A 57,671-nucleotide genomic window follows, 5' to 3' on the forward strand; every position below is an offset into this window, starting at 1 on the left:
TGATATAGAGCTTATTATTAAGCACCGATACTACTCCCGCAATGCAGAGACGTGTGGCGGAGGAGACTCAGGCCCACTGATCTTGCTAAGGTAACCAACAATAGGGCCTCATGATGTCATGAGGCTCTTTTATTTTTCCATACCAGTGGTTATTCATTCCTTACTAATTTAGCAAGGTCGTTGATACACTTTTTTCCAAAACCTCCAGTTACTAAATTATTCTTCATCAGTCGGTAGAACTTCTGTAATTTAGCTTAAAACAAATACTTAAAAGCGAGCTCATGTGGCTCGCTTTTTTTGTGTTACAGCTCGAGTGCGGGGATTAAAGTAGGCTGCGTGGCATGAGTGACTGTTTAATCTTGTGTAACGAATCGCTCTGCTGCCTTCAGCCCCATTTGGTAACCGGCTTCAAGTTTGTCTTTATCTGTGGTTAATCTTCCGACAGCAAAACTATCGTCCGGCACGATGACCTTAATGGTGCAATCGTGAGGTGGGTTCTCAATAAACTCTAAGGTTTGATTGTATTGTTCTGCACGCGTGATCATGGCCTCAGCCAGTTGAGGTGTCTCTTTCATTAGGCGACGTAAGAGCCAAGGTGCTTTCGGTGGGCGCTTTTTGTAACCCTGCTTTTGCGAGAGGATCACCGTGATCTGTTTCGCCCCTTGTTTATAAGCCTCAATCACGGGAATGGAATCGACCACACCACCGTCTATCATCTTTCGACCGTTTACTCTCAGAGGTGTGCGGTAGGCCATAGGAACAGAGCAGGACGCTTTGAGGAGTTCTTCTAGGTTACTCTTCTCACCCTGCGTGTAGAGTGGTTCACCAGTTTCAACATCCGTGGTCACTACTTGAAAGGGAAGCGGCTGTGTATCGAAGGCTTCCATATCGTATGGATAGTGCAGTGCGATATGCTCCCAAAGCCAGTCGAGGTCAAGCAAGTGTCCACCTTTGGCAAACTTCTTGAAGTTAATAAACTCAGGTTGGCATGAGTAGTCGGAAATAATGGTATAGGTTCGGCCGCGTTGGTTAGACAACCAAGAGGCTAAGTTGGTTGAGCCCGCAGAGACGCCGATGCAGAAATCGAACGGGTTGTATTGGTGGTCGATAAAGCCGTCTAACACGCCAGCAGCAAAGATGCCACGCATTGCGCCACCTTCCACAACTAGGGCATGTTTTGATTCTAGAGTCATTTGATTATGGGCTCCCTAATTCTTATAGATGCATATCCTTTCACTGTTATTAATACTAGATAAATGGTCGGATGTGTAGGCTAACCATTATTTTACAGGGTAGTGAATTACGTTATGGAACATCGCATTGTCTTCACCGAGGTTCTTATATCCGTGCTTTTGGTTAGCATTAAAGCGAACGGCTTGCCCTGCTTGTAATGTTTGCCATTCACCATCAAAAAGCACGGCCATCTCTCCTGAGATACATAATATGTGCTCGGTAACGCCAGTGTTATGCGGGTCGGATTCATGTTGATAGCCAGGTGCGAGGGTTAGCTCGAAGATCTCAAACCCTAATGCTTCCTCAAAAGGAAATAATAAGCTGACGAAGAAACCAACGTTATATTCCTCACGCCTTAACTCGTTTGCATCTCTGAATAAACTCGTCAGCTCATTGTTCGAACTTTCTGTGATGAAACTGGAAAATGACACTTCAAACCCAGATGCGATCTGCCAGAGCTTAGCGACGGTTGGGCTGGACTCCCCACGTTCAATTTGACCTAACATCGCTTTACTTACGCCTGTCGCTTTTGCTGCTTTATCTAGGCTCCAGCCCTTTTCTTGGCGTAGGCGTTTTAAGTTAGTGCCGACTTTAATTTCTGTTTGCATACTTTTTCTACAAGATTTTTTCTATAAATAGCTTGTGCGTTATAGCGCACAAGTGCTAGGTTTAGCTTATGGACGTTATAACGCACATAGGAACAAAATAACATGACTAAGCTAAAATTTTCCCACGTTAGTACGGGCTTTATTGCTGTATTTATTGGGTATGCAAGTGCTGCAGCGATTATTTACCAGGCTGCGATGAGTGCCGGAGCAACTCAAGAGCAGGTTGCGTCATGGTTCTGGGCGTTGGGAATTGGTATGGGGGCAACCACGATATTGCTCTCTTTCTACTACAAGAAACCGGTTGTGACGGCTTGGTCGACACCGGGAGCAGCACTGTTGATTACTTCGCTTGAAGGTCTGACGATGAATCAGGCAGTTGCTGTATTCCTGTTTAGTTCGTTGTTGATCACGCTAGTCGGTATGGCTGGGATATTTGAGAAAGTACTGAAACAGATACCCACGTCGATTGCATCGGCTATGCTAGCGGGGATTTTATTGCAGTTCGGTTTGGGCTTGTTTACATCGTTAATGGAAGAAGTTCAGATAGTGGCGGTGATGCTTGCTGTGTTTATCTTGGCTAAGTCGAGGTTAGGAAACTTGTTGATCCCAAGTATTTTCGTCATTGCTTTGGTGATGTGCGTTGGTTTTGGAAAGCTCGATGTCAGTCAAGTCACGCTAGGTTTAACGACACCGGTATTCATCATGCCTGATTTCGAATTCTTTTCTTTGCTTAGTGTTGGTATCCCATTGTTTATCGTGACGATGGCTTCGCAGAACTTACCGGGGTTTGCGGTGCTAAAAGCAAACGGGTACCAAGTGGATTCATCGAAGATCATCACTACCACGGGTGTGACAGGGTTACTATTAGCGCCGCTCGGGGGCTTTGCGTATAACCTTGCGGCAATCACCGGAGCGATCTGTATGGGCCCCAATGCCGATGACGATCCCAAAACGCGTTATATGGCGGGAATCTCGATGGGCGTGTTTTATTTGTTAGCTGGAGTGATGGGGATGTCATTTGTGTCTTTGTTTAGCGCAGTTCCTTCAGCGGTAGTCATCGCTGTCGCGGGGTTAGCGGTGATGCCTACATTGATGAACTGTTTAGCGGTTGCCATGGCAGACAACCACTACAGAGAGCCAGCGTTGTTTACGTTCTTATTTACAGCTTCTGGTACGAATTTATTGGGTATCGGAAGTGCGTTCTGGGGGCTTTGTATTGGTTTACTTTGTTGCTGGTTACACAATTACAAAGTCAGAACGAATGGGGACAATAGAGCTTCACAAGCTCAGTCATAGTGATGCTTGATGAAAGGCGCTAGTGAGCGATGGTTTACTAGCGCCTTTTTGTTTACGAGGTATTACCTAGATGACAGCTCGTTTTTGGATGAGATTAAGTTCCAAAGCTTTATCTTGGTTTCCTCGAAGCTTAAAAGTAGTGAAATATAGGTGGCTCATGCATCAAAAAGTTCTGGTGAGAGATGTTCCACGCATAAGCACCTGCCAAGGTGAATACAAGATAATCACCGATGTCGATGTACTCAATGTTTTGGTTTCGAGCGAGTACGTCTTTTGGTGTACACAACTGACCAACTAAATTGGCAGTAGTGTGGTGTATTGGGTTCGAAATGTTTGAGTGCTGCTGATTGTGGAAGACAGCAAAAGGGTGATCATGGCTTTGTGCTGCTGGTGTACGGAAATGATGCGTGCCGCCACGAGCAATAACAAAGTTTTCGCCAAGATTCTGTTTGATGTCTAACACTTCCATCACATAGTAGCCGCAAGGAGCTGAGATATAGCGTCCACACTCAAAGCGCAGTTTCCAATCTTGCATATGTTCTTCAGCGATCAAGAATTCTAATTTGTCGCAAAATTCTATCCACGGGAAATGTTGGCTAGGATCTTGGTAATTGATCCCCATGCCTCCACCGAGGTTAATAATGAGTTCTTCAAGAGAGTATAGTTCTCTCCACTGTTTAACCACCTGGAAGTAACGTTGAACGAGTGCTAAGTGACGACCAACATCGAGTTGATGAGACATCAGGTGAAAGTGGAAGCCTTTCAACTTTATTAGCGGGAAATCACGTAGATACATGATGGCGTTATCCAATTCAGCTTCATCGAAACCAAATGGAGTCGGTTTTCCGCCCATGGCTAGCTTGCTGAGCGTGATGTCACCAATATCGATATTCATGCGCAGAAAGATGGAAGCAGGTCGATTCAACTTTTGTGTCAAAGCTCCGATACGCTGTAGTTCTGTAATACTTTCGACATGGATGGCACCGACATCAAGTTGTATCGCTTGTTCTAATTCACTTGGCATTTTCCCTGGGCCACCAAAGATCAGTGGTTTATTAAGCAGTTGCTGTTGAAGGTGGCTAAGTTCGCCGCCAGATGCCGCTTCAAACCCATCAACGTAAGGCGCTAAAGTCCTCAAGATTGGCGTAGAAGGGTTAGCCTTTGCGGCATAAAACAGTTCCACGTTTTTGGGTAATACATGGCGCATCTGCTTGATGTGCTGTTCAAGCGCATTTAGGTCATACAGGTAAGCACACAATGGCTGACTTTGCTGCTTCGCGAGCTGTTTTACTTCTTGCTCGATGTACGGGGGAATCTGAGTTGGCTTAGTCATGACACTCTCCTGTGTTTTGAATCGCCCATGGTGTCGCAATTAGTGTGTACCCCGACTCTTTGTCGGCATTTTGCATCAAGCGAGTGGTGAAGTTGTTCTTACTTGGGAAGAAGCCGCCATCAAGTAACGCCACTAACTCTGGTTGCTTGCCATTGATTGACTGCCAACGAACGATGGCTTCTTGTAATAATTCCCACAATGTCTCTTCAAGTTTGGCGTCTCCCTCAGCAATAAAGAATACGGCTTCACTGATGTTGTTAATAAAGGTGCAGTAACCAATGCGATTCCAGCCCTGTTCTCGGCTGTAGTAAACCGATTGTTGGGCCCGTTCTGGAAGCTGTTGTAATGTCTCTGAAGGCCAAAATTCAGGTAACAATTTTGTACCTTCGAGATCTCGAATCCACACGCAGCATGGCATACCTTTTTCGAAACCAATCAGCGTGTTTTGTAGATGAGGTTCAAATGCGACCCCGTGTTTGAAGTAATAGTTAAACACGCCTGGAATCAAGCAATGCAAGTAGCGCTCAAACCACAAGGTAGCGACATTCTCATACTGGCTTTGTGTCGCTTTCGCTTTTTGTTTTAGCTGGGTAGCTATACAACTGTTTCCTTCACGATCATAAGCAAACAGCGAACCTGCCAACGTCGGTTGTAGAATGTCAGTTTCACTAAGTGAGAAGTTCTCACGATACAAAATGCCAAATGATTCACGAGCTTTTATGATGTCGTCAGGCTCTTGCTCGGCAATTGAACCTAGATTCAGTGTTGTTGCGTACGGCTCACTCATCACCTTGAATACAGGGTTACGCAGCTGTTCGCTCTCTTTTATCGGACGTAGAATAGAGGTTAACTGTACGGCACTGTCGAGTTCATACCATGCGTTTTTGCGAACACAGTTGGTCAAACGTACATTGATGGAAAACTTAGCAAACCATTCCATATCTGGGTGATAAAGAGTGCGCACGGAGGAAGTGGGTAACAGTTTGTCTCCACCTAAGCCTAATGGTGTAATTTTGCCTTGTTCAATCGCGCGTTGAACTGCTGGGTTTTGTAGAAGTGTGTAGCTTTCCCATGGGTGGCACGGATAAAGTAATTTTGATTCTGAATCACTTTCTCTCGGTGCCAATTGCTCGAGCATCGTTTTTGGTGATGTGCGTGTGTCTGAGTGCAATACATCCAGTAAAGCTGCTTCCACCTCAAACCAGTATAGAGGCACCTTTGCGCCAACTTCCGGGGAGCAAGCCAGTAAGTCATCCATACTTACTCCAGAACGACTTTTTGGTGTTGGGTGAAAAGTGTGTCCCCAGAGCAGTGACTGTTCTGACGCGATAAAGGCATTATGCTGCTGGAGTGGGCTGTCGGTGTTTAGGAATTGCTCGGTTACCAGCAAGCTGTTCTGCATTTGTTTTATCAACTCATGGTTGAACGGGATCATTAACACTTGTTTAAGGTAATTGAGTAACAGTGTTAGGGTTTGAGTTGCGTCTAATTTAGACCAGCCAGCACCAGCCGTTTTCGACCAAGGTGTAGCTGAAAGTTTTACTTTTCCTAGCTTACTGACGTATTCAACAGGCAAGACTAACAAGCCACTCTCTTGCGTCTGATTTTGCTGAGGTAGATGTATTGCCACACGTTGTTTGGCCGTAAAGTTTCTTTTTAATGTCTGCGGAAGTGATGCTGAGCTGAAGCACCAATCTACTTGCTTGTTCGGTATTGCGTATTCACGCAGATAGCAATTCACTACGCCCATGATGGTATTTAATTGGGCTTTTTCTTGATTGAGCTGAACCTGGCTGTGATTTATTTGCGTCTTGTTTTCAGCTCGGTGCTCAGTTGGAGATGAATGAGTGTTTAACATGTCGATGTCCAAATTTTGAAAGAATGATCATTGCGATAGCAGTACTAAAGCTGATCAAAGTAGAAAGTAAGAAAGGAACCTCAAGCCACCCTAAGCTTGATATAACAGACGCGCTTAACCCTGCTGCAACACCACCCCATTTAGACATGGCATCAAATCGTGAAAATATCTTGCCACTTTGTTGTCGGTCGATTTGGTTGGCTAAGGCTTGATGCAGCCCTTGGTAGCAACAGACCATCCCAAGTCCAAAAACAACTCGCGCGATGATTAGCGTTGTTTGATCGGGTATTAGGTGCATCGCTGTACTGACTGAGAGCAAGCCAAAACCAAGGTACAAAGTAGCAAGTGGATGACGGCGGTTGAGCCTCTCTGAAAACAGATGAACTTTTCCGGCAAAGAGTAAGTAGACACCGTGTGGAAGGGCGTATAAAAAGCCTATCCACGCTTGGTTTGTCACACCGTATTGCTGCACAAAAGGTGAGAAATAGGGGAAGGTGACGACCATCGAAAAAGCAAAGCAGAACTGTGCACCGAACACCCAGTAGAGCTTGTGTAACGGCTTGTGTGTTGTTTGTTCTCTTTGACTCGTTGTTTGGTCTTTTGCTTCTTTCTCTACATCTGATTTCACTAAGTTATCAGCAGGGAGCGTTAGCGTGATTGCCAATGCTAACAAGGGCAAGGTAGACAACCACAGATACGCATTGAGCGGACTCGTGTCTGACAATGTCCAACCTAGGCCGATGGGCGCGACAATCAATGCCAAACGAGCAGAAAGCTGGGTCTTATTCAGTGAGGTACCGAGGGTCTTTGCGTCTTTAATTTGACTTGATAGGTAGCTATTAGAGGCGGCCATGGTGCCGCCAAAGGTTCCTTGAACAATAAGACCAAACACAAACATTGTCAGACTGTCTGCCAAACCACACAGAGCAAACCCTGCAGCAAGCCCTAGTTGCGCTCGTAACAGAGAGCGACGTCTGCCAAATTTATCAGCAAAATGCCCCCAAAATCGTGCAGCTAACGCAGTACAAAAGGTTGGCAAAATAAATAAAATGCCTGCCCAATCTGAATCGATATGTGCGCCAAGTGTCGGTAATACCATAGGTAAAAACAGAGGCATGCCTAAGGCTGCGAATGCCGCTATGAAGTGGCAGAACAGCACACAATAAATGAGTTTGGTCATGGTGGATTAGTTCACGCTCTGTTTGATGGATTCTAAGTAAGCGTGTTGTGCTTCTTCACTGGTAAGTAGTAAGAAGTTCGGAGCCGATAACCCATAAAATTTGTTTATATCGCTAGCACCGGAGGCTTCTTTCGAGAGCAAACTGCCTGAGCTTAATAAATACTTGGCGTATAGATTCGGTGATTCAAATAGCAACTCGTTGGCAAGTGAAACGTCATGACCTTGATTGCGAAGTTGCTCTAGCTGTAGTGAAAGGCTAGTTGCCACTATTTTGTAAAGGTCAGCCGATGGCGCAATAGCTTGTGCGGCCATTGCTTCAACAATCGCCGCAATATCGAGTTGTAACGTGATGGTCGTGAACATCTGACCAAGAGCCAGCTCCTCGTCTACTTTAATGCGTTGATCCAGCAATTGATCGCACTTAACCGGTGAGAGGTGTTCGAAGTTTTTAAATCGCTCAGGCCAAATCCGCGCTGCATCATTGTCCTTCATCGCTAGGGTCATTTTTCCCTGCTTATCAAAGGCTATAATGGCGTTCTGTTGGTTGGACTCCAATGCAATGCCGTATTGAAGCCACAATCTCAGATGTACTTTTGAAAGTAAGTCAACGTAATCCTTAAACCAAGTTAACGTGTCATTGTGATAATACTGTTCGGCGAGGTGCTCTAAGAACAAGCGGCCATCGGGCATTGGGCTAGCCAACGCGGCAACGGGAACGAGTGCTTTATCTTGCGAATGGTTCAATGGATATTCACGCACGATGTAAGCGAAGCTCTTTTCATCTCCTACGTGTCCACCGTGTTTCTCATTGCAATGAAATAGCGTGCCTTGTAAGTCGCTATCATTTTGTTCCAGATGCGTTAATAGGCGCTCGAACCAGTGTCCATCATAAAGAGTTGAAGGCTTGATTAAGCGAATGTTTTTGGTACCTAGAGAACGCATGATAAGTGGTACTTTGATGTGAATATGTGGTGCAGAATTCACAACAACGGTACGCACCGATAGTGTAGGCGTAACCTCAAGGAATGGAGTAGGGGCTTCAATAATGCCTTCTGGAAGAGAGTCAAGGCCTTGGAGTGTTAAAGGGTGTACTGGGAATAAATGATGACTCACAGCAAAGTCGCCCGGTAGACCTACTTGCTCCATGGTTGGCCAGCATTGTGGCTGCGAACTTGTCAGAGTGACGAGTGACTTATCAATCGCGAGCCAACGCAGAGCAAAGCTTTGTGCAAACTCTGGAGCATATTGCTTGAGGTCTGTATCACTCAAACCAAACTTTGCGCGAGCGGTTGGATAATAAGGGTGATCAAGGTACGACGCGATTTGATCAGCGCGCAGTAATTTTTGGTTCCAATGCGTCAGCTTAGAAATCGGCTGCATTAATAAATTAGAATGTTGCTGGAAAGCGTTATCACATAGTGCTTTGTGTTCCTCTGCACATTCCAGTTCTTGTAAGTAACCATCTAGCAATGGGTGGGAGCTTTCATGTGCACACGCTTTTAGCAATTGTATCCAATCATGATAGTCATGCTGAAGTTCAAACTGGCCCTTTTTCTCGATTAGCCAACCACTACCATCCACCCCATTAGGAGAACCGTAAACCCAGCGCTGCATGTAGTAACTTGGCGTGACAGGTAGGTAAAGCGTGAAATCAGAATGGGAAAAGAGAGCCCATGCTTGCTCATCCGGGTAATTCGAACTAGTAAGGGTAGCTGGCGTTCTGGCTGTGAACTGACTTTTAGACACTAAGCCGAATAGGTCTTCACGAAGGCAAGTGTCCACTAGTCGCTGAGTTAGGTATGAAGCGTTGCTGCTCATGCGTTCACCTCACTGTTTGACGTTAGATTGAATCGAGAAATAGTGCGTTGAAGAGCAGCATCTAAACTTTGCCCTGAGGGTGATGCTATAGAAATTCGCGCTAGGTAATCTTTGTTGGAAAAGCTTTGTAGGAAGGCGTCACCCGGGTGTTTGAGTACCTGCTGCTGCGTGACAATATCGCCATCTTGATGAATGAAAGATGTAGATGTCCCCTCGATGACGCCACTTTGATTTGCCACAACATAGTGGACATTTGCACTGCCACTTATTTGGAATGAAGGGTCTAGCTTGCTGCCGAGGTGTAGGCTTAAGATGGTGCTGAACCACTTTCCTCCACTTAGATTGTCGAGTAGGAACTCACGACCATCTCCAATACTGCGATAGTTGATTTCAACTAATACAGGGCCTGACTCTGTGATAATGAATTCACTGTGGCAAACACCGAAGCCTACGCCAAATGCCTTCAACTGTCTGACACATTCATCTTTGAATTGAGTGCTGTTGTCGCCATTCCAAGTCGCAGCAGTTTCAATAAAGAATGGAGGCTCAGAGAGCTCCACATCAAACCCACCAAGTGCAGCTAAGTTTTCTTCGTCTCCCAAGGTTTCTAGGGTGATCAGTGGGCCCTGCAAAAAATCTTCAACCAAGATTGGGTTCGTCGGGTGTTTCTGCCAAAAGCGTTCGCAATAATTCTCCAGCTCAGTTTTAGAGTTACAACGCTGGACGTCTATGCTTGCCACGCCCTCTTTGGGTTTAGCGACGACAGGAAACGTAAAGTTCAACGTAGAGTCTATGTCTTGGTAGAGCAATTCACTTTGCACATTGGGTAAATATTTATCGCTCAGAACTTGGCGAGTGAGGTGCTTGTTCTTTGCTTGCAACGTTACCGTCCAATCTTTTGCTGGTAAGCCGAAGAATTGCGAACAGATAGCGGTAGAGGTTTGCAAGTGATCACTATTACTAAAAATAGCGCTAGGTTTCAGGTTTTGTTCTGTGATGGTATCGATAAGTTCAAGTGGATTAAACACATCACATTCAAGAATTGCGTCTGGGCTAAAACGCTCGTCATCGTTACTCAATTTTAGGTGGCTGAGCTTGTGATCTGTGATCAGTATGACGTTAAGCCCCATCGCTTTTGCTGTCGGTACGAAGCCGTGAGTGACTGCGTCATTGACGACGTGACTCACAATAATAATCGTAGATTTCATTGGGCTTTCCTAATTTATAAAACGTTGTTGTTACCTGCTCACAACTTGCATTCAAGTGGCCTTTTTCTTGTTTTTAGGGAAGACTTCTTTCTATGTCATTGTTTTTATTGATAATGGTGTTAATAGCGCAGTTGCATATTGCCGGGCAAATATAGATCAAAAAATATATATTGCAAACATAAATGATATTTGTTTTCATTCGCGCTGTTGAGAATTTATAAATTGAAACGGAATTAGAAAATGGATATCAGATTGAACTTATCTCCTCTTGCTCTCGCGATTGGAGGGGCATTGACGGTGGTCGTTGGCGTACCAAATGCAGTGGCTGAAGAACAAGCCAAAGTGGATGAAACATTGCAAATTATTGGTCACCAATACGAAGGATATGCAGAACATATGCCTCAGTCAGGAACCAAGACAGATGTTGAATGGTTGGACGTACCACAAGCAGTATCTGTGGTCACGAAGACAGAAATGGAAGACCGAGGCGCGGTACGTTTAGTGGATGCACTCGATGGTGTAGCTGGCGTCAATAATACCCTAGGCGAAGGTAGCCGAGACCAGTTCGTTATCCGTGGTTTTGACTCACTCAATGACATGTATCGTGATGGTATGCGTGATGATGGGACCTTACAGTCATACCGAAGCCTCGCAAACATTGAGCGTGTTGAAATTGTTAAAGGCCCGGCTGGTGCGCTTTATGGTCGAGGTTCTGCTGGCGGTATCATTAATCTAGTCACTAAGCGTGCAGAGGGTGAAAACTTCACCAATGTAAATGGTAGTGTGGGCAGCAACAGCCAGTTTGTTGGACAAGTTGATAGTTCAATGGCTTTTTCAGACAAGGTTAATGGCCGTATCAATGTGGAGCATCGCCAAGCCGATTCTTACGTCGATCATGTGGATTCTAACGATTTCTTTATTGCCCCAACGATTCGAGTGATGCCTTCTGATGGACATACTATTGATCTCGATGTTGAATATGCTCACCAAGAATTAGTGCCTTACCGTGGTGTTCCATCCAAAAATGGTAAACCAGTCGATGTTTCCGAAAGCACTTTCTACGGCGGAACCAACGATTATCAAGAGTCAGATAGCATTCGTGTTGGCGTTAATTACGAATGGCTTTTGAACAGTGAGTGGTCATGGACCAACCGCGCAGCCTACAACCATATCGAGCTAGAACAAAAAGGCACACGCCAAGACAAAGAACCAGTTACAGGAAATGAGGTAAAACAAACTGTCAACAACTTCGGTCACGATCCGCGTACCACCACGACCTTGCAATCGGAACTCGTTTGGGAAACCGATTCTAATCAAATGATGATTGGTGCTGATTACAATCAGATAAATATCGCTCTCACTTCTGCTTTAGTTAGCGACGAAGAGTTACCTCAAAAAGATATCTATGACCCCGTCACTGGTCCTACGCCTGATCCGGGTTTTAAACCTTCCCGTGACAACACCACAACGACCGCTGGCGTATACATTCAAGATGTTTATACCTTTGGCGATCTATCGGTAATAGGTAACGTCCGTTATGACTCTATGGAACTGGAACAACAAAAGGCAGGATCTGCCAAAAAGCATTTAGATGATAACAAGGTGAGCTACCGTGGTGGTGTTGTCTATCGTCTCAACAGTGATATGTCGGCGTATGCAAGTTTAGCTCGTTCGTGGCAACTGCCTTATGCTGGCATCTACATCAAACCTGAATTAGCTGAATTCTTCCATACCGATCTAAAGGAAGTCGGTGCAAAAGCCTACCTATTGGATAACGCCTTGATGCTCAATGCAGCGCTTTTCCAAATTGATCAAGAACAGCCTGAAACCAACACTAACGGGGATGTCGTCAACAAGATTGAAGCGCGTCACCAAGGCATTGAATTGGAAGCTCGCGGCCAGATTTCTGAGCAATGGGATATTTCGATTGGCTATAGCTTCCTCGATGCTGAAGACAAAGAGACAGGCAAGAAGCCGAACGACGTCTCTGATCACTTGTTCTCACTGTGGAGTACCTACCAGCTAGACGACAACTGGCGTTTAGGTGGCGGTGTGAAATATGTCGGCGACCGCTATGCGGGTAATGACGAAGCCGTCGCATTGGGGGATTACACCACGGTTGATTTGATGGCGGCGTACACCACCGGTCGTCACAAAGTCCAAGCGAATGCTTACAACGTGCTGAACGAGAAATACATTCTCGGAACAACCAATGGTAAGTCTGGCACCAACCAGGTTGGTTACGGTGCACCAGCTGAATTCATGCTCAGCTATGGCTATCAGTTCTAAATGCCAACTCAGCTTCAAACAGTTGTGTTTGCTAGCAAATAGCAAACAGTTTTGGCCTTAATTTCAGGCCGTTTAGCCCAAAAGGTCAAAGGACACATCGAATCGATAACGGTGCCTTTGACCTTAACCTGCCTTTTTAGGAGATTTTCATGCCTTACCAGAACTTGGATGGTAACCCCTGTACTCAATCGCACAAAAAGTTGCGTCTAAGTGCTCTATCAATGGCCATCGCTTCCGTGACGTCCATGGGCGCATTTGCCGCATCTGAGCCTCAAACAACGACCATGGAGACGGTTGTTGTTACCGGTAGTTTGATCGGCAACTCAGAGCTCGAGGATGTAAAAGAGTATCCTGGCGCTCGTACCGTTTTGACCAATGAACAGATTAAAAAAACGGGTGCGCTTTCGATTGATTCAGCGTTTCAAAGTGTACCGGGTATTAAAGTTCAAGATGAAACGGGCACAGGTGTTCTGCCTAACATCTCAGTTCGTGGTTTAAAGGCAAGTCGAAGTGGTCATGCTCAGTTTCTAATGGATGGTGTGCCGCTCACTCTAGCGCCTTATGGTCATACTGGACAATCTATTTTCCCAGCGACGCTTTCTATGCTTGATCGTATTGATATTGTGCGTGGTGGTGCGGCGGTTCAATACGGACCAAACAACGTGGGTGGTGTGATCAACTTGGTGACCAAGCCTATTCCTCACCAATGGCAAACGGAAATCAGTAATCGCTTGACTGTTTTTGAAGATGGCGATACCCCGTTGAACGATATTTATCTGCGAACTGGTGGTTGGCTGAATGATACGCTGGCACTTCAAGTGGAAGGTAACTTCTTAAAAGGAGAAAGCTTCCGTGAGCATTCAGACACAGACGTCAAAAACTTCCAAGCGAAGTTGCAGTGGTTACTGAGTGATACTCAAGAACTGCAAGCTTTTGTGCAGCGATATGATGCCGATACGCAAATGCCGGGCGCTTTATCGCCAGAAGATTACGAAAATGATCGTACCCAATCCAAGCGCCCTTATGATGAGTACCAAGGCAAATCGACGCGTTGGAGTTTAAAGTATTTACATGATTTGAATATTGCGGATAGTGCAGAGCTAGAAATACTGACCTTTGGCCATCGTTCTGAGCGTCTATTCCAATGGGGATTTAATAGTGCCGATGGTCATTGGGCTGATCCAGCACTTCCGTCGACCGATATTCGTACGTCACCACGTGAATTTAAGGTGTATGGGATAGAGCCGAAACTCGCGATCTATGTTGACGGCAATACAGTGACCCAAAACGTAATTGTTGGGGCACGCTACGTCAACGAAGATATCGATTACAAGCTTACTCAAACGCCGATCGCTGGTGGTGTAACAACAACGCCACGTGATTGGCACTTAGATACCGACGCTTTTGCTGGCTATATCAGTAATGAAATTGGTTTGTTTAATGATGTGTTAAAGGTAACACCAGGCATTCGCTATGAATCAATTGATATGGCATATAGTGATTTAGGTGAAGGAAAGAAAAAAAATAATAAGGTGACTGAGTGGTTGCCTGGTTTAACGATTGCATACCATCTTACTGGGCAATGGATAGGTTACACCAATGCACAGAAATCGTTGCGTGCCCCTCAAATATCCAACATTAAACTTCATGGTGAAGAGGGCAGTGAACTCGCATGGAACTATGAGTTGGGTGCTCGCTACAACCAAGAGTCAACCAGTTTCAATGTGGCGCTATACCGAATCGATTTTAAAGACCAGCTTCAATGGCAAAGTGCGACCCAAACTTTTGACAACATTGGTAAAACACTTCACCAAGGTATTGAGCTTTCTGGCCGTTACACGCTGGAATCTCTTCAGGCTCTGAGCTTAGGGGCGGGCTATAACTACCTAGACGCAACGATTGAAGAAGACGGTGCAAACAAGGGCAATCAACTGCCTTACACATCAACACATCAATTTAGCTGGGATGCGACTTACTCATTTAGCAAGCTAGATACCACCTTGTCTGGCTACTACTTCAGCGAGTCATACTCTGACAATGCGAACACGAGTAACGAGGATGCTAGCGGGGCGACGGGCAAAGTTCCAGCCTATATGGTTTGGAACTTCAATTTGGGCTCTGATCTATACAAGGATGAGAGTAGCAAACTGCGCATGAACTTTGCGGTCAACAACTTGTTTGATGAGGACTATTACTTCCGAGGCATTGATACCAGCCCTGTTGGTCGCTATCCGGCGCCAGGGCGATCTTATACTTTGGATCTGAATTACCATTTCTAATCAGTAATTTATTGAAAATCATAACGAATAAAAGTCGCCAATACCCTTGGCGACTTTCACGGTTCTAGCGTTAGAGGATAATTTAATATGGGAAACGACTCTCAATCAGTTTCGACGAATACATTACGCCCAATGAATAGATTATGGCTAAGTATTGCTGCTTTGGTGATGTGCTTAATCTCATTTTCGAGTTTAGCCAAAACAAGGGTGGTCCAAGATGAGCAAGGTCAGTTTGAGATTAACACCACGCCGCAACGTATCGTTGTACTGGAATTCTCATTTGTTGATGCATTAGCCGCGGTAGGCGTTTCTCCTGTGGGTGTGGCTGACGACAATGACTCAACACGAGTGATTCCAGCGGTAAGAGCGTTGGTTGACCCTTGGCAGTCTGTTGGTATGCGCTCTCAACCTAGCCTAGAAGCGATTGCCGTTCTCAAGCCCGATTTGATCATCGCAGATGCGGAACGTCATCGAGCTGTATATCAAGATCTACAACGAATTGCACCTACTTTGCTATTAAAAAGCCGAGGCGAAACTTATCAAGAAAACTTGGAATCAGCGCTAAAAATTGGTGTTGCTCTTGATAAGCAATCAGATATGGAACAACGAATTCAACATCATCATCAAGCTATGCTCGAGTTCAAGAGCCACTTCTCTCTAAAGCAAACCGTTCAGTTTGCTGTCGTTTCGGATAAAGGCATGTGGCTTCATGGTCCAGCATCTTATGCCGGAGGAGTACTGACCACATTAGGAATTGCGAGCCCGATTGAAGAGCTCACTGAAAAAGCGTATTTGCCAACAAGCTTTGAGTTGCTGCTAAAAACCAATCCGGACTGGCTGCTATTGGGCGCTTACTCGCATCCTAATGTGGTCAACGATTGGGAGAAAAATCCGTTATTCAACCTAATGACTTCAGCAAAAAATAGGCAAGTTGTTGAAGTGTCGCCAGCACTTTGGTCATTAAACCGAGGCATGCTAGCGGCTGAACAGATGGCGAAAAATCTAGAGCAGATCTTGGAACGATCATGAGAACGATATCGATATCTAGTGGAATGCGAAACCTGCCAATATTACCGTGGCGAGTCACTGTATTTACGTTGTCAGTGTTGTGCTTGATGCTATCTGGCTATGCGGCTTCTATGCTGGGATGGTCTAACTTTTCTCTGACCCTAAGTGACTTAGTTGACTATTGGTTTGCGTTTGATGCGAGCAATATGACTCATCAAATTTTGGCGACTCTGAGAGTGCCAAGAGCCTATGCTGGGTTATTGATTGGAGCGAGTTTAGCGGTTGCGGGCTTATTGATGCAGGGCTTAACAAGAAACCCACTCGCATCTCCTTCTATTCTTGGTATTAATTCTGGTGCTGCCTGTTTTATGGCTTTAGCTGCCATAGGCGTGCCTGTTGTCAGTGAACTCAATCCAATTCTTAATGCTGTTATCGGTGCCTCGTTAAGTGGCGGTGCTGTGATGATCCTCGGTGGTTTTTTTTCCGCACGTTCTCACCCGTTGCGCTTGGTTTTAGCGGGCATAGCCATTACGGCACTACTGATTGGGTTGACTCGAGCAGCATTGATTCTTGCCGACGATATGGCTTATAGCGTGCTGCATTGGCTCACCGGTTCCTTGTCTACCGTGGATGATGAGCAATGGCGAATTCTGTGGCCGCCCATATTGATTGGGCTAGGGTTGGCTATTAGCTTGGCGCGCAACCTTAATTTACTGGCGCTTGGTGAGGAGGTTGCGGTTGGGCTAGGCAGTAACATCCGCCTTACGCGATTCATTTGTAGTTTGGCCATTGTTTTGCTGGCGGGCGCGAGTGTCGCTATTGCCGGGCCTATTGGCTTTGTCGGATTGTTAATTCCCCACTTAGTTCGTCCTATGGTTGGGCATAATTACCATGTGTTAATTCCCGTTTCCGCGATGGCTGGTGCTGCATTGGTATCTTGGTCAGACGCGTTGTCGCGAGCTATTGCTTTCCCGACAGAAACCCCAGTGGGTGTTATTACTGCTTTATTAGGGACACCTTGTTTTGTTCTCATAGCTACGAGGAAGTCTTAATGCATCATAATGCGAAGCTATTGTTGTTACTTGGGCTGCTTATGTTGATGGCGTTCTCTGGCTTGTTTGTTGGGGCAGCATCACTTTCTATTTCTCAAGTGATGGAACATCTGATTGCTTTCTCTAGTGACGATTTTGTTATCCAACAGTATCGGTTGCCACGTATGTTACTCGCAATCAGTGTCGGTGCAGGGTTAGGGCTTTCAGGCGTTTTAGTACAAGGTGTAATACGTAACCCTCTGGCGTCTCCTGACTTGATGGGAATTAGCGCCGGAGCAGGCCTTGCTGCAACAGCGAGTTTGGTTTGGTTTCCGAATGCGCCGGTGAGTTTGCTTCCTATATTTGCGATGTTTGGTGGTGTTTTTGCAGCTGGATTGATTGCCTTATTGGCATGGTGGTCCCAGCCAACACCGGCCAAACTGGCATTGATTGGTATTGCAGTGAGTGCGTTTCTGGCCAGTTGTATCGATTTCTTACTCGTCACTAACCCTATCGAGATCAATACCGCTATGGTATGGCTCACTGGTAGCCTTTGGGGTAGGAACTGGCAGCAAGTCCCATTTATCTGGGGGGCGTTGGTTTTACTATTACCAATGGCATTATGGCTTGCTTGGCGATTAGATGTATTGGGACTGGGTCAGGAAAGTGCCACTACCTTGGGTATCAAACCAAAACAGATTCAGATTCTCGCGTTGTTGGCCGCTGTATTACTTGCAAGTGTCAGCGTGTCAGTAGCCGGGACAATCAGTTTCGTCGGGCTATTGGCGCCTCACTTAGCGCGTTTATTGTTTGGGCATAATCATAAGTTGCTAATCCCTGCGTCTGCTTTATTAGGGGCCATTTTAGTCACCTGCGCAGATGCACTCGCACGAGGTTTGAGTCCTCCAATAGAACTGCCTGCTGGAGTGCTGACGTCAGTGATTGGCGCACCTTATTTCATTTTTCTTCTTTATCGTTATCGAGGTTGGTAACCATGCTAAAAACGCAGAACCTTTCCGTCGCGTACGGCAAACAGACGATCATCCCAAACCTCACGGTTTCAATCCCTAAAGGGAAAATTACCGCACTAATTGGTCCTAATGGATGCGGTAAATCCACTTTGTTAAAAACCTTGGTAAGAATCAATAAACCAATGTCGGGGGAGGTGTTGTTTGAAGGTAAACCATTATCGAGTTATGGCGATAAGTCGCTTGCACGTTCTTTGTCGCTTCTGCCACAAATCCTTGTTAGTCCTGAAGGTATTACTGTTAGAAAATTGGTTGAGTATGGACGTTCTCCTTATGTATCTCACTGGGGAAAGTTAGGAAAAGACGATCAAACCATTGTTGAGCAAGCGATGCGTGATACAGGCGTACTTGAATATGCTGATAAGCCAGTAGAATCCTTATCAGGGGGACAAAGGCAGAGAGCGTGGATCGCTATGGTGATAGCACAAGATACGGACATCGTTATGCTTGATGAGCCAACCACGTATTTAGATATGTCGCATCAGGTGGAGTTAATGAATTTGATGCAACAAATGAACGCCAAAGGTAAAACGGTGGTAGTGGTACTACACGATCTAAATCAAGCGTGTCGTTACTGCGATCATTTGGTGGTGTTAGAGCAGGGTAGTGTTGTGGCAGAAGGCTCGCCCGACGAGGTGATGACAGAGGCGTTACTTGATGATGTGTTTGACCTAAATGCGAAAGTATTCCGCGATCCGATTTCGAATACGCCGATGTGTGTAGCGATTTAGGTAGTGATTGTTTGAAGCAATTATTGACCGACAGCTAGCTATTCAGTCATTCGGAGTTGTGATTGAGATAGTATTTTGCTAAAAAACGCGCATAATCTCGCTATACAACATTTAAAGAAGATATTACCTATGACTACGTTTCAATACTACTTTCACCAACTGCCTTGTTTTGACTGCAAAAAAACGACAGTAAGCACAGATCTTGGTTGGTTAACGCCAGCGATGAAAGAGGTGGTTTTAGCGCAACTGACTGAAACACTTGCACAAGGTGAGATTACCCCTGACCTTACTGCGAACGTTGTGTGCACTAAAGAAGAAGCTCGCGAGTACCTGCTGTTGAACTTCTTTGGTTATTCAGAAGAAGAGCTTGAAGGTGAAATCGAGGCGGATGATGAGCAAGAAGTCGCTGACGAGATCGCAGAGCTGCTTGAAGACGGTAAAGACACGATTGAGTTCGAACATGAAGTAGCGCTTCAGTGTTGTGCTGATTGCGATATCATCGAAGAGTAACTAAGTATCTTCTAAAGTACGCGAATCGGTTTGCCATGTTTGGTGATAGGCCATTCGCAAAAGGCGCTCGTGAACAATGGTTCGCTAGCGCCTTTTTTGTATCCAGTTTGAAATTCAGCACTAAGACGTTGTGCTGCTGATGACACCTTGTTTATTTAGCTGGGAAAGGATCTCTGTCGTTTTCTCACGGAATAAATCTCTTAGTAGACGAACGGTTGGCGTGATGGATTGACGGCTTGGGCATACCAACCACAGCTCTGTTGGTGTCGGCTCATAGTTGGGCATGATCTTGACTACATCGCCAGACAGCAAATGACTCGACATATCCAAACAAGACTTTATCGCGATGCCTTTTCCTGCAACACACCATCGCCTAACTAGGTCAGCGTCATTGGATGCACGGTTCCCTTTGAGCTTTACTTTGTGGTCTTGGGTGCCGTCGTTAAAGACCCACTCATCCTGTAACATGTCATGGAGTTGATACAGCAGTCCGTTGTGCTCAGCCAAATCACTTGGATGGTCTGGGCTGCCTTTTTCTGCGAGATACTCAGGCGAAGCACATAATATTCTTGGCACATCACAAATTTTGAAGCCATACATGTTGGCATCAGTTGGCGAACCATAACGCAGCGCCATATCCACAGAATCACGATAAAAGTCGATGTTACTGTCGCTGATGCTCGTTCGAAGTGTCGCTTGAGGGTAATCAAATAGAAACTCATCTAGCCAAGGTATGACGAGGTTTCGCCCTAAATCTGATGAAAGCGCGATTCGAATTTCGCCATCAATGACACCAAGCTCCTCGCGTATATTGAGTTTCGCTTGGTCCAACATTTTCAACGCTTGTTCGCACTCTGGTAAATATCGTTCTCCAGCGGGAGAGAGACGAAGATGACGAGTAGTTCTTACAAAAAGCTCTGCACCGAGTGCCGATTCAACGCGTTTCACTGCCGCACTTGCCGTTGCTGTGCGCATGTCTAGGTTAGTGGCGGCTGCTGTGATACTGCGAAACTCCGCAACCTTTAAAATTACTTGTAAGTCTTCAAGAAGCATTTCATTTCCCTGTTCTGAGCCGAGAATCGGTTGCTCTGTTTGCCATAAGATTGGGCATTTTGCTGTGGTTAATCTTAGTATTTTTCTTGCATACGTACACGTTATTATCAAAAATAATTTGATAATAATTCAAACATTAGGCTGTTTATCTAAAGTGAGAAATCTCTAAGATTCAATTATCGAATTTAAGGAGAATCATCATGTCACTACCATCTACAATGAAAGCCATCGGATTTACTCAGTCGCTAGCGATTACAGAACCAGAAAGCCTGTTTGAATTTGAAACGAGCCTGCCGGAATTAAAAGAGAATGACTTACTGGTCAAAGTGAGTGCGACTTCTATCAACCCTGCAGACGCGAAAATCCGTATTCGCAACGCAAAAGATAAGACACTTGAGCAACCAAAAGTGTTGGGCTACGACGCTGTTGGGGAAGTGGTTGGCAAAGGCACAAACGTTAAAGGCTTCGAGTTAGGCGATCGTGTTTACTATGCGGGTGACGTAACACGCATGGGCGCTAACGCAGAATACCAAGCCGTCGATTATCGCATCACCGCTAAAGCGCCACAAAGCTTAACGGATGAAGCTGCGGTTGTTATGCCGCTTGCAACGCTTACTGCATGGGAAGCGTTATTTGATCGTCTACGTGTTCGCCCTGAAGAGAAAAAATCTATCCTGATCATTGGCGGTGCTGGTGGTGTTGGTTCAATTACAATTCAGCTTGCGAAGCAATTAACCAACCTTAACGTTATTGCGACAGCGTCAAGACCTGAAACCGAGCAGTGGGTAAAAGACATGGGGGCAGACCACGTAGTGAACCACCGTAACCTGGTTGAATCAGTGCGAGAGCAAGGCATCCAGTATGTGGATTACATCTTTAATGTTGCAGACACAAAAGGCCACTGGGACGCGATGGTAGAGTTGATTGCGCCGCAAGGCATGATCAGTTCGATTGTTGAGTTTGATAGTGAGATTGACCTGTCGGCACTACAAGGTAAGTCAGTAGGCTTCATTTGGGAGCTCATGTTTACGCGTTCGCTGTTCAACACCGACGATATTCAGAAGCAGCAAGATATCTTGTTCCAAACGGCGAACTTGATTGATGCAGGTCGTATTAAATCTACGCTAACCACAACACTTAATGGTTTGAGTTCAGATACGCTGAAAGAGGCGCATCAACGTATTGAAAGCAGCGCATCGATTGGTAAAACTGCCATCAAATACTAAGTGTTAATGACCTAGAATATAGGCGTTTTGAACCCTTGAGCATTGGTTGAGTCTTGACGCTTGACAAGAAGAGCCCCAGACATTTTTCGCAAAGAAATTGGTGTCTGGGGCTTTGTTCATCTGTGATCTTTCCAATTTATTCGGATGCTTTGAATTGAATCTGAAGCAGTTTTAACTCAAAGGGCAAAGGCTGTTTGTCTGCAATCAAAAAGCCGAACTGTTTGATGTCTTGAGCTTTGAGTTCTGGTGCATTGTTGAGTAATCGGCCTCTAAACACGGCTTGAAAGTCCTCTAGTTTGAACACTTTCTTGAGTTGCTCGCCTTGGATGGTCTCAAAGCTGTGCTTGTAGTTGGTTCTATAGCCGTCTTTCCATGTGGTGAACCTTAACTGGTAGGTGCGTCCATCACCAACAAAGGATAACTCTACGTTGTTAACCGCGGGATTTAACGATTCAAGAGAGCGGTTTATTGAGCTGAATCCACCATTATTTTCTAATGATAGGTCTCCCTTAAATAGGCTCTGCTTGCCATCGTAAATGAGCCCACCTGTTGAAATGCCACCCATTACATTATCGTTGATTGCAGACCATTTCTGGTGTTCGCTTGCTTGCGTGAAATCAATCATCTCTATTCCTGCTGTTGACGTTTCAGACCATAACAAAGAAAGGCTGAGGGTTAACCACAAAGGCGTTATTCGCTTACGCAGTGAAGACGCTGTGAAGTCCGACTCGTTCATGATTTTCTCCATTACTCATTAGTCCGCGCAAGATTCCGTGGCGAGAATTCCTAGACAATGGTCGATGAACTCAGAGTAGTTTGACGCGTTTTCGTACTCAATTTTCAGCGAACCATGAAACATCAGTGTCACGGTGACGCCTTTGTAGCTTAGCCAACAGGTGTAACCATCGTAATCATGCCAAGCTATCATCTCACCAACTTGATATTTGTTGTTCAGTTGTTCCCCGGAAGAGCGAATAAACTCGAATACTCTAAGAAACTCAATGATGGTGGTCCTGTTGTCCATGTGTGACTCCCTCGGTGTGAACGACGATAAATAGCTAAGCACTTGTATTTAAATCGTTACGGTTTGCTTTTAGGTTCCGATCACTAAGAGAGATGCGAGCACTTTTAGATTGTGCTCGCGGTATGGAAGTGGAGAAATCTATCTACTGATGAGCTCCTAAAAGAGCTTCAGATTTATGCTTGATACGAAACACAAAATAGACCATTGACGCTAACGCAGCGATTAGGTTGCCGAGGGCCATGAAAAAGATGACATTGAGAACAGGGTTATCGAAAGCGGTGATAAAGAAAGCTCCTGGCAGCCCAACAAAGATCATTGCAAGTCGAAATAGCGGCGGGAGTTGAGAAAAGCCTCTAACTCTTAACCAAGATATAAACACAAGAGCAATACCATCAATTGCGATCACTGCGACTGAGAGTTTTAATGCTTTTACCAATTCATTTGTTGCAGTAGGTGTATAGATCTGAGAAATAGCCTCAGCAAGTAAAATTAACCCAAATGCACTCACGAGGATATAACCGAACATAATCGTGAGCATTGAGTAAGGTTCATTAGAGGATTTGTCCATTTGAGAGAGTGAAATGGACAGAGATATCACCAACCCTACATAGAGCACGGAAAAGCTATTCATAAAGTTGAGGGCAAACCCAAGATACGCAGTATGCTCTTGGTTATAAAGACTGGCAAATGTAAGAACCAAAATTGAAATACCGCCAGTGAAGCAGATACTGGTTAATGCTTCTGTGCGACCAAAATTAACAAGTATTCCGACCTTTTCTTTGTTGAATCGTGGCGTAGAGATGAGCTGATTTTTGAAACCTAGATATATGACAGGTAATAAGGTTAAAACGCGTATTGCTAGTGTCGATATTGATACCGCTACAGAAGCGTTATCTATGTTAGCTATTGCGATATAGTTAAAAGCGATATTCGCTATAGCACTGACTATTGTTACCGCTAGCACTTTTTTCTCTAAGCCTCGTGCTTCTAAAATATTGCATAATCCAACATAAATAGCCAACGGAAAAATACTAATGGAAAGTATAAAATAACTTTGATTTGCGTGGTTTGAAGCATCAAAAAATTGGCCCACAAGAAGGCTTATAACAAGTAAAACCACGCCAAGACATATTGAATATCCAAGTATTTCTTGAGCAGTTTGACGAGGTGCCTCTTTGTTCTGTCCAATGACAATATTGATACCAATACTGAGCACGACAGCCAAGATAACGAAAACCTGAGCGACTTGTGAAGCCAAGGTGTAATCTTGCACTGCCACCATATTTGTGTGTCCTAACATGATCATATCGACCATCGCGAGAGACAGTGCAACAAACCTTGTTGCTGAGATTATTAGGGCTCGCTTAAGGAAAGTTGCGATCATATTAAAGTTCCTGATGATGTAGGGAAGCTGTTATCGTTTTCAAGTATCCAATACATGAAAGTGTGTTGAGGTTGAGCGTTTTTGGTGAGTAGTTATTGATTTCTGTTATGCGGAAACGAATGTAAACGGAACGAAAAATAGGTTCAATAATATTGAAATAAATATTTTATATAAACATTGAAGCTTTGATCTATATCTTAATCCTAGATTGTTAAACTAATCTAAATATCAATATTAATGTTGATATTCACTATAGTTAATTAACTATTTTGTTAAATATCTTATCTAATGTAGCTTTAGCTAATTTAGAATAATGGTTCGCATTAAATGACATAATATTTGTTTTAAATTCCACTTATTTCAATCAGCCATTACTAGCTTTCTCGTGGAATATCAATTATTGCATCTAGTGGTAAAGGGATAAGAAAGAGGGTGATAATCTATTGAGGTAAAAAGGGAGATAGCTGTTTCGATAGTGATAACCATAGTCGCAATTAACGCCTTTCACTTCGTTGTGAAAGGCGTTTGTATTTGAGTCTACTTCACTTTAATTAGTGTACTTGAATCGGTGTGTGCGAAGGTTTTGTCGTAGATCTCTAAGCCAGTGGTTTGAGAGTAAGTCAGCGTGTCGTCTGAGATGCTGATGTTCATTGTGAAGTCTGTGGTAGTTGCGTTGTCTGTCATGTATTCAGACTCAGCGATACCGCGCTTAGACGCGACTAACGTCATTGTGTCGCCAGCAGGGCCTTCCGCGGTGACACATGTGGTGCGTGGCACACAGTAAGAGTTGTAGACGATCTGATTTTCTTGGTCATAGATGAAGTAACCACGTTGATCGTGGAATTTAGAATCGTCAGCCTTTCGGAATACTTCCTGTTTATAGTAAAGCGCAACGAGATATTGGTCGCTGGCGTTGGTTGCATCAGCGGCCACTTCAAATGTCATCACTTCATAAAATGGCGTGACTGCAGGGCCCCCCGCACCCACTTCAGTACCTTCTTGGCCCGGTGATACATCAATACCACCAGTTTCTACGGATTTCCAGGTACCAACTAACTTTGCTAGTGGTCCGAAATCCATACCATCGATTGTGTTGTGATCTGCAAATGCTGGAACCGAGATTACTGCTGCAATACCCAATGCTAATACTTTTTTCACTGTAACTTCCTTATATAGTTATTTGACTTAATTAACAATAAAGGTGCTGTGAAACCAGTTTATTAACCCAGATCAGTGTTGCTGGCTAATATGAAAGCGAAGTGTAAGCTGATGTATCAGTCAATAAGGGGATGTTAATACGTTTAAATATTGAACAGGAAACTTGGTTTCTTATCCAAATTTGAGGGAATCTAGTAGGTTTATTTTTCTCTTGAAGTAGAGGCCAGTTATCTGGTTTGAGGTCGTCTAAACTTAAAGTTTGTATTTCAGAAAATATGACAGTTTGGGCTCTAAAAACGTTCTCGAAATAAATGCAAATTAGTGCTTTACCTCAACTTAACTTGAGGTATTAGGATATGCAACGTTGCTTACGAGAATACTTTAAGGAGAGAAGAATGATCCAACTTGAACATGTAAATTTAGTCGTTAAAGACATCCCAGAAATGCTGACTTTCTACAAAGCGGCGTTCCCTCATTGGTATGTTCGTGACGAAGGTAAGGGCGAATGGTCAGGTAAGCCACGTAACTGGTTACACTTCGGAGATGAGTATCAGTATATCGCAATGAGTGATCATGGTGAGGGTGAGAATCGAGATTTAGATGGTCACTCTGTTGGTCTAGCACACTTCGCCTATGTTACCAATAATATCGAAAGCGTAACTCAACGTCTTATCGATGCGGGCTTCCCGATTGCTAAACCCGGCGCTGAAGAACCTTATCGAAAAAATGTCTACTTTGTAGATCCGGCTGGCTTTGAAATCGAGTTCGTTGAATATCTGAGTGATGATCCTAAGCTGAGAAATGCTACAAGTTAGCAGAATCGTTAGGTAGGAAAACTGAAAAAGGCATTGTGGAACACTCCGCAATGCCTTTTTAGATTGATTAGCTAACTATTCTTTCGCTCGGTGTTTTACTTAGCTTTGAACGGCACCAATAGCTGTTTCCCAAACACATTAATAAGCGCGCCAGTGACAATCAGACCACCACCAAGATATGTCCATATTGATGGGATCTCATTGAAGATCCATACGCCTAACAATGCAGAGAAGACGATTTGAACGTAAGAGTAAGCCGAAGCTTTTCCTGCTGCTTGAGTTTGCATTGCCTTGGTTAAACCGTATTGACCAATTTGAGTGAATACCCCAACCAAAACCAACATCACGGTTAAGAATAGGCTTGGCATTACAAAGTCGTTCCAAATAAGCGCTGTCGATATCGGTAAAGCTACTAATGGGAAGTAGAAGATGATGACAGAGCTGTCTTCTGTTTGGCTCAGCTTTCGGACAATCACATAAGCAATTGAGCTACCAAACGCTCCAAGTAATGCCACCAGAATACTGAATAACGGCAAATCGCTGCTTACGTTACTGTTCATACTTGGTTGTACCATCACCAATAAGCCCGCTAGACAGAACGCAATGCAAATCATAGTCGATTTTTGGACACGTTCTTTGAGGAATAACACGCCAAGCAAGGCAGTAAATACGGGGTGTACGTATTGTAGAATGGTTGCTTCTGCTAGCGGTAACGTAGTAACTGCGTAGTACACACACATCAGCGCCGCAGTGCCGACTGCACCTCGAACAAACAATAGGGGTTTGTTGTTACCCCAGACAGAAATGCCTTTTCGTTTTACGTCGATGTAGCTGATGATCAATGATACCAATGCCCTTGCTGCAACGATCTCAAATACAGGTATGCCGTAGTTGCTAATGTATTTCACACAAGCTGACATGAGTGCGAACCCAAAAGCGGAGAGGAGCATGAATCGAACCCCAACAGGGATCATTGAAAAAGAGAAAGAAGGCATAAAAATATCAATCGGTTGAGGGAGAAGGAATCATAGCTTAGTTTAGGAGAGGCAACCAAAGTCTTTGTCTTTTTCTCGTCAACTTGATTCAATTAATTCTCATTTCTGCTCTTTTAAGTATTACGGATACATCAATCTACCGCCAAACTTACATCACATTTTGCCTCGCATAACATCGGTTATAGCTCAATTTTATAAAATCAACATCAACAGAAAGTGACGCTAATCCAACTCTGATTTATCGGGCATTTTAATTGTCCTTATCACTCATATCATTCCTGTGAATTTGTAATGAGAGATATGTTCTATGAAACCAATAAATACCTTACTCATATCCACACTTGCGCTTTGCTCTTTTAGTTCAGCGACTTATGCCGATACCATTTTGCATGCATTTAACTGGAAATATTCAGATGTGACAGCCAATGCTAATCAAATCGCCGAAGCTGGTTACAAGAAAGTACTGGTTGCTCCGGCAATGAAATCTAGTGGGACCCAATGGTGGGCGCGTTATCAACCACAAGATCTACGCACGATTGATTCTCCATTGGGGAATAAACAAGATTTAGCGGCAATGATTGCTGCGCTGAAAAGCGTCGGTGTTGATGTTTACGCAGATGTCGTACTTAACCATATGGCGAATGAAAGCTGGAAGCGAAGTGACTTAAACTACCCTGGTACAGAAGTTCTAAACGAGTATGCCAGCCGCTCAAGCTACTATGCTGACCAGACTCTTTTTGGCAACTTAGCGCAAGGTTTTGTTTCGGCTAACGATTTCCATGCTGCAGGCTGTATTACAAACTGGAACGATCCGGGACATGTTCAATACTGGCGTTTGTGTGGTGCTGATGGCGATACTGGGCTACCCGATCTCGACCCAAACAACTGGGTAGTGTCACAGCAACGTTTGTATTTGAAGGCGCTAAAAGAGATGGGCATCAAGGGCTTCCGCATTGATGCGGTGAAACACATGAGCCAGTACCAAATCGACCAAGTATTTACGCCTGAAATCACATCGAACATGCATGTGTTTGGTGAGGTGATTACCAGTGGTGGGGCAGGGAACAGTGGTTATGAGTCTTTCTTAGCCCCTTACTTAAACAACACCAACCACTCAGCGTACGATTTCCCGTTGTTTGCTTCGATTCGAGCAGCTTTTTCTATGGGCGGCGGATTAAACCAATTGCACGATCCACAAGCTTACGGTCAAGCATTGGATGATAGCCGTGCCATTACCTTTACTATCACACATGACATTCCAACCAACGACGGCTTCCGTTACCAAATTATGGACCCGCAAGATGAGCAGCTTGCTTATGCGTATATCCTTGGTAAAGATGGAGGCACGCCGCTGATCTACAGTGATGATCTTCCTGATTCTGAAGACAAGGATAGTGGTCGTTGGGGTAATGTGTGGAACAGTTCGATAATGAAAAACATGTTGAGCTTTCATAATGCGATGCAAGGTAAAACAATGACCATGATTTCAAGTGACCAGTGCACCTTGTTGTTCAAGCGTGGCAAAGAAGGGGTCGTTGGGATAAACAAGTGTGGAGAGACGCGTGGTGTGACCGTTGATACTTACCAACACGAGTTCAATTGGCATGTTCAATACAAAGACGTATTAAGCAGCGCGACAGAAACTATTTCTTCTCGCTATCATACGTTTAACCTGCCACCACGCAGTGCGCGTATGTTTAAGTTGTAAGTGCTGTCGAGTTAAGCCACTTAGCCCATTAAACGAAGAGCGATGACTTCATTAGTATAAGCCGCAGCACATGTTGCGGCTTATTCATTTGGCGTAAGCTCGTGTTCAGTGCTGGTCTTCAATCACTCCTGACCAATGATTTTGCTCGGAGAGTGCTTTCAACAATTCGATCTCTTTCGCTGTCTCTATTTTAAGCCAATCAATTAAACCACTGATCACAGGCGAGTGGGTGCGCTGGTGGATGAAATAGGTCCACGCACTGTTTTGGATCTTGGCATGCTCTGGGCAATATAAGAAACCGCGCTGCAGATCCTGTAAAACCAAAAGCAAATCCGTCACCGTGACGCCTTCACCAGATAAGCACGCACTGAGTGCCATATCCAAAGACAAGAAACTGGTATTTCTGACGGGCTTTTTCGGTGGCGATTCAACATCGGCTAGCCATACTTTCCAATCATGATGATCTAAGGTTGGGTGCAGCCTCGGCATGGTTAAGATCGAATCGAGGTTGGTATCTTTCTTAGTCAAACCAACAGCATTCGTTAAGCTCGTAGAGCAGACTGGAGCCATGAACTCTTCACGCAAGAAAGTGATGTCAGGCGCGTTGTCATAGCGTTTTTTGAATCGAGTGTGGAAGATCAACAGGTCGTATTCGCTGCTGTTGATTGCTTCATCTTCTTCAATCACAGGGACGATCACGATCTCGTAATCTGGGTAACGCTCGTTTAATTCACGAACTTTGGAGATCAACACGCGCGTAGCGAAGCTCAAGGTTGCCTTTATCACTATGCGCTTCTGCTTCGGTTCACTCCAGGAAGCGATAACCGATTCGATATTGCCGTAGCTTTCTCGCAAAGCGACATACAAATCATGACCTTGCACCGTTAATTCAATGGCTCGATGCTTACGAATGATCAGCGATGCGTTCAGCTCATCTTCAAGCTGTTTGATCTGACGGCTGATTGCACTCTGTGTCACGTTGAGCTCATCGGCGGCAAGTGTAAAGCTCATCAGTCTTGCTGCTGCTTCAAAGGCTTTTAAGCCATTATGTGAGGAAGGCAGACTAGGATATGGGGTCATAATTCATTCGCATGAGTTTTTGGAATGTTAGAGTCGCAAATTTATCAATTGAACGCTAGTCCCATCGATCGTATTTTGGGCGAAATTAACTGAGGCGCTCATGAAAAAAATACTGACTCTTGCATTCCCTTTGATCATTTCACAGCTGATATCCATGGCTTTAGTCCTTACTGATGTTTGGATGATGTCGCGAATCAGCGTGTCAGCCCTTGCTGCTGGTGGCTTAGGCGCGTCTATCTACTTTTTTATCTTCATTATTGCGAGCAGTACAGTTGGTTGTGTGGCAAACCTGATCGCTATTGCTTATGGTCAACGAGTCGCTCGCCCTGAATTTGGTAATAGCCAAATTAGGTTGGCTGTGAAAGGCGCAACCATGCTGGCGTTTGTACTTAGTGCACTTTTAATGACAAGCTTTTGGTTAGCACCTTTGGTGTTAGAAGCTGCCAAGCAACCACAGGAAGTGATTACCTTAGCGATGGAGTATGTGCATGCTCTAAAATGGGTGATGTTGCCTTCGCTTATTTTATTGGTGCTGCGCGGCTTAACCAGTGCGTTTGGTAATGTGCGCTCTATTCTAGTGATGTCGATTATCACTGTGATCTTAAATGTGCCAGTGAGTTACTTCCTTACGTTCCAGTTAGATATGGGCTTAACAGGCTTGGGCTTAGGTACGGCTATTGCGGCATTCATTGTAATGATTGGATACACGGTTTGGGTGTTTAAACGTGACGAATTCAAACCGTTCGCCCCTTGGCTCCATACCGAAGAGTATTCCATCAAGCTGATGAGCCCGTTGTTGTTAATGGGTTTACCTATCGCCTTGGCGGCGTTACTTGAACATGGCTTGATTTACGGCGGCACCTTAATGGCAGGGACGATCAGCATAGCCTCTCTGGCGCTTCATCAAATCCTGCTGCAATGCTTAAGCTTTACTTGGAACTTCAACTTCGGTTTCTCGCAAGCTGCGGCAATTTTGGTTGGCCGTGATTATGGCGCAGGCAACTATGAAGGCATCAAAAGAACCTCGATTCAAAGCTTTATATTAGTGTCAGTGTTGAGTGTCGCTTTGTCTGCCGTGTTCATCATATGGCCTGAGATGATCGCTTCTATCTTCAAGCTAGACGACGGCATTGGCGCAATGACATCGCTATTGGCTTCAGTGATCTGGGTCGTCGCTCTGTGCTTTATTGTTGATGCTTGGCAACTGTTGGCGATTAACCTGCTAAGAGGGATGAAGATTGTCTCTATGCCAACGGTGATGACTGCCATTGGTTACTGGATGTTTGGCCTGCCTGCTGCCTGCTGCTTGGTACTTGATGCCAAAATTCGAGCTAGCAGGGATCTGGGCTGGGATCGGCGTTGGCTTAGGTGTGACAGGTATTCTATTGCTCATTCATTTGATGGTCGTGCTTAATAAGAACAGCAAGGCTCCTGATGTAGGTTGTTCTGCTTATTCTTAAGCTTTTTAGTAATATGTTACTCATAATAGAAAGCCACAGATTAAAACTGTGGCTTTTGTTTGTCTGGGGCGTGTTGATTTTTCGTGGTTAAATTTTGTTCGGATGGGGACGCCTAGTCAAAAGCGTTTTAATCGCGGCGAGGGAGAAGTCGCCTAGTCATTCTAAGCAAATCTCCCTCAACAAAGAGTAAAACGCTTTTTGCGGGGGCGCCCAGCTCGAACCCTCTGGGCAGCGTTTACTGGTCATTTCTACTGCGTTATCAGCTTCTCATGTAGGCTAGCTACACATCAAAGCCTCTGCCTTGTATAAATACCCAGTAACTCGCTGCAAAAATCAGATCGAAAGATCAACACGACCTCACTGATTCATGGGGGAGTGAATCAATATCAGGAATCAGGAATCAGGGAGCGGCTATGAATAGTCATGCTCAACCGTTGTGTGCTCACTGTCCACCAGAGAGCGCAGACTTCATCATGGTTTTGAACTGCTCTTTTTGCTCTTCAGTTAACACGTTGTAGATGTTGTTCTTAAGACGCATCTCTTGCATCACCATCGACTTCTCGGTCGCTTGAACCGTATCAATGACCTTTTCCATCTCAGCTTCATTGAAGTCAGGCTGAGTCACTAGGGCGACCTGCTTTTTCTTAAGTTCTATCGCGCTATTCATATCAATCTTTGTTCGATCAGATTGATAGTCTTCAATAAGAGAGATGACTTCCGCATGTTGCTCTTCACTTAGGTTTAAAGAAGCAATAACCATTTGCAATGGGCTCACTGCTGGTTGTGGCGGTTGTTGTGGTGATGAAGCACTCACAAACGGAGCGGTAACGAGTAAAGCTGAAGCAGTTAATACACAAAGCGACTTTTTCAGTGATTTCATTGAGTTTCTCCTGTTAGTGGAAACATGAGTATAGGTGAGTAAGCTGAACTCGATATGAACATGTTGTTCAGTTTAATTTGCCGAGTTCATTGCGTTCACTTACTTGCGCTCGTCTAAGCACAGAGCGACTTAGACCTTGGTCTTACAGAAACCGAGCTAAAAGGTGACTAGAATGATTTGAGTCGCTCACCGTTATATCAAGGAATATACAAATGGAAGTTGGATTGTTCTGGGCTGAGAAGGGAATGTTAGTACTTGGTGCATTGTTTGTCTTAACGAGTGTGATGCAGTATGGAAAACGCAGTAGTGATTGGAAAGGCGTGATCACTATGTTTTATAAACGTATTCCAATGAGCGTTGCAGAGTATAAGTGGTATCGCTTGGGCATTGCATTATTGGTGTTTGCGGTGATCATTCGCTTCGCGCTGCTTATCCTATGGCCGAGCTATCAGCTGTAAACCGTCGTCATTGCGCAAGGTCATCGAAACTTAACCATCAGTATTGAGCTTTAATAAACTTCGTTGTTAAGGCTCTCACTTCATAAAATAATGCTGTTATGTTCACTAAAGATAGTTGTTATAGCCCTTGTAGCATATTGTTTTTTAGGAAAAATCACTCAAAATAATCGCTCAACTGTCCGTCTTATCATTCTTATTAATAATCGACATATAAATCTATTCACCCCGTACCTGATACCATAATGATCTGTTACACTCGTCCGAATTAGCTTTGATTTATCAGTGGTGCATTTATGTCGTTCCCAGTTCTTATATGTGATGATTCTGCGTTAGCACGGAAGCAGATGGCTCGATCACTGCCTAGTTCTCTAAATGCAGATATAACTTTTGCTGTTCATGGGCTTAATGCACTTGAAGAGTTAGCTCAAAACCAGTTCAAACTGATGTTCCTTGATCTCACCATGCCGGAATTAGATGGCTATGGCACATTGGAAGAGATGCAACGTTTAGGTGACACCACACCCGTTGTGGTTGTTTCTGGCGATATCCAACCAAAAGCGCAGCAGAAGGTCATGGACCTTGGTGCTAAAGCGTTTTTGAAAAAGCCGATTGATAAAGAAGCGTTAAAAGCGATTCTACGTGAGCATGTTGAGCCACCAAAACAGCCTCAACTTATTACGCCAGCACCGCTAGAGTTACCGATTCTGCGCCGACGTGACATCTATATGGAAGTTGCGAACGTTGCGATAGGTCGAGCAGCAGATGCTTTGGCGCGTCATTTCAATGTATTCGTTCACTTACCATTGCCGAACGTGAACATCTTCGAAGTGAGCGAATTGCACATGGCACTTCGTGACTTGGCTGACAACGACCAAGTATCGGGTGTTTGCCAAGGCTTCAGTGGAGAAGGTATTGCCGGTGAAGCGCTCGTCTTGTTAAGTGACTCGAGTGTGAGCGATCTTAAAAAGCTCATGAAGGTTCCGACTGAAAGTGAAGAGCTGGAAGAGTTAGAACTGCTGATGGATGTATCTAACATCCTTGTGGGCTCTTTCCTGAATGGGTTAGGGGAGCAATCTGAGGTTCGATTCTTCCAAAGCTCTCCGGTTCTGCTAGGTCAACATATCTCAATTGACTCTGTTATCGAAAACACGAGTGGTTCGTTCAAGAAGACCATGACCTTTGAAGTCAGTTACAACATTGATGGCACTTCTATTCGCTGTGATCTTCTGTTTATGTTTGTTGATGAGTCTCTGCCTCTTTTAGACAACAAATTAGCCTACCTAATGGAGGAATTTTAATATGCTGAATCTTCCTGCTGAATTTGAACAGTTTCACTGGATGGTAGACATGGTTCAAAACGTCGATATGGGGCTGGTGGTCATCAATCGAGATTTTGAGGTGCAAGTGTGGAACGGTTTCATGACGCACCATAGTGGTAAGCAATCGCACGACGCTATTGGCAAGTCGATCTTTGAACTGTTTCCTGAAATCCCAGAAGAGTGGTTTAGGCTTAAAACAAAACCGGTTTATGACTTAGGCTGTCGTAGCTTTATTACGTGGCAACAAAGACCTTATCTGTTTAAGTGTCGCAACGTGAGGCCAGTAACTCAGCAAGCGGACTTTATGTATCAGAACGTCACGCTTAACCCAATGCGTTCTCCAACTGGACAAGTGACATCATTGTTCTTGTCTATTCAGGATGCGACTGCAGAAGCTCTAATGTCTCAGAAAAAGGCTTGATGTACCTTTTGGTAAAGCTGAATCGTTTCAGAGCCTCAAGCTTAGAAGAGTAGTCTAAACACCAATAAAAATGGTCAAGGTTAATCCCCTTGGCCATTTTTTTATCTGATGATGTAGCAATGATTTCAAACTACAGAAGGCGTTTTGTGTTCGTTAACTTTAGTCGACTTGCTACTTAGCTCTATCAACAGCGGTTTGTGCCCATTGGAATCTCATAAGTAAGCACATCAAACCTGCCATATTTTGTCGATTTCATTCCGCTCATCCAAGTTTCGGACGTACTAATCGAGCTTGCCTTTATACTTTATAAATTTTAGAGGTAATGAAAGAGGGCTGAGATTGGCTCACGAAGTGAAAAAAGTCAGAAAAAAATGAAATTATTTAAGAAAAAATGCATTTTTTGATTAAAGAAAAGTGTGATTTTTATGTGATTAAAGGGCACTTTTTTCACAAATTTGCCTTATCGAAGGTTTTTTAGACGAATTTGAAAGGAAAACGTTTGCGCAATAAACCGACAGCGTTTGCGCGAATGTGTTGTTAAGTTCTTAATTACTAAGAATTTAGTTGAAAACTAGGGGCGGGAGCTTTTACCAGATATGGAATCTTTGAGAGGATAGCACAAAAAAAAATGAAATATCAGACTTGCTGTTAGTAAATCACAGCCTATAATGCTGAAAACCGGAGCGTCTGCCAACGCTCCGGTTTTTTTGTGTCCGAAACTCAGTAAAGCGTCTGCCAACGCTTACCGAAAACGCACGACACGTAATATGATTACAGGACAAATTATCATGCGTATCGAACAAGAACTTAAGTTAGGCTTCAAAGATGTATTATTCCGCCCAAAGCGTTCTACTCTTAAAAGTCGTTCTCAAGTTGAATTAACCCGCGAGTTTACATTCAAGCATAGCGGTCGTCAATGGTCTGGTGTACCAGTAATCGCAGCGAACATGGATTCGGTAGCAAGTTTCGAAATGGCAGCGGCTCTAGCAGAGCACGGTGTAATGACTGCAGTACACAAGCACTACACAGTAGAGCAGTGGGCTGAGTTCGCAAAAACAGCAGACAAGAAAACGCTGAACAACGTATTTGTTTCAACAGGTACATCTGAAGCTGAGTTTGAGAAAACTAAGCAAATCATGGCGCTTAGCGACGAATTCGTATTTATCTGTATTGATATCGCTAACGGCTACTCAGAGCACCTAGTTGAGTACGTGCAAAAAGTACGTGCAGAATTCCCGAACAAAGTCATCTCTGCTGGTAACGTTGTAACGGGTGACATGGTTGAAGAGCTAATCCTAGCAGGTGCTGACATCGTTAAAGTTGGTATCGGCCCAGGTTCAGTTTGTACTACACGTGTTAAAACTGGTGTAGGTTACCCTCAACTTTCTGCAATCATCGAGTGTGGTGATGCTGCTCACGGCCTTGGTGGCATGATCATCGGTGACGGTGGCTGTTCATGTGCGGGTGACGTATCTAAAGCGTTCGGCGGCGGTGCTGACTTCGTAATGCTAGGCGGTATGCTAGCAGGTCACGAAGAGTCAGGCGGTGAAGTTGTTGAGCAAGACGGCAAGCAGTTCATGAAGTTCTACGGCATGTCTTCACAGTCGGCTATGGACAAGCACTCAGGTGGTGTTGCTAAGTACCGTGCTGCAGAAGGTAAAACTGTTTTACTTCCGTTCCGTGGTTCAGTTCACAACACAATTTCTGACATCCTTGGTGGTGTACGTTCAACTTGTACATACGTAGGCGCAGCAAAGCTTAAAGAGCTAACTAAGCGTACTACTTTCATCCGTGTACAAGAGCAAGAGAACAACGTATTCGGTAAAGAGTAATCTGAACGAATTCGAATAGTTTGAAAATCAAGAGCCGCTTTTTAGCGGCTCTTTTTTGTTTATTCAGCTTTAATGCCAAAGTAACTATCTTGAAGTAAATATGGGGTACACATTGCCGGAGCTTGCATTGGTTGGTTCATAGATTGGAAATTGATCGTACGGTTTAGCGGGTCGTCTTTAGGTTTTGAGACTAATGGCATAGACCCAATATTTGTCGTGTCATCGAACAGGTTATGGTAGATGTTTGTGTAGGTACTTTTGTTATCGGATTCATAATAAAAGAATGCATCTTCTTCTGAACGTGAGAATGTAACGTTTTCTAGAGTTAGCCCGTTGATGCGTGAGTCAGCTATCTTATCTACTATGCTGGTTTTCCCATTGTCCCCAGTAGGTTCACCGATAACTGTTATATCAGCTAGTGTAACGTTCGTTAAGGTTGACCTGGATACATTCCTACTAAGCAGAGATAGCGGCGATGACGAGTGGCGGCTTACAAATGCATTCAAAAGCTCTAGGTTGTTAATACTAGAGCGAGAAATACGTGAAGAGAGTAAGTCTTTAATGGCTGCCAATTTTACCCCCACAAGATCAATTGAGACATCTGTAAGCTCTTTGTTATCAAGTGAATAAAACAGCTGGTTGAATGGTGCACCTGTGGTTTCTATGTTTATGAATTTGACGTTTCGCCAATGGTCATCGATGTCAAACAAGTGATCAAAGCTGTTTTCATTATGGATAGAAGTGTTTTTAAATGTGATGTTATTTAAATTTGCCTTGGTTAATTTATATCCTCTTTCACTTTTGAAGTTCAGGTTCGTGATGGCATGGCCATTACCATTAATTACTCCCGATAGGCTTTCAACTAAGGTCGGGGCACTTGTACAATCTAGATTATCGACAATATCGATGTACAGTGGTCTGTTTTTTTCATTGTATATGTCTACTAGCTGATCACAGCTAGTTACAGAATAGTAGCTTTGAGCAAATAGCGTTGGTGAAAAGAGTACTGGTATAGAGGCAGTTAAGAGTGGTAATAAACGTCGCACGTAAATGATTCCTTTAGTTTTTTGTGGAGCATGCGAAGTTAGTTAGTCTTTCGGATGTATGCAACATAATCATATGAATTAGGTTGCAAATATCACAAATATGAATGAATTGTCGATTCAAGTGTTTGGTGTCTAATCGTAGAAGCTGAACCTGAATGAGCTAAGATACGATTAGTAATACCGAATACTAATCGTAGCTTATCAAACAGTCTGGATCAGTTTGCTAACAAGCTTTCCTTCATTCCAATTTCACAACCTACAAATGTCGATTCTGATAGCTCTACATGCAAGTAATAGCGCTCCGGTTGGTTCATCGCCTGTTGGAAAGTGCCAATGCATCTATCTAAACGTTGTGGTTTCTCGTAAGCGCTTTGTCGCCACTCGATGCGAATTCTCTGCCCCGTGTACTTTTCAACGCCACTCAGGCTATGTTGCTCACCACCGAGTTTGAAAGCGGTGACTTGATCAAATAAGAATAATTCGCTGGCTGAAGCTGTGTTGAGCGATAGTAGTGCTAATAATGCGAGTTTAATTTTCATTGGGAGTAGCTCTTTAAAATAACGTTAAGTTGCGCAGTTTTAGATTTTATCTTTCACTTATGGTGTGAGATTTTTAATTAGATATTAATAAATTAGAAATGTTGGATATTTAATGATGGTGATGTTTTGAATTTATTAAAGGGTTTAATATAAACATTGTTTCACTTTTATCAATGTTGAATTTTATTTTCTTTATTTTAATTTCAGTTATTTGGAATGTGAAAGAGATAAATAAAGGTCTATATCTACAGTTGTAACTTTAATTAACACTATCATTAGTTTATTATAGCTCACAGTGTTTTGTATATTTATTGTTTTAATTGTATTTTATTTTTCTTGTATAGTTGATTGTAATCACAGATGGATTTTTTATTTTTTAATTCACGCTTTACTGGGTTGAACTTTTTATCAGGATAAAAGATATTCTCGCCAAAATATGAAGGAAGTAAATAATGAAGAATATCACCCCACTAGTAATGTTATTAATTTCAGCGAGCGCTGCGAGTGAAACCTATATTGTTAGCCCGAATACAAAGCACGGGCTCCCAACCCTGACTGAAGAACCTAATCTGTATCAAGCACCTAGTTTTGACTTTTTCGACTTTAGTGAGGGGTATTTGGCACAGAGGGCTGAAGCCAGTGCCTTGTTACCAATAGCGCTTAATAGCATAGATAGAGTGTGTATTAGTACTACCTTTAGCGAGATAGATAGAGAGGAGCGTTACCCGCAATCCGGTGTTTTGGTCTATACGTATGCGACAAACGCTCAAGGTAAAAAAACGCACAACACTACTATCGGTGACAGAATACCGTTGGCAGAATTATCGCAGCATTGTTTGGACGAATCATCATGGGTTTATGATAATTGGTTGGCAGACAAACGTATCGACTTTACCCCTTATAGCTCAGCGTTCGCATTGATTGAAAATGTCGATGTCGTGGTTGAAGGAGACTTATCTTTGTCTCAAGATCCTGTCGAGTTTGTTGAGCAGTATTTTGATTTCATCACAAAGGTCGGTTTTAACCAGTCTGCAAGTTTCTATCATACGGATGCCATTAGAGAACTCAAATCAATCATTATGGAAGGCCTTCAAAATGGAAATCAGAACGTTCTTGATATCGTGAATATTGCCTTTGGTACCGGAGCTGCTAGAGAAGACATCGCGGTTATGGATGATAAAGTCTTTATGAATACTTTCCTAAATATTCGCAAGATTACTCAAGGCTCCAATATTGCTAAATTATCTTCCTTCACTGTAATTAATGACTTTGATTACCAAGGTCAAAAGTATATTACGGTCGAGAAAAAAGAGCAGTTCGGGGACCGAATCACTACTCAATATGAAATTATTACACTTAAGAGTGAAGGTGAATATTGGATGCTTAATATGTCTGGTGACATAAAAGCTCTTCTTGGTATGTAAGTGCTTTGCTTTTAAGTTCGTGAATTAAAAAAAACACTAATATATAAAGGAAAGTAACAATGAATGCTCGAGTATTATTGACGTCTTTAATTTCATTTATTTCACTACAAGCTGCGGCTTATGACGTGTCATATGTCGCTCGACAGATTCAATGTGGTTAACTGATGGCACATTTAAGAGTTTGTATTACTCCACGTCTACGTCACGATTGCTGATTGACTTTGTTTCTGAGAATGAGATACGCGGTAAGATGAGAGACCGATATTTAACGGGTTCTGGAGAGATTAACTTTGTGGCGAGACCTCAATAGTAAGCCGATTCAGCGTATATGAATTGAACAAAAAAGAGCGGCACGTTAGGCGCTCTTTTTTGTTTGAGTGGTACTTTTGGAATTGGAGGCTACGTAGGGCCTCGTCATTTGCGCTTAGTGATGTTGTTGAGCTCAGTTATTTTGCATAGTTTGAAGGAAACAGCGCTCGCTTCGCTTCTTCATCACGTTCGGTTTTAAACTCAATGTCTTTACCAATCTCGCGGGCACGCAGTGCGGCAGGGCGAGTGTTGATGGCGTTAAACCAGCGCTTCAAGTTCGGGTAAGGTTCTAAGCCTTCTTCACCAAGCACGACAGGCGCTTTATCAATCCAGCCCCATGCGGCTACATCGACAATGGTGTACTCATTCCCGACGATAAATTCACGTCCTTCCATATGTTTTTCTAGCACTTCGTAATGACGCTGCGCTTCACGCAGGTAACGGTTTACCGCGTAGTCTAGGCCTGCTGGTGCGGCATGGCGGAAGTGAACCGATTGGCCAGAGTATGGGCCAAGGCCACTCGCAATAAACATCATCCAAGAGAGCAGCTCAGCTCTGTCTTCTGGCTGACCACCAAGCTTGCCTGTTTTCTCTGAGAGATACAGAAGGATAGCGTTCGAATCGAACACGCGTTGTCCTTCGTTTTCAATGGCGGGTGTTTTTCCGTTCGGGTTGATTAAGCGATATTCCGGCGTGTGTTGTTCGCCTTTTAAGGTATCAACTGGAACGAGTTCAAAATCTAGGCCTGTCTCTTCTAGAAACAGAGCGATCTTCATTGGGTTTGGGGTTTGGTGAAAATAGAATTTAAGCATGGGTAACTCCTTGTATTGGTAATTCATTAAAACACCGCTTGAACGATCGTTCAATAATTGATTTTAATTTCTCTGTGAATCTTCAATTTTGTATTTGAAGCCCATGTGTTTAGAACTTCGTTCTCAGAGAGAAATTCAAAATCGATTTATCGTTTAAGATAGGCTATAAGTTGTTGAATAAGTGAGCATTAAAGAGAGGCTTAGACCTATTTCTAATGTGGATTCCGGATCTCTCGCTGATGAATTTTAGAGGGGTTAGAGGGCGTAGAGCTTGCAGTTATATATTTCAAAATAATGAGTAATTTCTTTTCAAAATCAGAGTTTTCTTAATCATTAGACTTACTGAGAGGTTCGAAATCGTGATCTGCTGCCACACCTTATGCAACAAATGAATATTAACCTTAGAGATTCTGGTGTGGTTCACAGTTTTTTAATTTTGGGGACTTACATTGGGGGACAAATCTGATGTGAACACTTATCTACACAGGATACCCTCATGAAAAAGAACATTCTCGCCCTCGCTCTTGGTGGCATGCTGGCCTTTGGCGCAACCCCATTTTCGTTTGCTGCTAACGATGGCGCAGTTCAAGCTTCTGCGGATTACGCGCAGTTAGTAACGAAGCGACAAGTGGTCGACCAATTACTTCTCGATGCGTTGCAAGCGTTTAAGTCTCCGGCAAGAATTTCTCACGCCGGTTTCACGGCAAAAATGCCAAGTAACATGGAAATTGTGACTAACCGATTGTTAGAAGCTTACCAGTTAGAACCTTACCGTACCGACTTGCTGATCTCGGCAGCGAATGCTCAGATCTACAACAAGAACGCAGAGCGCGCGATTGAGCTGTTTGAACAAGCGCTGATGGTTGCACCAGACGATGTTGACCTTCACGCTTACCTTGCGGTTTGGCAGCGTTTTGAAGGCAATGAAATTGAATCCAACAAGCACATGGAGAAGCTAGAAAGCCTGAACAAAGGTAAAGCAGAAGACATCAAACGCATTTTTGCTACGGTCGATCGCGTGCTAGAAACACCGCTTAAAGAATCTGCGGACAAAGGGTTGCTTGATGATCACGGCGCTATCGTTACTCTAGGTTATGCGCTGAATCCAGACGGCTCAATGCATCAGATCTTAATTGAGCGTCTTGAGACGACATTGGCGATGGCTAAAGCGAATCCGGATGCGATGATCGTGTTAACGGGTGGCGTGCCGAAGAACCACAAGACTGAAGGCAAGTTGATGGCGGACTGGCTTATCGATAAAGGGGTAAGCAAAGATCGCATCATTGAAGAAAACTATGCGACGAGCACGGTTGGCAATGCCTTGTTCAGTAGTTATGCGTTAGCTCGCCACAACATTAAACACGCGACGATTATTAGCTCGGCAAGCCACGTTCGCCGTGGTCAAACTCTGTTTGAAGTGGCAAGCTGGCAAACCGGCCCTCAGGGCATTACTTTCGATACGGTTTCTTACCCAGACAAGCCACTCGCAGATCTTAAGAAAGCAAGTGATGGTGAGCTATTAGGTATCTACCGTGATGCCCTTAGAACTTATGGGATGTGGAGCTACCGTTCTTACCCGTTAGAGTCTCGCTAGGTTTCACGTTACTTCACAGTAGGCAAAGTATAAGTTGCTAGTACAATCGAGCACAGCTAGATGGTATGCTGTGCTCCTATTTTATTTAGTGTTTCAAAGGTAAAAAGATGAACCCGATTCTAGCAATGTTGAAAGAGAACAATATTAGCGACGCACAGATCAGCGAGCTATTCCAAACGTTGACTGAAAACCCTCTTGCAGCAATGGCGACGATCAGCCAACTTGGTTTACCACAAGACAAGCTTCAAATGCTTATGGGTCAGGTAATGCAAAACCCTGCGCTAATCAAAGAAGCCGTTGAAGAGCTTGGCTTAGATTTCTCTAAGGTTGAAGCCGCTAAAGAGCAACTTCAAAAATAATCGAGTCTGAATGAGCTAATACCGGTTTAGCTTAATCTGCATTCAATAAAAAGGTCGTTTAAGTTCAGCAATAGCTGCCTTAACGGCCTTTTTTGATCTTGGTGGTAAGTTAGAGCTTTGGTTGAGTTACTTTCAATCATCTTATCTGACGCAATACATACCGACCGTTTCAACATAATTGACAGCAAACTTGCCAAACTAAAAATCATATTGACAAATTACTTACTAAACTTGATTAACCTATGCGCGACTTGATATGTGTACCTTGGTTAACTGTGCATTTGTATAGAGATAGCCCTAATAAAGGGAGTAAATGTTAAGCAATGTACTGGTTACCAATGAGTCACAACAAAAAAGAAAAGGGCAACTGGCTAGGTCCTTTATTGAGCAGTGATTTATAGGAAATGAGTTATGAAGTATTTTAAGGAAACCGCTTTAGCGAGCCTTGTGCTGGCTGGGCTTGTCGGTTGTGGTGGTGACTCTGGGTCATCAAGCAGTAAGACACCCATTACTTTGAGCGTGAGTGATGCGCCTGTCGATGATGTTAAAGATGTGACGGTGACATTCAGTAAGGTCGCTTTACTTCCCCAAGGAGAAGGTTCGCCACTGATTTATGATGTATATAAAACGGACGAAAATGGCGATTATGTTGATGAGAACGGCGATCCTTTGCCAGATGGTGAGGACCCTATTCCATTAAGTGTGAATTTGTTGGATTATCAAGGCAGCGATGCGCTTCCTTTGATTGAAAATGAGGTCATTCCGGTAGGCAGCTATAAGTTGTGTGTGTTCGCAAATGACGGCGATCATCCAACAGATCCATCTTACGTGATAGAAAACGATGATACGACCCATGAGTTAACGGTGAAAGGTGAAGGTGCGTGTCCGCAAGGTGTGGGTAAAGAAGATAACGCTGGCGTGCTTTACTTTAATGATTCGTTTAATGTGAACCAACAGAGTAACGATTTTGTTGTCGAGTTCGATCTTCGACGCGGCCTAAAGAACAGTTCGACTTTCCCTGATTACACTATTCAAAGAACGTCTGTAAGCCTTATCAATACGGTTGAGACAGGAAACATTGAAGGTACTGTTGCAACCACAACTTTCGAAGCTTGTAATCCTACAGACGATAGCACGTTCGTTCAGTCGGTTTATCTGTATGAAGGCAACGTCGATAAAGCTGACATGGCTCCGATTGGCAGCAGTGATGAAGTGAAACCGATCACTTCAGCGTCAGTGGCAATGAATGAAGCACAGACTAACTATGAGTTCTCTCTGGGCTTCATTGATCCAGGTACTTACTCATTGGGCTATACCTGTACTGCGCAGTTCGACAGTGATGAAGACAATGCTGATCCGGTTGCTGATGGTTTTGAAATCTATGATGTTCAAAACAGTGTTCAGGTAGCGGTTGGTCAGGATAGCCAAGTGTCATTCTAGCCTTGAGGTGAATGACGATTTTTAATAAAAACGGCCTCTTATTTGGAGGCCGTTTTTGATCATGTCACCTAGCGAGCATGAATTTGATGCGCATTGAGTGTGACTCTAGGGAAGTGATAATGTAACGTTGTATCTCTTACTTTAACCTAGCGAAATGTACTCTGGCGTTGCTCATGAAATCTAGCTTAAGCATTCGATCTTACACCAAGCAATTTAATACCCATGCTCATGATGATCATCATCAATTGGTGTTGCCGATCCAAGGCAGTATCAATATCGAGATGGTGGGGTATGTAGGCAAGGTGGCTGTGGGCGAATGTGTGGTGATTCCGGTAACCACAGCGCATGCGTTTAAGGCGGATGAAGCAGCACGGTTTATTGTTGCGGATATGATGGAGTTACCGCAGCACTTGTTAGAGCATGAGCTCTCGGTGTTTACTATCACGCCACCTTTAATGAGCTTCTTGCTGTTCGTTGAAAAGCAGTTGGAATATCAAGTCGATAGTGGCATTGAATCATCCATCTTGGATGTGTTTTCACTGTTGTTAGAGCAACAACAAGTGAGTAAAAACATCGACCCTCGTATTCGAGCTGTCCAAAGGCTCATTGCGGATAATTACGCCCTGCCTCTCTCTATTTCTCAACTTGCAAAAACGGCTTGCTTGAGTCCCACTCAATTCAAGAAGCGCTTTAAAGAGTGTATTGGAATCAGTGCGCTTAAGTACATCACTCGCTATCGTATGGAGAAAGCACAAGCCTTGCTAAGCCATACCGATTTACCGGTTCAATTGGTCGCAGAGAATGTGGGTTATAGCGACCTGTCTGCATTCAGTCGACGCTTCTCTCGGCACTTTGGCATGTCTCCAAGGGCGTTTTTAGGTTCGATGAAAGAGAGTCTTCCAAAACAAGAATAGCGTCCTTTTAGCAAACTAAATCTAGCATATGTTCACTATTATCTATTTCAGAAATGAAAATAGACTAGGTAATAGCAATGAATCTTGCCATCAATCGCGTTAGCGAATTCCAAACGGGCACTTTAGCCATCGTGTTTGCTTCTGTTTTATGGGGTACGACAGGTACAGCCGCAAGCTTTGCGCCTGATCTCAGCCCGCTAGCGATTGGCGCGTTTTCAATGGGTGTTGGTGGCTTAATGCAATCGTGCTTGGCGTATCGAAAGATCTTATCTTCACTTGATAAGCTTTTGCTCAACAAAAAGCTGTTAGCTGCGAGTGCATTGGCTTTGGCGATTTATCCTTTGGCTTTCTATTCTTCGATGAAATTATCGGGTGTCGCGATGGGAACGGTGGTGTCGATAGCTACTGCTCCGTTCTTTTCTGCACTTTTAGAGTGTCTTATTAGCAAAGATAATAATATTAATAAACGTTGGCTAACGAGCTTTGCCATTGGCGTGGTTGGCATTGGATTATTGGTATTTTCTGAGTCGTCAGTGGGGAGCGAACCTAATGATGACCTGAAGCTTTTAGGTATTGGTTTAGGTTTGGTTGCTGGTCTCTGTTATGCCATTTATTCGTGGGCGACAAAAGCTCTGATAGACCAGGGCATCAAGTCGCAAGCGGCGATGGGCAGCATATTTGGTTTAGGTGCAATGTTGTTATTACCAACGCTGTGGTTCACTGGTGACAATCTATTCGCTTCAAGTACTAATATATTCGTGGTGAGTTACTTGGTGTTACTTCCTCAATGTTTGGGTTATATCGCATTCAGTTTCGGGTTACGACATGTCACCGCAAGTAGTGCGAATTTGATTACTTTGCTTGAGCCAGTGGTTGCCGCCGTATTGGCTGTTTGGATTGTGGGGGAGCGTATACCTTTGGTCGGTTGGATAGGTATATTGTTGATTGTCATGTGTTTATTTATTCAATCACAACCAAATAACCAGCGAAACTAAGTGCTTGTTAACAAAGTTAAATTGAATTTTATTCATGCTTGTATCTTATAAATGAATAAAATGAGTATCTCAGTTGCGAGAGTGCTGTTACTATCGTTATCAATAGTCGGGGGGCATCTACCTTAATTGGTATTTGCTGAGATCGTTATTCGAGACCCGTTGAACCTGATTCAGTTAACACTGGCGTAGGGAACTATGATGACTTTGTCTATGTGGTCCAACAATGATCTCTCATTGGTTTCATTTCCACACTCTCTTTACGGCCAAAGTTCGGTTCTCTTACGTCTTTTAGATAGTAGGAGCGACCATGACGCAGCATTCCAACACTCAAGCGCCACTCAAGAATACTCAAACACCACACAACCAATCTTCGGTGGTCAATACTCCGATTGTTTTAACCATAGCAGGCTCTGACAGTGGCGGCGGCGCTGGTATTCAAGCGGATATTAAAGCCATGTCTGCAACGGGTAGCTTCGCTTGTTCTGTGATTACTGCCATTACCTCTCAGAATACCCAAGGCGTGTCAGCCATTTTTCCAATCCCACTTGAGCATGTTGCCAGCCAATTAGATGCGGTGTTCACCGATCTGAACATAGTGGCAGTAAAAGTTGGTATGTTGGCGGATTCGCAAATCATCGAAGTCGTTGCAGACAAAATAAAACAATACCAGCCAAAACACTTAGTGATTGATCCTGTAATGGTCGCGACAAGTGGCGACCTTCTTCTAGAAAACTCAGCTATCACCACGCTAAAACAAGAGCTGATTCCGCTTGCCGATATCATTACCCCTAACTTGCCGGAAGGCGCAGCACTTACAGGCAAAGCCGTGCCTGAAAGCGAAGCTGAAATGCAGGACATGATTGAAGACCTGCGTGCTTTAGGTGCTAAAGCAGTCCTGCTAAAAGGCGGTCACTTGGAGAAAGATGAAAACAGTAACGATTTACTGATTCTGCCAACCACATCTGCTTTGATTAGCGCGAAGCGTTTCCCGACCAAAAACACCCATGGCACGGGTTGTACGCTATCTTCTGCAATCGCTTCTTTCTTAGCTCAAGGTAATACGCTTCCAGAGGCTGTCGACCTAGGTAAACAATACATTTCACGCGCTATTGCACATGCTGACGAATTGAAAGTCGGTCAAGGTCATGGCCCGGTAAATCACTTTTTCGCTGGGCACGGTAATGTCCGTTAATACGGTTGGTGTTCAACTTAGCAATGCGACGCTGCGTTACCGAGATAGCGAGCGCGCGACCCTGTCGGGACTGTCACTTAATCTAAGCGCGGGTAAGTGGACAGTGCTGCTTGGGCGAAGTGGTTGTGGGAAAACGACGGTATTGCGTTATTTGGCAGGTTTGTTGGGCGACAAGGTGGAGTGGCAGGGCACATTGGTAACGTCTGATGAACTGCCTTTAACCGATCGTATCGCTTACATGGCACAGCAAGATTTGTTACTGCCATGGTTGTCGGTTATCGACAATGTATGCCTGAGCCATCGCTTCCAGAACACCACGAACAAGCATCAAAACGCAGAGCAAAAGAACCAAGCATTGGAGTTACTCGCTTCGGTTAGTTTGGCTGATTACGCGGATACTATGCCGGATCAGTTGTCTGGTGGTATGCGCCAACGTGTTGCTTTGGCTCGAACCTTAATGCAAGACAAGCCAGTCGTGCTGATGGACGAACCATTCTCTGCGTTGGATGCGGTAACAAGACACAAGTTACAGAGCTTAGCGTGTGAACTGTTAAGAGATAAAACCGTTGTGTTGATTACTCATGATCCACAAGAAGCGGTTCGTTTGGCGGATAACTTGTATGTGCTGCAAGGCTCGCCTGCGAGTGCTCACTCTTTACCTGTGCCTCACACCTCAACGCCACGAGTGCTCGATGGTGAGTGTGCCGAGTTGCAACAAGCCATCTTAGAGCAGTTGGAGCGTGATTATGACTGATTTAACGCGAACTGAAGCTGCCACTCAGCCAACGAACGTACAGACTAGCACTGAGCGTTCAAGTCAGATGAATCCTGTCACGCGTTTGCTAATTAGCAGTGTTGTGATTCTCGGCTTATGGCAGCTTGTGGTCGTGGTTTTCCAAATGCCAAGCTTTATTCTGCCAGCTCCTGCTGAAGTTTTCCACAAGCTAATTGAACGCTATGACGTGTTGCTCAAACACACTTGGGTAACTGCACAAGAAATCTTGCTAGGGCTATTACTAGGTCTGACGATGGGGCTGTTTTTCGCTCTGCAGATGTTGATGTTTGACCCATTGAAACGCTGGCTGTTGCCGATCTTGATTGCTAGCCAAGCGATTCCTGTATTTGCGATCGCGCCAGTACTGATGCTGTGGCTTGGCTATGGCATCGCCTCAAAGGTAGTGATGGCAGCAATCACTATCTTCTTCCCTGTAACTACCTGTTGCTATGACGGCCTGCGTAATACACCTGCAGGTTACCTTGACCTCACCAAGACGATGGGCGCATCGAAATGGCAACTGCTACGCCACATTCAACTTCCTGCTGCACTGCCAACATTGGCGTCAGGCATTCGTGTCGCAGTGGTTATTGCACCAATTGGCGCGGTTGTTGGTGAGTGGGTGGGTTCGAGTGAAGGGCTAGGCTACCTAATGCTGCAAGCCAATGCACGAATGATCATTGATGAGATGTTTGCTGCCTTGTTTATCTTGGCGGTGCTCTCTATCTCGCTCTACTTCGTTACAGATAAACTACTCAAAAAAGCTATCCCTTGGGAGAGCCAGTGATGGCTAGCTCAATAACTCTTTGTTTAATAAAGCTTTGCTCAAGGCTATTTATCTAAACAACACCTCGTTAGAAATTAGATCGACAAACACAATAATAATATTCAAAAGGAAAGGTTAACTATGAAAAATACCAAATTGGTAGGTGCAGTGGCACTGCTTGCTTCGCTAGTTTCAGGTCATGCATTAGCGGATTCGGAACAAAAGAAACTGACACTGATGTTGGATTGGTTTGTAAACCCGAACCACGGCCCAATTGTGATTGCTCAAGAGCGTGGTTACTTTGCTGACCAAGGCCTAGAGGTTGAAATCCAAGAACCAGCCGATCCAAGCACGCCAGCAAAACTCGTTGCGGCGGGTAAAGTCGATTTAGCTGTCACTTACCAACCAAGTTTAACTATGGATGTGGCGGCAGGGCTGCCTTTGGTTCGTGCATCAACCCTTATTGCGACACCACTGAACACACTGATGGTGCTGGATAACGGCAAGAACGATTCGCTAGCGGATCTAAAAGGTAAGAAGATCGGTATCGCGATTGCGGGCAACGAAGAAGCAACGATCGGCACCATGCTAGCGCAAGAAAATGTTGAATTTACCGACGTGCAAACCATCAATGTCGGTTGGGCACTGTCGTCTTCACTGGCATCGGGCAAGGTAGATGCAATTTGGGGTGGCTTACGTAACTTCGAAACGAATCAGCTAGCCCTTGAAGGCTTTAAAGCCAAAGCGTTCTTCCCAGAAGAACACGGTGTGCCAGCTTACGATGAGCTGATCTTTGTGGCAAACGCAAAGAAACACGACGACGAAGCAATCAAAGCATTCAACAAAGCACTTGAGCAAGCAACGACTTACATTGTGAACCACCCACAAGATTCATGGAGTGAGTTTGTGGCGTATTCACCAGATACGTTGAACAACGAACTTAACCAACGCGCGTGGAACGACACACTGACTCGTTTTGCACTTCGCCCTTCTGCAGTAGATATGAAGCGTTACGATGATTACGCGCAGTTCATGTTCGACAAAGGCATTATCAAATCACTACCAAAAGCCGCTGATTACGTACCGACTTTTGACTAAGGAATCTCATGAAATACCAAGACTTAATCCAAGCCTGTCAGCAAGATTGGCAAGACTACACCGAGCATGATTTTGTTAAAACGCTGGCAAACGGCACTCTTGCTCAGCCGTGTTTTCTGCATTACTTGAAGCAAGATTTTCTGTTTTTGAAGCAGTATGCTCGCGCTTATGCATTGGCCATTTACAAGGCGAAAACCTTGGCTGATATGCGTCGTGCACTGCCAAGTGTTCATGCGCTGTTAGATTCTGAAATTTCACACCACGTGACTTACTGTGGTCAGTGGGGATTAACGGAATCTGATTTAGAAAACGAACCTGAAGATTTCGGTACTGTGGCTTACACGCGCTACGTTTTGGATGCAGGTATGACGGGTGATCTTGTCGACTTATATGCGGCGCTGGCTCCGTGCTCAATTGGTTATGCCGTGATTGGTAAAGCGCTGTTAGAAAGCACTGATACTGTGTTAGAAGGCAACCCATACGCGAGTTGGTTACAGCTTTACGGCGGAGAAGAGTTCCAGTCTGGCGTGGCAACGGGTGCTGAGTATTTCAATCAGCTACTGGCTGAAATTGATATTAACAGCGAGCGCGGTCAGAACATCGTTCATATCTTCAAAACCGCAACACGTATGGAAGTGGCTTTCTGGCAGCAAGGTCTAAATGCACTGAATGACTCAACAACGGCTTAAAGCAACTTTGACGAATAAGGATTACCCCATGCTAACTGAACAAATTATCCAATCGTTGCGCGCAGTACGAGAACAAAAACCACTGGTTGTGAACATCACCAACTATGTAGTGATGAACAACACGGCCAATGCGTTATTGGCGATTGGCGCTTCGCCTATCATGGCGCACTCACAGCAAGAGCTGGCAGAGATGATGTCTTTCTCTGGTGCTCTGGTTATTAACATCGGCACGTTAGACAGTGTTTGGACGCCAAGAATGCGTTTCGCGGTTGAACAAGCGAATGCGAACAACAAGGTGGTGGTTCTTGACCCTGTAGGTTGTGGCGCAAGCACACTGCGTACCGAGACCTCTCGTGAAATCGCACGTTTAGCAGATAAGTTGATCATTCGTGGTAACGCGTCTGAGATTATCGCACTAGCGGGCGATCAAGCACAGAGCAAAGGTGTGGATGCGCTTGATAGCAGTGATGCTGCGTTAGGTGCTGCACAGTGCTTAGTGGCTGAATACGGTGCAAATGTGGTGATATCTGGTAAGACAGATTACGTTGTCACCAAAGACAGCGTGGTGACGTTAAACAATGGGCATCAAATGATGCCGTATGTCACTGGCATGGGTTGTACCTTAACCGCATTGACAGGCGCATTTGCTGCAGTTGGTGATGATAGTGGTTTAGCTGCAGCAGCGGTATTAGGCGTGGTTGGTGAAATTGCTGCTGAGAACTCTCGCGGCCCAGGTAGCTTGCAAATGAATTTGCTTGATGAGCTGTATCAGTTAGACGAAGAGACTCTGATTCAACGTTTGAAGATTCAGTAGGGCTAATCTAACTCTAAGGCACAAGTTAGAGTTAGATTAACTTAAAAAAGCCCCCAACACTTATGTGTAGGGGGCTTTTTATTATTGGTTTGGAACTGTGTCAGCTGTGTATAGATTAGCTGGCTAGGTTCTAAATCGGTTCACTTGGCTCTCTAGGTGATGAGCAACCTCGGTTAAGTCGCTCGCTGCACCTGAAATCCTGCTTACCGACTCTTGGTTGCTTTGCGCGATGGTGTTTGCACCTTGCGCGTTTTCACCCAGTGATTTGGTAAGACGATCCTGCTCATCAACCGACACCGCGATTTGGCTGTTGGCTTGGTTCAGATCTTGGATGTGTTGATTAATCACATGTAAGTTCTGAGAAGCTTGCTGTGCTTGAGTTGAAGCATCTGAAACCGTGCTGTGGCTCTCTTTAATTGACTCTAACGCATCTTTAGCACCACGTTGTAGTGAGGTGATGAGCTCATCAATCTGGCTAGCAGAGTCTTGGGTGCGTTTAGCGAGAGTCCTTACTTCATCGGCTACGACGGCAAATCCACGACCTTGTTCGCCTGCTCGAGCGGCTTCAATTGCGGCATTCAGCGCGAGAAGGTTGGTCTGCTCAGATACACCTTTGATTACTTCCAGTATTGCGCCAATGTTCATCGATTCTTTGTGCAGGTCGGTCACTTTCTGGCTGCTCACCTGCATGCTTTCATCGGCGCTGCCAATTTCATGTAGTGTTTTGTCTACTTCTTTCAGACCCATCGCGACATTCTCAGTCGCTTGGTTAGCAACTTGAGAAGCGTGGTTAGCACTTGAAGCAATTTCAGATGTACTTGAAGCCAGTTGGTCAACCGCGGTAGAGATGTTCATCATTTCGCTGTTCAACTGTGTTGCGTTGGTCGAGCTGTTATTGGTTACTTGATTGAGTGATTCAGACATCTCGCCAATACGCACACTAGAGCGATTCACTTGACCTACAATATCGCGCAGAGATTCAATGGTGATCTCCATGTTAGTCAGCAGTTCACCAATCTCGTTTTTACTCTCAATGTTTACTTCAACATTCAGGTTGCCTTGAGAAAGCTCATTGGTGATTTGCTTAACCTGTGCGATGCCTTTCGTAATTGAGCGAGTGACTAACACAGCGCTTGTCATGCCGATAACTAACGCGACCCCCGTTAGCAAGATGATGATCTGAATTGAACGCGTTTCACTGGCTTGCAGCTCTGGTGTTAGCGCTTGTTTCTGTTGTTCTAGAATGCTCTGAGCATCAGCCACAGCGATCGCCAAGCTATCACCAATCGAGGAAAGGGTAGCGGTTCTTTGAGTGTTCTCCAGCATCTGTTGGTGAACTTGTTCAAAGCCTTTTGCATACGCTTCACGCTGGTTAGAGAAATCTTCAATCAGTTCACTTTGGTAAGGGGAGGATTTCAGAGACTCAATATCACCCTCGATACCTGGTAGAGCGTACTCAAAGATATCTTTACCCGCTTCGTAGGTTTTGAGGTCGTTGTTGTTCGAGTAGCTAATCACCGCGATCTTAGCCGCGAGGAAGTTCTCCATAAGCATACCCGCGTACAAGCTCGCGTTTGGATCGTTGTTATTGTATGACTCATACAACAAGCTCTGCGCGGCTTTTAGCGCGTTAGTCTCTCTTTTTACCATCTCAACATTTACGAGCTGGTCAATCATTAGCTGGCTCTGCTTCATTGAGCCATAAGCAGTATCAAATGCTGCAACACTGTCTTGAACCAGTTGTAAGCTTGATAGGCTGTCAGTGTTAGTGGTGGTTTCGATTAAGTTATTGAGCAGATCATCGATCGCCAATTTGCTTGATTGATAATTCGCTTCATATTGATCATCCAATGACTCTAAGTAACGTTCAGAGGCTAAACGCATCTGAAGAAAGTGCACTTGAATGTTGCCTGACTGAGTCGCCTTGTGGCTGAGTTCGCTGTATTGGCTAAAGCCGTTTGACAAGGTTTGAATGCCTTTGTAACTCACAAGGCCTGAAATGACGAAAAAGAGCAAGCAGATGGCAAACCCCAGCTTGATCTTAAGCGCTATAGAAAGGTGGCGCATAACTATCCCTATATTTACCTGATTCCTTCATTTTGGAGTATTCCATAAAACTGTGTATCGGGCATGCTCAAAGTGAATAGTTTGTGTAATAAGTAACGCTTTAGTTAAAAAGTTCAGATTTTTCGATATGCTTTCAACGAGTTGCGTATTTGAATTGCCCCATCTAATTTATGGATTTAAGTACTAACTCCCATGCATAGGATGTGATTTGTCGGTAAAATGACAGAAAATCAATTTTAGAAATCGACTTCAAAGGTATGCGATGAACCCTTATAAACTATATCTAGTGACTGACGACCAACAAGATTTAGAAACGCTTAAGTTCGTAGTTGAGCAAGCGGTTGCTGGTGGCGTCACTATGGTTCAAGTTAGAGAAAAACATGGGGACGTAAGAGCATTCATTGAGCGTGCAGAAGCCGTTAAATCGGTTTTAGCTGGAACGGGCGTGCCGTTGATCATTAATGATCGAGTCGATGTGGCATTGGCCGTTGATGCCGATGGTTTGCACTTGGGGCAATCGGATATGCCTGCCGTGTTAGCACGCAAGCTGATTGGTGCGGATAAGATTCTTGGGTTATCAATTGAAACTGAACAGCAGCTACAAGAAGCCGATAGCTTGCCGATTGATTACATTGGTCTTAGTGCACTGTTTGCGACACCGACCAAGACAAACCTTAAGAAACACTGGGGTTACGAAGGCATTCAAATGGCGTTAGAAACGACCAAGCTTCCGATTGTTGGGATTGGCGGTATCAACGAGTCGAACATCCCTCAGCTGACTGAAACGGGTATTCACGGCTTAGCGTTAGTATCTGCAATCTGTCACGCCGGAGATCCTAAAAAGGCGACGCAAGACTTGCTAAATCTGATGGGAGAGTGAGTTTGTGGTGGCTAGAAAACAAATGAAGCGAGTCATTTGTTTTCTAGTTAGCGCGTATGAAAGCGCTCAAGGGATCTTCAGCTGAAGATAGAACCTAACTTACTGAATACACAGAGCAATGGTGCCGATGATCATCAGAGCGATGGCTGCGTACCAACCGTATTGCGAGGTTTTATCGGCAACGAAAATCTTGATGTAATTGATTTCTTCATGTGCCATCGCAATAAAGTCGGTGTAGTTAATGGATAACTCACGACTTGTCTCTTTTAAGTCACTTTGTAATTTGTTGAAAGCCTCATCGATGAAGCCTTTTGTTTCCGAAGCTGACGGCGTTGCAGCCATCGTTAGGCTGTTCCAAACCGCCATACGCGATTCATATTCACTTTCACTGACACAATTAAGTACGCGTAAATCATACTCTCGTTTGTTACGCTCTTTACCCATTTTCTCAGGGCAAATGTTTCTTAAAACGTTCACGACAAATTTTCCAAAAGGTTCATTTAGATATAAAAAAGCACTCGAAGAGCACTCATAAACTGGGGCGAATTAAATTCAAAAAGTGATCTATTTGAAGCTGTCATAGGCGATGTTAGCAATGCCCATGCTGGAGATTTGAGGTTAGGTCAGTAGTGTTAAAGAGCGACTTGGATTGATTCGTTAACCATGTATAGGCACGACAACCCCTTTCGGATCGCAGTTTAGTTATGTCACTTTGGGACATCAACTAGGGTGTTTTGTCCAGACGACAAAGATATTTATCGGTGAAATGTGTCGAAATGCGGTAGTGCGGCGAAACGCACTACCGATATTGCAGTGTAGTTTTAGCTAGTTTGCTTGCCATTGATTGTATTGCAAAGAGTAACCTTCCAGCTTCTCAATCAGACTCGTGAGTACCGGGCCATTGATGTGACGGCGTGACACTAGGCACCCTACCGGAGTTATCCAACCACCATGCTCGTGTGCAACAGGCAACGCAACGAGTTTTCCTTTATTTATGCCTTCCATTACCATCATTTCAGGCACATTTGCCCAACCTACGTTTTGTTCTACTAGGTCGATGATGGTTTTGTGAGTGTTGGCATACCAAAGCATGGAGCTGATGCCATAGGTGAACCAAAGCTCACGTTGCTTTGAACTGCGGTGTACACATTGGCGATAGCGTTTTAAGTCTGAATCTTGAACTACAGGCAGCTTGCTGAGCTCATGATCAGCAGAGCTGACGGTTAGGAAGCGTGCTTGGCCCAACAAAAAGAAATCCATATCAACCTTGAGCTCTCCATCTGCATAGATAATGCCGATGTGTGCTTTTCCTTGCCTTACTAAATCCTCTACATCGAAGGTGGATGTCGTAATGATCTCGAAGTGTGTGATTGGAAACTGATCGGCTAGGGAACTGATTATCTTAATGAAATTTTTATCTATGATACTTTCATCGATCGCAATAATAAGCTCATGCTCGTCTTCTTGTGCCAGTGATTCTACTTTTTGGTCGAAGTACTTTTGTTGATCAAGAATCAATTTAGCGACAGGCAATAAAGCTTTACCTGTAGAGGTTAAAACGGGGATGTTCTTCTCTCGATTAAACAGCTCTTGGTCGATGGCAATTTCTAAGTTGGCGATCGACTGACTAACACCGGACTGAGCTCGTTTTAACTTACGCGCTGCCGCAGAAAAAGAGCCACTTTCACACACAGTGACGAAGACTTTTAATTGCTCAAAACTGTACATGTTATCTCTCGCGACTTTGGGATTAGACTGAATTGCTCAGGCTATCACTATTCGTGATGGCTGTTAACTTTCTCTTATTATTTCGGGTGACATAATCCTAGCTAATCCAACACATACTTGATTATTTAGAGGAATGTATGAGTACGTTAGAAAGAGTGTTTCACTCAGTGTTATTCGAAGTTTTGGCCGTAACGCTTTCAATAATCGGCTTAGCAATATTTACCGATCACGATGTGAGTGCCTTATCAGGAACCATGATAGTTGTTGCTACCATCGCGATGGTTTGGAACTACTGCTTTAATCGCATTTTTGATCGCTACTTCACCGGTGAGAAATCAGAGCGTTCATTGAAATTACGAGTGTTTCACGTCGTGTTATTTGAAGCGGGTTTGCTCATTGCAACTATCCCCGTCATGGCTTACTTACTCAATGTAGGAGTTTGGCAGGCATTCTTGATGGATATCGGCGTGACCATTTTTATTACCATTTACGCGTTTCTGTTCAATCTGGTATACGACCATGTTCGAGTTATTTTGGTGCGTAAAGCTCAGCCTCTAACTCAATAAAAGGGTTCGATACTAATACTCACAAGTTACACGTGTCATGGTTACTAACCAGTTGTTTATTGGTGAGTTTAATGAACTGTTCTGGTTAGTAAGCCTATGTGAAGTTGTGTTAAATCTGCTATCTTAAGTAAGGAAACAATTTAAGTTCATGAATGAACAGAATAAGAGGAAAGGATGCCTAATACCCCTCATACAATGGCAGTGGTCGATAAGAAAGAGGTTGAGCTTTTCGCTGAACTACTGAGCCACATCGATGGCGAAATCTACACCTTGTTACGTAGCGCAAAAATCCCCAACGATATTCTTACTAGTAATGATCATTACGATTATCTCCCAGAGACAACTATAAAAAATGTGGTCAAGATTATGGGAGAGTCAGCATCACGAGAAGAGTTTTCGCTGTTTATGTGGAGCTTTTGCAAGCAAACCTATGTGCCTAGGTTTGTGGCAAAACTGAATCAACAGGACTCCCTGAAAAGTGCACTTGACCAATTTAGTGAACAGCTAAAGTTGGTATCCAATGGTGCTCACGTCTATACCAAACACGCAGGTGGTAAGTGGTGGTTTGTTCGTGAGAAGCCATTTACAAACGCTCCTTGGTTTAAGTTTGCTGAACTGTTCTCGGTTATTTTTATTAATGAACTGATTTCAGTGTTAACGCAGGGGCGTTGGAAGCCATCGGAAGTCGGTATTCAGAGTGATGACCTTGAATGCTTCCAATCTTTGCCTCAAATGGGTAGCGCTCAGTTTTTCACACACAGGCCAGTTACGGCTTTTGAAATCCCAGAAGCGATCATGCTTGAGCCAATTATTTTGCCTAAAGCCCCCCCTGTTCTTGAATCCAGTGCTCCTTTGCCTAGCTCTTTCTTAAGTGCTTTTAAACTTGTCATTAAACCGTACCTGACTATGGGAAAACTCCCGATTAGTCTCGCTTCTGAAATCTTAAACATGCATGTCAGGACTATCCAGCGCCGTTTGGAGCAAGAAGGAGTCGTCTACAAAACTCTGATAGAGGAGATGGTATTGGAGCAAGTATTGGAATTGCTTAAGCAGCCAGATTTGTCGATTACACAAGTAGGGGCAAAGATGGGCTATTCCGATTCATCTCACTTCACTCGTGCGTTTAAGCGTCAAATGAACATGACGCCAAGACAGTACCGAAAAGAGCACAGCTAATGTCGGTAAGCAACAGTCTATAAGTAGCAGTACAAAGCTATCAGTAAGAGATCCGGCAATAACAACTCCGAAGTGAAACTCTAGCCAGTGACTAAAAATTCCAGCCTGAACGCAGAATTATTTATTGTCACCAAATGGCCATTTATCAACCTTGAATGCTGGCAACATCACTACTAAGTTATTGAATGTGGATGAGTTGTTTTTGCCTCGATTATTTCACAGAATTTTGATTAGATTTTTGTGAGTGTCATGACCAATAAAAACA

Annotated in this window: 51 protein-coding genes, 1 pseudogene and 1 riboswitch; of the genes and pseudogenes, 31 read left to right on the forward strand and 21 right to left on the reverse strand. The window is 44.2% G+C overall.

Features of this window, described 5'->3' with window-relative positions:
* Positions 1-353: 353 nt before the first annotated feature.
* Positions 354-1,193, reverse strand: a complete 840-nt coding sequence (locus tag F0251_RS16610; RefSeq protein ID WP_116871346.1) for a patatin family protein — start codon at positions 1,191-1,193, stop codon at positions 354-356.
* A gap of 87 nt (positions 1,194-1,280) precedes the next feature.
* Positions 1,281-1,841 carry a helix-turn-helix domain-containing protein gene (locus F0251_RS16615; RefSeq protein ID WP_061032266.1) on the reverse strand — a complete coding sequence of 187 codons (561 nt, stop codon included), beginning with the start codon at positions 1,839-1,841 and terminating at the stop codon, positions 1,281-1,283.
* 102 nt (positions 1,842-1,943) lie between these two features.
* On the opposite strand from F0251_RS16615, the gene F0251_RS16620 reads away from it, so the two are divergent.
* On the forward strand, positions 1,944-3,137 hold the full coding sequence (locus tag F0251_RS16620) for a benzoate/H(+) symporter BenE family transporter (protein ID WP_171731413.1): 1,194 nt from the start codon (positions 1,944-1,946) through the stop codon (positions 3,135-3,137).
* Between the two features lie 130 nt (positions 3,138-3,267).
* On the opposite strand, the gene F0251_RS16625 is transcribed toward F0251_RS16620, so the two are convergent.
* Genes F0251_RS16625 through F0251_RS16645 form a run of 5 tightly spaced genes read right to left on the reverse strand, consistent with a single transcriptional unit; the run spans position 3,268 to position 10,534 of the window.
* Entirely contained in the window at positions 3,268-4,470 is a 1,203-nt protein-coding gene (locus F0251_RS16625) for a type III PLP-dependent enzyme (RefSeq protein ID WP_116871348.1), read from the reverse strand.
* On the reverse strand, positions 4,463-6,328 hold the full coding sequence (locus tag F0251_RS16630; protein ID WP_171731414.1) for an IucA/IucC family siderophore biosynthesis protein: 1,866 nt from the start codon (positions 6,326-6,328) through the stop codon (positions 4,463-4,465). Before F0251_RS16630 ends, F0251_RS16625 begins: the two co-directional genes overlap by 8 nt.
* Positions 6,300-7,508, reverse strand: coding sequence for an MFS transporter (locus F0251_RS16635; RefSeq protein ID WP_116871349.1), 1,209 nt, complete (start codon positions 7,506-7,508; stop codon positions 6,300-6,302). The genes F0251_RS16630 and F0251_RS16635 overlap by 29 nt, the downstream gene beginning before the upstream one ends.
* Before the next feature lie 6 nt (positions 7,509-7,514).
* Positions 7,515-9,326 carry an IucA/IucC family protein gene (locus tag F0251_RS16640; protein WP_116871350.1) on the reverse strand — a complete coding sequence of 604 codons (1,812 nt, stop codon included), beginning with the start codon at positions 9,324-9,326 and terminating at the stop codon, positions 7,515-7,517.
* The gene (locus F0251_RS16645) at positions 9,323-10,534 is read right to left on the reverse strand and encodes an acetyl-CoA carboxylase biotin carboxylase subunit family protein (RefSeq protein WP_116871351.1); all 1,212 of its coding nucleotides are present in this window, start codon (positions 10,532-10,534) and stop codon (positions 9,323-9,325) included. The genes F0251_RS16640 and F0251_RS16645 overlap by 4 nt, the downstream gene beginning before the upstream one ends.
* A 240-nt stretch (positions 10,535-10,774) precedes the next feature.
* Here F0251_RS16645 and F0251_RS16650 point away from each other — a divergent pair, with 240 nt between their 5' ends.
* The 7 genes from F0251_RS16650 (at position 10,775) to F0251_RS16680 (ending at position 19,410) form a co-directional block, all read left to right on the forward strand.
* Positions 10,775-12,823, forward strand: coding sequence for a TonB-dependent siderophore receptor (locus F0251_RS16650; RefSeq protein ID WP_171731415.1), 2,049 nt, complete (start codon positions 10,775-10,777; stop codon positions 12,821-12,823).
* 149 nt (positions 12,824-12,972) lie between these two features.
* Complete coding sequence (locus tag F0251_RS16655) at positions 12,973-15,102, forward strand: TonB-dependent siderophore receptor (RefSeq protein ID WP_171731416.1); 2,130 nt, start codon at positions 12,973-12,975, stop codon at positions 15,100-15,102.
* Positions 15,103-15,189: 87 nt separating this feature from the next.
* Positions 15,190-16,131, forward strand: a complete 942-nt coding sequence (locus F0251_RS16660; protein WP_116871354.1) for a Fe(3+) dicitrate ABC transporter substrate-binding protein — start codon at positions 15,190-15,192, stop codon at positions 16,129-16,131.
* On the forward strand, positions 16,128-17,162 hold the full coding sequence (locus F0251_RS16665) for an iron ABC transporter permease (RefSeq protein WP_116871355.1): 1,035 nt from the start codon (positions 16,128-16,130) through the stop codon (positions 17,160-17,162). Before F0251_RS16660 ends, F0251_RS16665 begins: the two co-directional genes overlap by 4 nt.
* Positions 17,162-18,133, forward strand: a complete 972-nt coding sequence (locus F0251_RS16670; protein ID WP_116871356.1) for an iron ABC transporter permease — start codon at positions 17,162-17,164, stop codon at positions 18,131-18,133. Before F0251_RS16665 ends, F0251_RS16670 begins: the two co-directional genes overlap by 1 nt.
* A gap of 2 nt (positions 18,134-18,135) precedes the next feature.
* Entirely contained in the window at positions 18,136-18,900 is a 765-nt protein-coding gene (gene fecE, locus F0251_RS16675) for a Fe(3+) dicitrate ABC transporter ATP-binding protein FecE (RefSeq protein WP_061032278.1), read from the forward strand.
* A gap of 129 nt (positions 18,901-19,029) precedes the next feature.
* Positions 19,030-19,410, forward strand: a complete 381-nt coding sequence (locus F0251_RS16680; protein ID WP_004737837.1) for a hypothetical protein — start codon at positions 19,030-19,032, stop codon at positions 19,408-19,410.
* 120 nt (positions 19,411-19,530) lie between these two features.
* On the opposite strand, the gene F0251_RS16685 is transcribed toward F0251_RS16680, so the two are convergent.
* Complete coding sequence (locus F0251_RS16685; RefSeq protein WP_171731417.1) at positions 19,531-20,463, reverse strand: LysR family transcriptional regulator; 933 nt, start codon at positions 20,461-20,463, stop codon at positions 19,531-19,533.
* A gap of 200 nt (positions 20,464-20,663) precedes the next feature.
* Between F0251_RS16685 and F0251_RS16690 the strand changes: the two genes are divergently transcribed.
* Positions 20,664-21,689, forward strand: a complete 1,026-nt coding sequence (locus F0251_RS16690) for a zinc-binding alcohol dehydrogenase family protein (protein ID WP_116871358.1) — start codon at positions 20,664-20,666, stop codon at positions 21,687-21,689.
* A 136-nt stretch (positions 21,690-21,825) separates the two neighbouring features.
* Here F0251_RS16690 and F0251_RS16695 read toward each other — a convergent pair whose 3' ends face one another.
* From F0251_RS16695 to F0251_RS16710, 4 genes are all read right to left on the reverse strand, one after another.
* Positions 21,826-22,437, reverse strand: a complete 612-nt coding sequence (locus F0251_RS16695; protein ID WP_116871359.1) for a CIA30 family protein — start codon at positions 22,435-22,437, stop codon at positions 21,826-21,828.
* Between the two features lie 6 nt (positions 22,438-22,443).
* Positions 22,444-22,713 (reverse strand): DUF3081 domain-containing protein, encoded by a 270-nt coding sequence (locus tag F0251_RS16700; protein ID WP_171731418.1) that lies wholly within the window; start codon positions 22,711-22,713, stop codon positions 22,444-22,446.
* Between the two features lie 142 nt (positions 22,714-22,855).
* The gene (locus tag F0251_RS16705) at positions 22,856-24,097 is read right to left on the reverse strand and encodes an MATE family efflux transporter (protein WP_171731419.1); all 1,242 of its coding nucleotides are present in this window, start codon (positions 24,095-24,097) and stop codon (positions 22,856-22,858) included.
* 537 nt (positions 24,098-24,634) lie between these two features.
* A complete protein-coding gene (locus F0251_RS16710) occupies positions 24,635-25,255 on the reverse strand; it encodes a heme-binding beta-barrel domain-containing protein (protein ID WP_105058358.1) in 621 nt (206 codons plus the stop codon).
* Positions 25,256-25,650: 395 nt separating this feature from the next.
* Between F0251_RS16710 and F0251_RS16715 the strand changes: the two genes are divergently transcribed.
* Complete coding sequence (locus F0251_RS16715) at positions 25,651-26,070, forward strand: VOC family protein (protein WP_061032287.1); 420 nt, start codon at positions 25,651-25,653, stop codon at positions 26,068-26,070.
* 95 nt (positions 26,071-26,165) lie between these two features.
* Here the strand turns inward: F0251_RS16715 and F0251_RS16720 are convergent, their stop codons facing one another.
* The gene (locus tag F0251_RS16720) at positions 26,166-27,065 is read right to left on the reverse strand and encodes a DMT family transporter (protein WP_171731420.1); all 900 of its coding nucleotides are present in this window, start codon (positions 27,063-27,065) and stop codon (positions 26,166-26,168) included.
* A gap of 307 nt (positions 27,066-27,372) precedes the next feature.
* Between F0251_RS16720 and F0251_RS16725 the strand changes: the two genes are divergently transcribed.
* Entirely contained in the window at positions 27,373-28,773 is a 1,401-nt protein-coding gene (locus F0251_RS16725; protein WP_171731421.1) for an alpha-amylase family protein, read from the forward strand.
* Positions 28,774-28,878: 105 nt separating this feature from the next.
* On the opposite strand, the gene F0251_RS16730 is transcribed toward F0251_RS16725, so the two are convergent.
* Entirely contained in the window at positions 28,879-29,853 is a 975-nt protein-coding gene (locus tag F0251_RS16730) for a LysR family transcriptional regulator (RefSeq protein ID WP_171731422.1), read from the reverse strand.
* Between the two features lie 100 nt (positions 29,854-29,953).
* Between F0251_RS16730 and F0251_RS16735 the strand changes: the two are divergent.
* A pseudogene (locus F0251_RS16735) lies at positions 29,954-31,313 on the forward strand (MATE family efflux transporter).
* A gap of 442 nt (positions 31,314-31,755) precedes the next feature.
* Here F0251_RS16735 and F0251_RS16740 read toward each other — a convergent pair.
* Positions 31,756-32,193 carry a Spy/CpxP family protein refolding chaperone gene (locus F0251_RS16740; protein ID WP_171731424.1) on the reverse strand — a complete coding sequence of 146 codons (438 nt, stop codon included), beginning with the start codon at positions 32,191-32,193 and terminating at the stop codon, positions 31,756-31,758.
* Positions 32,194-32,405: 212 nt separating this feature from the next.
* On the opposite strand from F0251_RS16740, the gene F0251_RS16745 reads away from it, so the two are divergent.
* The 4 genes from F0251_RS16745 (at position 32,406) to F0251_RS16760 (ending at position 36,223) form a co-directional block, all read left to right on the forward strand.
* Positions 32,406-32,651 (forward strand): hypothetical protein, encoded by a 246-nt coding sequence (locus tag F0251_RS16745; protein WP_102424407.1) that lies wholly within the window; start codon positions 32,406-32,408, stop codon positions 32,649-32,651.
* A gap of 293 nt (positions 32,652-32,944) precedes the next feature.
* Complete coding sequence (locus F0251_RS16750) at positions 32,945-33,949, forward strand: response regulator (RefSeq protein ID WP_032498090.1); 1,005 nt, start codon at positions 32,945-32,947, stop codon at positions 33,947-33,949.
* A 1-nt stretch (position 33,950) separates the two neighbouring features.
* Entirely contained in the window at positions 33,951-34,391 is a 441-nt protein-coding gene (locus tag F0251_RS16755) for a PAS domain-containing protein (protein WP_008216396.1), read from the forward strand.
* Positions 34,392-35,179: 788 nt separating this feature from the next.
* Positions 35,180-36,223, forward strand: coding sequence for a GMP reductase (locus tag F0251_RS16760; protein ID WP_061032294.1), 1,044 nt, complete (start codon positions 35,180-35,182; stop codon positions 36,221-36,223).
* Positions 36,224-36,282: 59 nt separating this feature from the next.
* Here F0251_RS16760 and F0251_RS16765 read toward each other — a convergent pair whose 3' ends face one another.
* Positions 36,283-37,269 carry a hypothetical protein gene (locus F0251_RS16765; protein ID WP_171731425.1) on the reverse strand — a complete coding sequence of 329 codons (987 nt, stop codon included), beginning with the start codon at positions 37,267-37,269 and terminating at the stop codon, positions 36,283-36,285.
* 215 nt (positions 37,270-37,484) lie between these two features.
* Positions 37,485-37,808 carry a hypothetical protein gene (locus F0251_RS16770; RefSeq protein WP_171731426.1) on the reverse strand — a complete coding sequence of 108 codons (324 nt, stop codon included), beginning with the start codon at positions 37,806-37,808 and terminating at the stop codon, positions 37,485-37,487.
* A 452-nt stretch (positions 37,809-38,260) separates the two neighbouring features.
* Between F0251_RS16770 and F0251_RS16775 the strand changes: the two genes are divergently transcribed.
* Positions 38,261-39,232, forward strand: coding sequence for a hypothetical protein (locus F0251_RS16775; protein WP_105058353.1), 972 nt, complete (start codon positions 38,261-38,263; stop codon positions 39,230-39,232).
* Between the two features lie 446 nt (positions 39,233-39,678).
* Here F0251_RS16775 and F0251_RS16780 read toward each other — a convergent pair whose 3' ends face one another.
* Complete coding sequence (locus F0251_RS16780) at positions 39,679-40,353, reverse strand: glutathione S-transferase family protein (RefSeq protein WP_105058352.1); 675 nt, start codon at positions 40,351-40,353, stop codon at positions 39,679-39,681.
* 496 nt (positions 40,354-40,849) lie between these two features.
* On the opposite strand from F0251_RS16780, the gene F0251_RS16785 reads away from it, so the two are divergent.
* The 11 genes from F0251_RS16785 (at position 40,850) to thiM (ending at position 50,989) form a co-directional block, all read left to right on the forward strand.
* Positions 40,850-41,947 carry a YdcF family protein gene (locus tag F0251_RS16785; RefSeq protein WP_171731427.1) on the forward strand — a complete coding sequence of 366 codons (1,098 nt, stop codon included), beginning with the start codon at positions 40,850-40,852 and terminating at the stop codon, positions 41,945-41,947.
* 107 nt (positions 41,948-42,054) lie between these two features.
* A complete protein-coding gene (locus tag F0251_RS16790) occupies positions 42,055-42,306 on the forward strand; it encodes a DUF2999 family protein (RefSeq protein WP_004738856.1) in 252 nt (83 codons plus the stop codon).
* A 411-nt stretch (positions 42,307-42,717) separates the two neighbouring features.
* Positions 42,718-43,746 carry a DUF4382 domain-containing protein gene (locus tag F0251_RS16795; RefSeq protein WP_171731428.1) on the forward strand — a complete coding sequence of 343 codons (1,029 nt, stop codon included), beginning with the start codon at positions 42,718-42,720 and terminating at the stop codon, positions 43,744-43,746.
* A gap of 173 nt (positions 43,747-43,919) precedes the next feature.
* Positions 43,920-44,660 carry an AraC family transcriptional regulator gene (locus F0251_RS16800; protein ID WP_171731429.1) on the forward strand — a complete coding sequence of 247 codons (741 nt, stop codon included), beginning with the start codon at positions 43,920-43,922 and terminating at the stop codon, positions 44,658-44,660.
* 77 nt (positions 44,661-44,737) lie between these two features.
* On the forward strand, positions 44,738-45,655 hold the full coding sequence (locus F0251_RS16805; protein ID WP_171731430.1) for a DMT family transporter: 918 nt from the start codon (positions 44,738-44,740) through the stop codon (positions 45,653-45,655).
* A gap of 97 nt (positions 45,656-45,752) precedes the next feature.
* A riboswitch (TPP riboswitch) is annotated at positions 45,753-45,864 on the forward strand.
* Positions 45,865-45,962: 98 nt separating this feature from the next.
* Positions 45,963-46,847 carry a bifunctional hydroxymethylpyrimidine kinase/phosphomethylpyrimidine kinase gene (gene thiD, locus F0251_RS16810; protein ID WP_061032303.1) on the forward strand — a complete coding sequence of 295 codons (885 nt, stop codon included), beginning with the start codon at positions 45,963-45,965 and terminating at the stop codon, positions 46,845-46,847.
* Positions 46,837-47,601, forward strand: coding sequence for an ABC transporter ATP-binding protein (locus tag F0251_RS16815; protein WP_171731431.1), 765 nt, complete (start codon positions 46,837-46,839; stop codon positions 47,599-47,601). Before thiD ends, F0251_RS16815 begins: the two co-directional genes overlap by 11 nt.
* Positions 47,594-48,409 (forward strand): ABC transporter permease, encoded by an 816-nt coding sequence (locus F0251_RS16820; RefSeq protein WP_171731432.1) that lies wholly within the window; start codon positions 47,594-47,596, stop codon positions 48,407-48,409. Before F0251_RS16815 ends, F0251_RS16820 begins: the two co-directional genes overlap by 8 nt.
* A gap of 120 nt (positions 48,410-48,529) precedes the next feature.
* Positions 48,530-49,486, forward strand: coding sequence for an ABC transporter substrate-binding protein (locus F0251_RS16825; RefSeq protein WP_171731433.1), 957 nt, complete (start codon positions 48,530-48,532; stop codon positions 49,484-49,486).
* 8 nt (positions 49,487-49,494) lie between these two features.
* Positions 49,495-50,175 carry a thiaminase II gene (gene tenA / locus F0251_RS16830; protein WP_004738867.1) on the forward strand — a complete coding sequence of 227 codons (681 nt, stop codon included), beginning with the start codon at positions 49,495-49,497 and terminating at the stop codon, positions 50,173-50,175.
* Between the two features lie 28 nt (positions 50,176-50,203).
* Positions 50,204-50,989: a hydroxyethylthiazole kinase gene (gene thiM, locus F0251_RS16835; RefSeq protein WP_171731434.1), complete on the forward strand. Its 786-nt coding sequence runs from the start codon at positions 50,204-50,206 to the stop codon at positions 50,987-50,989.
* 123 nt (positions 50,990-51,112) lie between these two features.
* On the opposite strand, the gene F0251_RS16840 is transcribed toward thiM, so the two are convergent.
* Positions 51,113-53,056 carry a methyl-accepting chemotaxis protein gene (locus tag F0251_RS16840; RefSeq protein ID WP_171731435.1) on the reverse strand — a complete coding sequence of 648 codons (1,944 nt, stop codon included), beginning with the start codon at positions 53,054-53,056 and terminating at the stop codon, positions 51,113-51,115.
* A gap of 262 nt (positions 53,057-53,318) precedes the next feature.
* Between F0251_RS16840 and thiE the strand changes: the two genes are divergently transcribed.
* Positions 53,319-53,936, forward strand: coding sequence for a thiamine phosphate synthase (gene thiE, locus F0251_RS16845; protein WP_171731436.1), 618 nt, complete (start codon positions 53,319-53,321; stop codon positions 53,934-53,936).
* Between the two features lie 99 nt (positions 53,937-54,035).
* On the opposite strand, the gene F0251_RS16850 is transcribed toward thiE, so the two are convergent.
* A complete protein-coding gene (locus tag F0251_RS16850) occupies positions 54,036-54,380 on the reverse strand; it encodes a thiamine-phosphate diphosphorylase (RefSeq protein WP_171731445.1) in 345 nt (114 codons plus the stop codon).
* Positions 54,381-54,761: 381 nt separating this feature from the next.
* Positions 54,762-55,664 (reverse strand): LysR family transcriptional regulator, encoded by a 903-nt coding sequence (locus F0251_RS16855; protein WP_171731437.1) that lies wholly within the window; start codon positions 55,662-55,664, stop codon positions 54,762-54,764.
* Between the two features lie 137 nt (positions 55,665-55,801).
* Here F0251_RS16855 and F0251_RS16860 point away from each other — a divergent pair, with 137 nt between their 5' ends.
* Both F0251_RS16860 and F0251_RS16865 read left to right on the forward strand, forming a co-directional pair.
* The gene (locus F0251_RS16860; RefSeq protein WP_061032312.1) at positions 55,802-56,230 is read left to right on the forward strand and encodes a PACE efflux transporter; all 429 of its coding nucleotides are present in this window, start codon (positions 55,802-55,804) and stop codon (positions 56,228-56,230) included.
* Between the two features lie 195 nt (positions 56,231-56,425).
* Positions 56,426-57,406, forward strand: coding sequence for an AraC family transcriptional regulator (locus F0251_RS16865; RefSeq protein ID WP_105058848.1), 981 nt, complete (start codon positions 56,426-56,428; stop codon positions 57,404-57,406).
* The last annotated feature ends 265 nt before the right edge of the window (positions 57,407-57,671 follow it).

The sequence above is a fragment of the Vibrio sp. 070316B genome (genome assembly GCF_013114115.1).
In the GTDB taxonomy this organism is placed as follows: domain Bacteria; phylum Pseudomonadota; class Gammaproteobacteria; order Enterobacterales; family Vibrionaceae; genus Vibrio; species Vibrio chagasii_B.

What these genes read in the sequence shown, in the direction of transcription:
- tenA (WP_004738867.1), top strand. Translation starts at nt 49,495, where the DNA reads ATGAAATACCAAGACTTAATCCAAGCCTGTCAGCAAGATTGGCAAGAC.
- F0251_RS16635 (WP_116871349.1), bottom strand. Translation starts at nt 7,508, where the DNA reads ATGACCAAACTCATTTATTGTGTGCTGTTCTGCCACTTCATAGCGGCA.
- F0251_RS16670 (WP_116871356.1), top strand. Translation starts at nt 17,162, where the DNA reads ATGCATCATAATGCGAAGCTATTGTTGTTACTTGGGCTGCTTATGTTG.
- F0251_RS16775 (WP_105058353.1), top strand. Translation starts at nt 38,261, where the DNA reads ATGAAGAATATCACCCCACTAGTAATGTTATTAATTTCAGCGAGCGCT.
- F0251_RS16820 (WP_171731432.1), top strand. Translation starts at nt 47,594, where the DNA reads ATGACTGATTTAACGCGAACTGAAGCTGCCACTCAGCCAACGAACGTA.
- F0251_RS16850 (WP_171731445.1), bottom strand. Translation starts at nt 54,380, where the DNA reads ATGGGTAAAGAGCGTAACAAACGAGAGTATGATTTACGCGTACTTAAT.
- F0251_RS16755 (WP_008216396.1), top strand. Translation starts at nt 33,951, where the DNA reads ATGCTGAATCTTCCTGCTGAATTTGAACAGTTTCACTGGATGGTAGAC.
- F0251_RS16715 (WP_061032287.1), top strand. Translation starts at nt 25,651, where the DNA reads ATGATCCAACTTGAACATGTAAATTTAGTCGTTAAAGACATCCCAGAA.
- F0251_RS16650 (WP_171731415.1), top strand. Translation starts at nt 10,775, where the DNA reads ATGGATATCAGATTGAACTTATCTCCTCTTGCTCTCGCGATTGGAGGG.
- F0251_RS16785 (WP_171731427.1), top strand. Translation starts at nt 40,850, where the DNA reads ATGAAAAAGAACATTCTCGCCCTCGCTCTTGGTGGCATGCTGGCCTTT.
- F0251_RS16800 (WP_171731429.1), top strand. Translation starts at nt 43,920, where the DNA reads ATGAAATCTAGCTTAAGCATTCGATCTTACACCAAGCAATTTAATACC.
- F0251_RS16740 (WP_171731424.1), bottom strand. Translation starts at nt 32,193, where the DNA reads ATGAAATCACTGAAAAAGTCGCTTTGTGTATTAACTGCTTCAGCTTTA.
- fecE (WP_061032278.1), top strand. Translation starts at nt 18,136, where the DNA reads ATGCTAAAAACGCAGAACCTTTCCGTCGCGTACGGCAAACAGACGATC.
- F0251_RS16625 (WP_116871348.1), bottom strand. Translation starts at nt 4,470, where the DNA reads ATGACTAAGCCAACTCAGATTCCCCCGTACATCGAGCAAGAAGTAAAA.
- F0251_RS16655 (WP_171731416.1), top strand. Translation starts at nt 12,973, where the DNA reads ATGCCTTACCAGAACTTGGATGGTAACCCCTGTACTCAATCGCACAAA.
- F0251_RS16630 (WP_171731414.1), bottom strand. Translation starts at nt 6,328, where the DNA reads ATGTTAAACACTCATTCATCTCCAACTGAGCACCGAGCTGAAAACAAG.
- F0251_RS16825 (WP_171731433.1), top strand. Translation starts at nt 48,530, where the DNA reads ATGAAAAATACCAAATTGGTAGGTGCAGTGGCACTGCTTGCTTCGCTA.
- F0251_RS16720 (WP_171731420.1), bottom strand. Translation starts at nt 27,065, where the DNA reads ATGCCTTCTTTCTCTTTTTCAATGATCCCTGTTGGGGTTCGATTCATG.
- F0251_RS16620 (WP_171731413.1), top strand. Translation starts at nt 1,944, where the DNA reads ATGACTAAGCTAAAATTTTCCCACGTTAGTACGGGCTTTATTGCTGTA.
- F0251_RS16855 (WP_171731437.1), bottom strand. Translation starts at nt 55,664, where the DNA reads ATGTACAGTTTTGAGCAATTAAAAGTCTTCGTCACTGTGTGTGAAAGT.
- F0251_RS16645 (WP_116871351.1), bottom strand. Translation starts at nt 10,534, where the DNA reads ATGAAATCTACGATTATTATTGTGAGTCACGTCGTCAATGACGCAGTC.
- F0251_RS16685 (WP_171731417.1), bottom strand. Translation starts at nt 20,463, where the DNA reads ATGCTTCTTGAAGACTTACAAGTAATTTTAAAGGTTGCGGAGTTTCGC.
- F0251_RS16805 (WP_171731430.1), top strand. Translation starts at nt 44,738, where the DNA reads ATGAATCTTGCCATCAATCGCGTTAGCGAATTCCAAACGGGCACTTTA.
- F0251_RS16795 (WP_171731428.1), top strand. Translation starts at nt 42,718, where the DNA reads ATGAAGTATTTTAAGGAAACCGCTTTAGCGAGCCTTGTGCTGGCTGGG.
- F0251_RS16660 (WP_116871354.1), top strand. Translation starts at nt 15,190, where the DNA reads ATGGGAAACGACTCTCAATCAGTTTCGACGAATACATTACGCCCAATG.
- F0251_RS16695 (WP_116871359.1), bottom strand. Translation starts at nt 22,437, where the DNA reads ATGGAGAAAATCATGAACGAGTCGGACTTCACAGCGTCTTCACTGCGT.
- F0251_RS16665 (WP_116871355.1), top strand. Translation starts at nt 16,128, where the DNA reads ATGAGAACGATATCGATATCTAGTGGAATGCGAAACCTGCCAATATTA.
- F0251_RS16680 (WP_004737837.1), top strand. Translation starts at nt 19,030, where the DNA reads ATGACTACGTTTCAATACTACTTTCACCAACTGCCTTGTTTTGACTGC.
- thiM (WP_171731434.1), top strand. Translation starts at nt 50,204, where the DNA reads ATGCTAACTGAACAAATTATCCAATCGTTGCGCGCAGTACGAGAACAA.
- F0251_RS16705 (WP_171731419.1), bottom strand. Translation starts at nt 24,097, where the DNA reads ATGATCGCAACTTTCCTTAAGCGAGCCCTAATAATCTCAGCAACAAGG.
- F0251_RS16780 (WP_105058352.1), bottom strand. Translation starts at nt 40,353, where the DNA reads ATGCTTAAATTCTATTTTCACCAAACCCCAAACCCAATGAAGATCGCT.
- F0251_RS16815 (WP_171731431.1), top strand. Translation starts at nt 46,837, where the DNA reads ATGTCCGTTAATACGGTTGGTGTTCAACTTAGCAATGCGACGCTGCGT.
- F0251_RS16700 (WP_171731418.1), bottom strand. Translation starts at nt 22,713, where the DNA reads ATGGACAACAGGACCACCATCATTGAGTTTCTTAGAGTATTCGAGTTT.
- F0251_RS16865 (WP_105058848.1), top strand. Translation starts at nt 56,426, where the DNA reads ATGGCAGTGGTCGATAAGAAAGAGGTTGAGCTTTTCGCTGAACTACTG.
- F0251_RS16615 (WP_061032266.1), bottom strand. Translation starts at nt 1,841, where the DNA reads ATGCAAACAGAAATTAAAGTCGGCACTAACTTAAAACGCCTACGCCAA.
- F0251_RS16640 (WP_116871350.1), bottom strand. Translation starts at nt 9,326, where the DNA reads ATGAGCAGCAACGCTTCATACCTAACTCAGCGACTAGTGGACACTTGC.
- F0251_RS16745 (WP_102424407.1), top strand. Translation starts at nt 32,406, where the DNA reads ATGGAAGTTGGATTGTTCTGGGCTGAGAAGGGAATGTTAGTACTTGGT.
- F0251_RS16860 (WP_061032312.1), top strand. Translation starts at nt 55,802, where the DNA reads ATGAGTACGTTAGAAAGAGTGTTTCACTCAGTGTTATTCGAAGTTTTG.
- F0251_RS16690 (WP_116871358.1), top strand. Translation starts at nt 20,664, where the DNA reads ATGTCACTACCATCTACAATGAAAGCCATCGGATTTACTCAGTCGCTA.
- F0251_RS16725 (WP_171731421.1), top strand. Translation starts at nt 27,373, where the DNA reads ATGAAACCAATAAATACCTTACTCATATCCACACTTGCGCTTTGCTCT.
- thiD (WP_061032303.1), top strand. Translation starts at nt 45,963, where the DNA reads ATGACGCAGCATTCCAACACTCAAGCGCCACTCAAGAATACTCAAACA.
- F0251_RS16770 (WP_171731426.1), bottom strand. Translation starts at nt 37,808, where the DNA reads ATGAAAATTAAACTCGCATTATTAGCACTACTATCGCTCAACACAGCT.
- F0251_RS16840 (WP_171731435.1), bottom strand. Translation starts at nt 53,056, where the DNA reads ATGCGCCACCTTTCTATAGCGCTTAAGATCAAGCTGGGGTTTGCCATC.
- thiE (WP_171731436.1), top strand. Translation starts at nt 53,319, where the DNA reads ATGAACCCTTATAAACTATATCTAGTGACTGACGACCAACAAGATTTA.
- F0251_RS16760 (WP_061032294.1), top strand. Translation starts at nt 35,180, where the DNA reads ATGCGTATCGAACAAGAACTTAAGTTAGGCTTCAAAGATGTATTATTC.
- F0251_RS16750 (WP_032498090.1), top strand. Translation starts at nt 32,945, where the DNA reads ATGTCGTTCCCAGTTCTTATATGTGATGATTCTGCGTTAGCACGGAAG.
- F0251_RS16610 (WP_116871346.1), bottom strand. Translation starts at nt 1,193, where the DNA reads ATGACTCTAGAATCAAAACATGCCCTAGTTGTGGAAGGTGGCGCAATG.
- F0251_RS16790 (WP_004738856.1), top strand. Translation starts at nt 42,055, where the DNA reads ATGAACCCGATTCTAGCAATGTTGAAAGAGAACAATATTAGCGACGCA.
- F0251_RS16730 (WP_171731422.1), bottom strand. Translation starts at nt 29,853, where the DNA reads ATGACCCCATATCCTAGTCTGCCTTCCTCACATAATGGCTTAAAAGCC.